Source organism: Microbispora siamensis, from assembly GCF_016863095.1.
Classification (GTDB): Bacteria; Actinomycetota; Actinomycetes; order Streptosporangiales; family Streptosporangiaceae; genus Microbispora; species Microbispora siamensis.
In genome coordinates this window covers 172,198-229,868 of sequence record NZ_BOOF01000018.1, presented here as the reverse complement: position 1 = coordinate 229,868, position 57,671 = coordinate 172,198, and the positions used below count along the sequence as shown (strand labels likewise).

41 protein-coding genes (2 of these 41 only partly in view) are annotated in these 57,671 nt (G+C 73.2%); 34 read left to right on the top strand and 7 right to left on the bottom strand.

What is annotated here, in order from left to right; all coding sequences use genetic code 11:
• The 7 genes in view from Msi02_RS18140 to Msi02_RS18110 are tightly spaced (at most 58 nt apart) and all read left to right on the top strand, a layout consistent with a single transcriptional unit that may run on beyond the window.
• Positions 1 to 1,167 carry the 3' portion of an LLM class flavin-dependent oxidoreductase gene (locus Msi02_RS18140; protein ID WP_204049444.1) on the top strand. Its footprint begins 30 nt before the window's first position, so the window shows 1,167 of its 1,197 coding nt (coding positions 31-1,197); the start codon falls outside the window, past its left edge; it ends in the stop codon at positions 1,165 to 1,167.
• Complete coding sequence (locus Msi02_RS18135) at positions 1,164 to 2,468, top strand: MsnO8 family LLM class oxidoreductase (protein WP_204049443.1); 1,305 nt, start codon at positions 1,164 to 1,166, stop codon at positions 2,466 to 2,468. The genes Msi02_RS18140 and Msi02_RS18135 overlap by 4 nt, the downstream gene beginning before the upstream one ends.
• A gap of 58 nt (positions 2,469 to 2,526) precedes the next feature.
• On the top strand, positions 2,527 to 3,195 hold the full coding sequence (locus tag Msi02_RS18130) for a GNAT family N-acetyltransferase (protein ID WP_239108485.1): 669 nt from the start codon (positions 2,527 to 2,529) through the stop codon (positions 3,193 to 3,195).
• On the top strand, positions 3,192 to 4,802 hold the full coding sequence (locus Msi02_RS18125) for an ABC transporter substrate-binding protein (protein ID WP_204049442.1): 1,611 nt from the start codon (positions 3,192 to 3,194) through the stop codon (positions 4,800 to 4,802). Before Msi02_RS18130 ends, Msi02_RS18125 begins: the two co-directional genes overlap by 4 nt.
• A complete protein-coding gene (locus tag Msi02_RS18120) occupies positions 4,799 to 5,890 on the top strand; it encodes an ABC transporter permease (protein WP_204049441.1) in 1,092 nt (363 codons plus the stop codon). Before Msi02_RS18125 ends, Msi02_RS18120 begins: the two co-directional genes overlap by 4 nt.
• A complete protein-coding gene (locus tag Msi02_RS18115) occupies positions 5,887 to 6,729 on the top strand; it encodes an ABC transporter permease (RefSeq protein WP_204049440.1) in 843 nt (280 codons plus the stop codon). The genes Msi02_RS18120 and Msi02_RS18115 overlap by 4 nt, the downstream gene beginning before the upstream one ends.
• Entirely contained in the window at positions 6,726 to 8,372 is a 1,647-nt protein-coding gene (locus Msi02_RS18110) for a dipeptide ABC transporter ATP-binding protein (protein WP_204049439.1), read from the top strand. The genes Msi02_RS18115 and Msi02_RS18110 overlap by 4 nt, the downstream gene beginning before the upstream one ends.
• 184 nt (positions 8,373 to 8,556) lie before the next feature.
• Here Msi02_RS18110 and Msi02_RS18105 read toward each other — a convergent pair whose 3' ends face one another.
• The 3 genes from Msi02_RS18105 to Msi02_RS18095 form a co-directional block, all read right to left on the bottom strand.
• Complete coding sequence (locus Msi02_RS18105) at positions 8,557 to 9,741, bottom strand: LLM class flavin-dependent oxidoreductase (RefSeq protein WP_204049438.1); 1,185 nt, start codon at positions 9,739 to 9,741, stop codon at positions 8,557 to 8,559.
• Entirely contained in the window at positions 9,738 to 11,090 is a 1,353-nt protein-coding gene (locus Msi02_RS18100) for an NtaA/DmoA family FMN-dependent monooxygenase (RefSeq protein ID WP_204049437.1), read from the bottom strand. Before Msi02_RS18100 ends, Msi02_RS18105 begins: the two co-directional genes overlap by 4 nt.
• A gap of 97 nt (positions 11,091 to 11,187) precedes the next feature.
• Positions 11,188 to 11,886, bottom strand: a complete 699-nt coding sequence (locus tag Msi02_RS18095; protein ID WP_204049436.1) for a GNAT family N-acetyltransferase — start codon at positions 11,884 to 11,886, stop codon at positions 11,188 to 11,190.
• 315 nt (positions 11,887 to 12,201) lie between these two features.
• Here Msi02_RS18095 and Msi02_RS18090 point away from each other — a divergent pair, with 315 nt between their 5' ends.
• The 3 genes from Msi02_RS18090 (at position 12,202) to Msi02_RS18080 (ending at position 15,042) form a co-directional block, all read left to right on the top strand.
• Complete coding sequence (locus Msi02_RS18090) at positions 12,202 to 13,170, top strand: amino acid ABC transporter permease (protein WP_079318559.1); 969 nt, start codon at positions 12,202 to 12,204, stop codon at positions 13,168 to 13,170.
• Complete coding sequence (locus tag Msi02_RS18085) at positions 13,167 to 13,931, top strand: amino acid ABC transporter ATP-binding protein (protein ID WP_275414152.1); 765 nt, start codon at positions 13,167 to 13,169, stop codon at positions 13,929 to 13,931. The genes Msi02_RS18090 and Msi02_RS18085 overlap by 4 nt, the downstream gene beginning before the upstream one ends.
• A gap of 127 nt (positions 13,932 to 14,058) precedes the next feature.
• Positions 14,059 to 15,042: an ABC transporter substrate-binding protein gene (locus Msi02_RS18080; RefSeq protein WP_204049435.1), complete on the top strand. Its 984-nt coding sequence runs from the start codon at positions 14,059 to 14,061 to the stop codon at positions 15,040 to 15,042.
• A gap of 17 nt (positions 15,043 to 15,059) precedes the next feature.
• On the opposite strand, the gene Msi02_RS18075 is transcribed toward Msi02_RS18080, so the two are convergent.
• Together Msi02_RS18075 and Msi02_RS18070 are read right to left on the bottom strand one after the other, a co-directional pair.
• The gene (locus Msi02_RS18075) at positions 15,060 to 16,052 is read right to left on the bottom strand and encodes an Acg family FMN-binding oxidoreductase (RefSeq protein WP_204049434.1); all 993 of its coding nucleotides are present in this window, start codon (positions 16,050 to 16,052) and stop codon (positions 15,060 to 15,062) included.
• A gap of 137 nt (positions 16,053 to 16,189) precedes the next feature.
• Positions 16,190 to 16,789, bottom strand: coding sequence for a hypothetical protein (locus Msi02_RS18070; RefSeq protein ID WP_204049433.1), 600 nt, complete (start codon positions 16,787 to 16,789; stop codon positions 16,190 to 16,192).
• A gap of 262 nt (positions 16,790 to 17,051) precedes the next feature.
• Here Msi02_RS18070 and Msi02_RS18065 point away from each other — a divergent pair, with 262 nt between their 5' ends.
• The 3 genes from Msi02_RS18065 to Msi02_RS18055 all read left to right on the top strand — a co-directional run bounded on the left by Msi02_RS18065 (position 17,052) and on the right by Msi02_RS18055 (position 21,952).
• Positions 17,052 to 17,237, top strand: a complete 186-nt coding sequence (locus Msi02_RS18065; protein WP_204049432.1) for a hypothetical protein — start codon at positions 17,052 to 17,054, stop codon at positions 17,235 to 17,237.
• Positions 17,238 to 17,351: 114 nt separating this feature from the next.
• The gene (locus Msi02_RS18060; RefSeq protein ID WP_204049431.1) at positions 17,352 to 20,918 is read left to right on the top strand and encodes a WD40 repeat domain-containing serine/threonine-protein kinase; all 3,567 of its coding nucleotides are present in this window, start codon (positions 17,352 to 17,354) and stop codon (positions 20,916 to 20,918) included.
• Positions 20,915 to 21,952, top strand: a complete 1,038-nt coding sequence (locus Msi02_RS18055) for a hypothetical protein (RefSeq protein ID WP_204049430.1) — start codon at positions 20,915 to 20,917, stop codon at positions 21,950 to 21,952. The genes Msi02_RS18060 and Msi02_RS18055 overlap by 4 nt, the downstream gene beginning before the upstream one ends.
• Here Msi02_RS18055 and Msi02_RS18050 read toward each other — a convergent pair.
• Positions 21,949 to 22,392, bottom strand: coding sequence for a MarR family winged helix-turn-helix transcriptional regulator (locus Msi02_RS18050; protein WP_204049429.1), 444 nt, complete (start codon positions 22,390 to 22,392; stop codon positions 21,949 to 21,951). The genes Msi02_RS18055 and Msi02_RS18050 overlap by 4 nt on opposite strands.
• A 97-nt stretch (positions 22,393 to 22,489) precedes the next feature.
• On the opposite strand from Msi02_RS18050, the gene Msi02_RS18045 reads away from it, so the two are divergent.
• From Msi02_RS18045 to Msi02_RS17955, 19 genes are all read left to right on the top strand, one after another.
• A complete protein-coding gene (locus Msi02_RS18045; RefSeq protein WP_204049428.1) occupies positions 22,490 to 23,920 on the top strand; it encodes an MFS transporter in 1,431 nt (476 codons plus the stop codon).
• On the top strand, positions 23,917 to 24,864 hold the full coding sequence (locus tag Msi02_RS18040; protein ID WP_204049427.1) for an LLM class flavin-dependent oxidoreductase: 948 nt from the start codon (positions 23,917 to 23,919) through the stop codon (positions 24,862 to 24,864). The genes Msi02_RS18045 and Msi02_RS18040 overlap by 4 nt, the downstream gene beginning before the upstream one ends.
• A gap of 533 nt (positions 24,865 to 25,397) precedes the next feature.
• Complete coding sequence (locus Msi02_RS18035) at positions 25,398 to 26,627, top strand: acyl-CoA dehydrogenase family protein (RefSeq protein WP_204049426.1); 1,230 nt, start codon at positions 25,398 to 25,400, stop codon at positions 26,625 to 26,627.
• 15 nt (positions 26,628 to 26,642) lie between these two features.
• Complete coding sequence (locus Msi02_RS18030) at positions 26,643 to 27,920, top strand: NtaA/DmoA family FMN-dependent monooxygenase (RefSeq protein WP_204049425.1); 1,278 nt, start codon at positions 26,643 to 26,645, stop codon at positions 27,918 to 27,920.
• Positions 27,921 to 27,986: 66 nt separating this feature from the next.
• The gene (locus tag Msi02_RS18025) at positions 27,987 to 29,048 is read left to right on the top strand and encodes an LLM class flavin-dependent oxidoreductase (RefSeq protein ID WP_204049424.1); all 1,062 of its coding nucleotides are present in this window, start codon (positions 27,987 to 27,989) and stop codon (positions 29,046 to 29,048) included.
• A gap of 21 nt (positions 29,049 to 29,069) precedes the next feature.
• Positions 29,070 to 30,686, top strand: a complete 1,617-nt coding sequence (locus Msi02_RS18020) for an ABC transporter substrate-binding protein (RefSeq protein WP_204049423.1) — start codon at positions 29,070 to 29,072, stop codon at positions 30,684 to 30,686.
• A gap of 15 nt (positions 30,687 to 30,701) precedes the next feature.
• Positions 30,702 to 31,652 (top strand): ABC transporter permease, encoded by a 951-nt coding sequence (locus tag Msi02_RS18015; RefSeq protein ID WP_204049422.1) that lies wholly within the window; start codon positions 30,702 to 30,704, stop codon positions 31,650 to 31,652.
• 7 nt (positions 31,653 to 31,659) lie between these two features.
• Positions 31,660 to 32,562 (top strand): ABC transporter permease, encoded by a 903-nt coding sequence (locus Msi02_RS18010; protein ID WP_204049421.1) that lies wholly within the window; start codon positions 31,660 to 31,662, stop codon positions 32,560 to 32,562.
• Positions 32,559 to 34,334 (top strand): dipeptide ABC transporter ATP-binding protein, encoded by a 1,776-nt coding sequence (locus Msi02_RS18005; RefSeq protein ID WP_204049420.1) that lies wholly within the window; start codon positions 32,559 to 32,561, stop codon positions 34,332 to 34,334. The genes Msi02_RS18010 and Msi02_RS18005 overlap by 4 nt, the downstream gene beginning before the upstream one ends.
• On the top strand, positions 34,331 to 34,837 hold the full coding sequence (locus Msi02_RS18000; RefSeq protein ID WP_079319903.1) for a flavin reductase family protein: 507 nt from the start codon (positions 34,331 to 34,333) through the stop codon (positions 34,835 to 34,837). Before Msi02_RS18005 ends, Msi02_RS18000 begins: the two co-directional genes overlap by 4 nt.
• A 393-nt stretch (positions 34,838 to 35,230) precedes the next feature.
• A complete protein-coding gene (locus tag Msi02_RS17995; RefSeq protein WP_204049419.1) occupies positions 35,231 to 36,469 on the top strand; it encodes an acyl-CoA dehydrogenase family protein in 1,239 nt (412 codons plus the stop codon).
• Positions 36,470 to 36,484: 15 nt separating this feature from the next.
• Entirely contained in the window at positions 36,485 to 37,873 is a 1,389-nt protein-coding gene (locus tag Msi02_RS17990; protein ID WP_204049418.1) for an LLM class flavin-dependent oxidoreductase, read from the top strand.
• A complete protein-coding gene (locus Msi02_RS17985) occupies positions 37,870 to 39,015 on the top strand; it encodes an LLM class flavin-dependent oxidoreductase (protein WP_204049417.1) in 1,146 nt (381 codons plus the stop codon). Before Msi02_RS17990 ends, Msi02_RS17985 begins: the two co-directional genes overlap by 4 nt.
• A gap of 8 nt (positions 39,016 to 39,023) precedes the next feature.
• A complete protein-coding gene (locus tag Msi02_RS17980; RefSeq protein WP_204049416.1) occupies positions 39,024 to 40,874 on the top strand; it encodes an ABC transporter substrate-binding protein in 1,851 nt (616 codons plus the stop codon).
• A 9-nt stretch (positions 40,875 to 40,883) separates the two neighbouring features.
• Entirely contained in the window at positions 40,884 to 42,530 is a 1,647-nt protein-coding gene (locus Msi02_RS17975; protein ID WP_204049415.1) for a dipeptide ABC transporter ATP-binding protein, read from the top strand.
• Positions 42,523 to 43,455, top strand: coding sequence for an ABC transporter permease (locus Msi02_RS17970; protein WP_204049414.1), 933 nt, complete (start codon positions 42,523 to 42,525; stop codon positions 43,453 to 43,455). The genes Msi02_RS17975 and Msi02_RS17970 overlap by 8 nt, the downstream gene beginning before the upstream one ends.
• 6 nt (positions 43,456 to 43,461) lie before the next feature.
• Positions 43,462 to 44,451 carry an ABC transporter permease gene (locus Msi02_RS17965; protein WP_079312914.1) on the top strand — a complete coding sequence of 330 codons (990 nt, stop codon included), beginning with the start codon at positions 43,462 to 43,464 and terminating at the stop codon, positions 44,449 to 44,451.
• 17 nt (positions 44,452 to 44,468) lie between these two features.
• Complete coding sequence (locus Msi02_RS17960; protein ID WP_204049413.1) at positions 44,469 to 45,692, top strand: GNAT family N-acetyltransferase; 1,224 nt, start codon at positions 44,469 to 44,471, stop codon at positions 45,690 to 45,692.
• Between the two features lie 90 nt (positions 45,693 to 45,782).
• Positions 45,783 to 46,133, top strand: a complete 351-nt coding sequence (locus Msi02_RS17955; RefSeq protein WP_204049412.1) for a hypothetical protein — start codon at positions 45,783 to 45,785, stop codon at positions 46,131 to 46,133.
• Between the two features lie 30 nt (positions 46,134 to 46,163).
• Here Msi02_RS17955 and Msi02_RS17950 read toward each other — a convergent pair whose 3' ends face one another.
• Positions 46,164 to 47,060 (bottom strand): aminoglycoside phosphotransferase family protein, encoded by an 897-nt coding sequence (locus Msi02_RS17950; RefSeq protein WP_239108488.1) that lies wholly within the window; start codon positions 47,058 to 47,060, stop codon positions 46,164 to 46,166.
• Between the two features lie 185 nt (positions 47,061 to 47,245).
• Between Msi02_RS17950 and Msi02_RS17945 the strand changes: the two genes are divergently transcribed.
• On the top strand, positions 47,246 to 52,015 hold the full coding sequence (locus Msi02_RS17945; protein WP_308441813.1) for a non-ribosomal peptide synthetase: 4,770 nt from the start codon (positions 47,246 to 47,248) through the stop codon (positions 52,013 to 52,015).
• Positions 52,012 to 57,671: the 5' portion of a non-ribosomal peptide synthetase/MFS transporter gene (locus tag Msi02_RS17940; protein WP_204049409.1), read on the top strand. It continues 2,620 nt past the right edge of the window; 5,660 of the gene's 8,280 nt are visible here — the first part of the coding sequence; it begins with the start codon at positions 52,012 to 52,014; its stop codon lies beyond the right edge, outside the window. The genes Msi02_RS17945 and Msi02_RS17940 overlap by 4 nt, the downstream gene beginning before the upstream one ends.

Here is a 57,671-nt window from a genome sequence, read left to right as displayed (position 1 = left end):
CACGGCCCTGACCCGCTGACCGGCGAGACCAGGTCCACCACCGAGCGGTTCCGCGAAGTCGTGGACAACGCCGTACTCGCCGAAGAGCTGGGCTTCGACGGTTACGGGGTGGGAGAGCGGCACGAGCGGCCCTTCATCTCCTCCTCGCCGCCCGTCGTGCTCAGTCACATCGCCGCCCGGACCTCCCGCATCCGGCTGTTCACCGCGGTCACCACGCTCAGCCTGCTCGACCCCGTGCGGGCGTACGAGGACTACGCGACGCTCGACCACCTGTCGGGCGGCCGCCTGGAGCTGATCATCGGCAAGGGGAACGGGTCGGCCCAGGCGCGGCTCTTCCACGTCACCCCCGAGGACCAGTGGGACCGCAACCGGGAGGCGTACGAGCTGTTCCGCAGGCTCTGGCGGGAGGACAGGGTCACGTGGGAGGGCCGGTTCCGGCCGTCCCTCACCGACGCGGAGACCTGGCCGCGCCCGTTGCAGCAGCCGATCCGGGTCTGGCACGGCAGCGCCACCAGCAAGGACTCGGTCGACCTGGCCGCCCGCTACGGCGACCCGCTGTTCTCGGCGAACGTCACCAACCCCATCGAGCCGTACGCCGAACTGGTCGACCACTACCGCGAACGGTGGGCGCACTACGGGCACGACCCCGCCGACGCGCTGGTGGGCGCGGGCAGCGCCGGCTTCTACGCGGCGCGCACCTCCCAGGAGGCGATCGCGACCTACCGGCCGATCTACGACGCCCGGGTCGCGCTGTTCCGCAAGTCGGGCGTGGAGCCGGTCTTCCACTCGCTGGAGGACGCCATCGAGCGCGGCTCGATCCTCGTCGGCAGCCCGCAGCAGATCATCGACAAGGTCCTCCGCTACCACGACCGGCTCGGGCACGAGGTCATGCACCTCAGTGCGGACGCCGACGGCCTGACCCGGGCCCAGCACCGGGCGGCGCTGGAGCTGTTCCAGAGCGACATCGCCCCCGTGCTGCGCAAGGAGATCCCGAGCAGGCCGTTCCCCGCCGTGCCCGGGACCCCGCAGGCGGACGGCGCGACCCCGCAGGACGCCGTCGCGGCCCGGCAGAGCACCGCGCCAACCCCGCAGAGCACCGCGACGACCCCGCAGAGCACCGCGACGACCCCGCAGAGCACCGTCACGAGCACCGGAGTGCCGGCATGAGCGTTCCCCAGCCGACAGCACAGCCCACTGCGCAGCCGGGTAGCACAGCGCAGCCGGTCGGCACTGCGCAGCCGGGCAGCACAGCGCAGCCGGTCGGCACTGCGCAGCCGGGCAACCGGCCGGTTCCCCTGTCGATCCTCGACCTGTCCCCGATCCCGTCCGGCAGCGGCGCGGGAGACGCGTTGCGCAACAGCATCGACCTCGCCCGCCACGCCGAGCGTCTCGGCTACCTCCGCTACTGGGTGGCCGAGCACCACTTCGCGGCCGGCGTCGCGAGCTCGGCCCCGGCGGTGCTCATCGGCCTCATCGCGGCCGCGACGAACCACATCAGGGTGGGCTCCGGCGCGGTGCAGCTCGGCCACCAGACGCCCATCGCGGTGGTCGAGCAGTTCGGCCTGATCGACGCGCTCCATCCCGGCCGGATCGACCTCGGGCTCGGCCGGTCCGGGCAGCGCAGGGCGGAGGCCGTGGCGGAGGCCGTGGCGGAGGCCGTGGCGGAGGCCGGCCGGGCTCCCGAGGCCGCCCGGACCTCCGGACCCCGTGAGTCCCGGGTGGTGGACGGGCTGCTGATCCCGCCCGCGTTCTCCTTCGCCGAGCTGGCCCGCTCTCCGCAGCTCGCCCTCCAGGCCGCGCTGCTGCAACAGCCGGGCGCGCGGACCCCCGACTTCGCCGAGCAGGTCGACGAGGTCGTCGCCTTCCTGGAGGGCACCTACCGGTCGGCGGACGGGATCGCGGCGCACGCCGTGCCGGGTGAGGGCGCCGAGGTGGAGCTGTGGATCCTCGGCAGCAGCGGCGGGCAGAGCGCGAAGGTGGCGGGGGAGCGCGGCCTGCCGTTCGCCGCCAACTACCACGTCAGCCCGGCGTCGGTGCTGGAGGCCGTGGAGGCCTACCGGGAGGCGTTCACCCCCTCCAAGGTGCTGTCCGAGCCGTACGTCGTCGTCTCGGCGGACGTGGTCGTGGCGGAGGACGACGCGACGGCCAGGGAACTGGCCAAACCGTACGGCCTCTGGGTGCGCGCCATCCGCACGGGCCAGGGGGCGATCCCCTATCCGACGCCCGAGGAGGCGGACGCGCACGTCTGGAGCGATGCCGACAGGGAGCTGGTGGCCGACCGCGTGGACACCCAGTTCGCGGGCTCACCGGAGACGGTCGCGGAGCGGCTGCGCGTGCTCCAGCGGGTCACGGGCGCCGACGAGCTGCTCGTCACGACCATCACGCACGGGCACGCCGACCGGGTCCGCTCCTACGAGCTGCTCGCGGAGGCGTGGCACGGAAGACGCACGCCAGGGGCGAGATCGTGAACGTCCCCGGCCTTCGCGTGCCGCAGATCAACCGGCCCGATCCTCGCAGGCGCGCCTCGTGAGCGCGACGGCGGGGGAGCGCGGCCGCGCCGGCGGCGGTGCGCCCGACCACGCGGCGCCGGACTACGCGGTGCGGGACTACGCGGTGCGGGACTACGGGGTGCGGGACTACGGGGTGCCGGACTACGCGGGCTACGAGGTGCGCCACGTCGGGGTCGGCGATCCCGAGGCGGAACCGCTGCTGGCCGGCCTCAGTGCGGAGTACACGGCCCGCTACGGTCCCAACGACGAGCTCGCGCGCTTCCCGGCACACGAGTTCGCCCCGCCCCACGGGGCGTTCCTGGTCCTCGTCTCCGGCGGCGAGACCGTCGCGGGCGGCGCGTTCCGCAGGTACGACCCGGTCACGGCCGAGCTGAAGCGGATCTGGTCCCACCCTTCACACCGGCGTCGGGGGCTCGGCCGGGCCGTGGTGCGCGCGCTGGAGCGCGAGGCGGCCGTACGTGGGTATCGCCGCGTCTACCTCACGACCGGCCCCCGGCAGCCGGAGGCGGCCGCGCTCTACCTGGCCGCCGGATACACGCCGCTGTTCGACGTGGACGACCGTCCCGTCCGCGGCCCCCTTCCCTTCGTCAAGGATCTCTCCGGCGTCCGTCCCGGCATTCCCGGGCGGGACCCGCTGCCGGAGTCCGAGGCGTTCCACGCGGGCACAGCAGGAGGACCACTGTGAAGGTCATCAGGGGCGCGCTTCCCCTCATCCTCGTCGCGGCCCTGGCCGCGTGCGGTTCCGAGACGCCGGCCGCGCAGGCGGGCGGCACCTCTCTGACGTGGGCCGTCGAGACCGAGCCCATCACGTTCAACCCCCATCTGTGGGCGCAGAACAAGGCCAGGCTGCTGGTGTTCAACCAGTTCGACGCGCTGCTCGCGCGCGGGAAGGACGGGTCGTTCGTCCCGTGGCTCGCCCGGTCGTGGAAGGTCTCCGACGACGGGCGCACCTACACCCTGGAGTTGCGTGACGACGTCACCTTCCAGGACGGCACGAAGTTCGACGCTGCCGCGGTGAAGGCGAACTTCGACAAGCTGCGCGAGCCCGGCTACAACCCGACGGTCGCCGCCATCCAGCTGCACGCCTTCGACAAGGCCGAGGTGCTCTCGCCCACCACCCTGAAGATCACGCTGAAGGAGCCGGACGGACTGTTCCTCGACTTCCTCGCCTCGCCGTACGCCGGGCAGGTGTCGCCGAAGTCGCTCCGGGAGGCCAAGGACCTGAAGGCCGGCGGCCCGGACGTGGTCGGGACCGGCCCGTTCGTCCTCGACCGGTACGTGAAGGGCCAGGAGGTCCACTACCGGCGTAACCCCCGCTACAACTGGGCGCCGCAGGGCAGCGCCCACCAGGGACCGGCGTACCTGTCGGAGGTCACCTACCGCTTCCTGCCGCAGGCGGCCGTCCGCATCGGCGCGCTCACCTCCGGGCAGGTCCAGGTCGTCGAGGGCGTCCCGGCCACCGACGTCCAGTCGATCAAGCAGGACCCGGGGCTGTCCTTCCAGTCGGCGCTCAACTCCGGCACGTCGTTCTCCTACTACTTCAACACCTCCCACCCGCCCTTCGACGACAAGCGGGTGCGGCAGGCGTTCCGGGAGGCCGTCGACGTCGACGCCGTGCTGGCCTCCGTCTACCAGGGCACGGCCAAGCGGGCCTGGAGCGTCGTCGGCGACACCAGCCCCTTCTACGACCCGTCCCTGGAGAGGACGTACGGCGGGGACGCCGCCAAGGCGAACGCGCTGCTCGACGCGGCGGGCTGGACCGGGCGCGACGCCGAGGGCTACCGGGTCAAGGACGGCAAGCGGCTGACGGTCCGCTCGGTGGCGTCGGCGCCGTTCGTCCGCGACCGCAGGGACATCCTGGCCCAGGCCATCCAGGCGCAGGTCAAGCAGACGGCGGGGATCGACTTCCAGGTGAAGATCGTGGACCAGGGCACGGCGCAGAAGGCGCTCGACGACGACGCGTACGAGATCTTCGAGAACTCGCGCGGCGACTCCGACGTCGGGGCCGCGCTCAACCTCATCCTGCCGAAGGGCGGGGCCATCAACCGCACCCACTACGAGGACGCCGCCCTCGACGGATGGCTCGCCGACGCGTCGGCGAGCTCCGACGCCGCCAAGCGGAAGGCGCTGTACGCCAAGGTCCAGCGCAAGGTGGTGGCCGACGAGGCGATCGTCTTCCCCATCTACGTCCCCTCCGACCAGATCGCGGCGAGCAGGAACGTGCAGGGCCTGGGCTTCGACCCCGTGTCCGGCACGCCGCGCGGCGTCTACGACGTGCGGATCGCCGCATGACGGCGGCGCCACCGGCCCGGCAGCCCACGACACCGCCGTCCACGACACCGCCGTCCACGACACCGCCGTCCACGACACTGATTTCCGCGACACCGACCACCGCGACCCGGCCGCCCGTGGCCCGGCCGCCCGCGTGGCGGCGGCTCTCGGCCCTGCGCGTGCCCGGCTGGCTGGGCGCGCCGGTGCGGCGGCTCGTCTCGGCCGTGGCCGTGCTGTGGGCGGCCGCCACGACCGCGTACGCGGCCCTGCTGCTGGCCCCGGGCGACACCGTCGACATCCTCGTGGGCGACGGCGCCGACACGCCGGAGATCCGCGCGCAGATCATTGCCGAGTGGGGGCTGGACCGGCCCGGGGCCGTGCGCTACCTGAGCTATCTCGGCCGCCTGCTGCACGGCGACCTCGGCCGTTCCTACCAGCTGCAGCGCGGCGTCGGCGAGGTCCTGGCCGGGCAGGTGGGCCCGACCGTGCGGCTGACCCTGGCGGCCGCCGCGGTCGGCGTGGTGCTGGCGCTCGTCCTGGCGGTGGCGACGGCGGGCAGGTCGGTCTGGCCGCGCCGGATCGTCTCCGCCGCCGAACTGGTGGCGGTGTCGGTGCCGCAGTTCGTGATCGGCATCGTGCTGCTGTTCGTGTTCTCGTTCTCGCTCGGCTGGTTCCCCGTCTCGGGTGCGGCCGACCCGCAGGCGCTCGTCCTCCCCGCGCTGGCGCTCGGACTGCCCGTCGCCGGCGTGCTCGGGCAGGTGCTCAGGGAGGGCCTGGAACGCGCGCTTGAACAGCCGTTCGCGGTGACCGCCCGCTCGCGCGGCCTCAGCGAGCGGGCCGTGGTGGCCCGGCACGCGCTGCGGCACGCGCTTCTTCCGGCCGTCACCCTCACCGGCTGGTTCACCGGCGTCCTGCTCGGCGGGGCCGTCATCACCGAGGCCCTTTTCGGCCGTCCGGGGCTCGGCCGGGTGACCATGCAGGCCGTCAGCGCCAAGGACATGCCGGTCGTGATGGCCGTCGTCATCCTGTCCGCGGCGGTGTACGTGACGATCAGCGCCCTGCTCGACCTCGCCTACCGGCTCATCGACCCCCGGCTCAGGAGCGCATGATGGCCGTCGCCGCACCCGCTGTCAGGCCCGGCGCCCGCTCGCGCCCCGGCCTCGTCCTCGCCCTGCTCGTCCTGGCCGTGCTGGTCGTCGCCGTTGCGGCCCCCGGCCTGGTCACCCGGGTCGACCCGCTGGCGGCCGACCCGCTGCGGGCGCTGGCCCCGCCCGGCGGGGGCCATCCGCTCGGCACCGACCACCTCGGCCGCGACGTGCTCGCCCGCGTCGTGTACGGCGCCCGCCACTCGCTCGGCATCGGGGTCCTCGCCACCGCGCTCGCGGTGGGCGCGGGCTCGCTGCTGGGCCTGGCCGCCGGGCTGGCGACCCGCCTGGCAGGTGAGGCGCTCGCCCGCCTGTTCGACGTGCTGTCGACCTTCCCCGAGCTGCTGCTCGCGCTCCTGGTGATCGCCATCACGGGCCCCGGCACGTGGAACGTCGTCGCCGCGATCGGGATCGCCCAGATCCCCACGTACGCGCGGGTGGTCAGGGCGCAGACGTTCGTCGTGCGCCGCTCCGGCTACGTCGAGCAGGCGGTGACCTTCGGCCACTCGCGGGCCCGCGTCGTCGCCCGGCACGTGCTGCCCAACGTCGTCGGGCCCGTCCCCGTGCTGGCCACGATGGGGCTCGGCCAGGCCGTCATCGCCACATCGGGCCTCAGCTTCCTCGGCATGGGCCCCCAGCCGCCCGCCCCCGAGTGGGGCACCATGCTGGCCGAGTCGCGGGACTACCTGCGCGTGGCCTCGTGGGTGGCCTTCTCTCCGGGAGTGGCCCTCACCCTGTCGGTCGTGTGCCTGACGGTCGCCGGGCGGCACCTCCAGCGGCGTTTCGAGGGAAGGACACCATGACAGAGCTCGCGATCACCCGTGCCGACTCCGCCCCCGACTCAGCCCCCGGCCCCGCCGCCGCTCCGCCGCTCGTCGCGGTGGAGGACCTGCGGGTCTCCTTCCCCGCCTCCGGCGTCGAGGCCGTACGCGGACTGTCGCTGTCGATCGCGCCGGGGGAGTGCGTCGCCCTGGTCGGCGAGTCGGGGTCGGGCAAGAGCGTCACGGCCCGCGCCCTCATCGGCCTGGCCGGCCCGGGCGCGAAGGTGCAGGCGTCGGCCTTCCGCGTCGGCGGCGAGGACGCCCTGACCTTCGGCCCGCGCGAGTGGCGCCGCGTGCGAGGCCGGTTCGCCGGGCTGGTCCTGCAGGACGCCCTGGTCTCGCTCGACCCGCTGCGCACCGTGGGGGCCGAGATCACCGAGGTGCTGGCGGAACATGACGTGGTGCCCCGCCAGGCCCGCCCGGAGCGCGTCCGGGCGTTGCTGGAGGCCGTGGGCGTCCCGGACCCCGAGGTGCGCGTGCGGCAGCACCCGCACCAGCTGTCCGGCGGGCTGCGGCAGCGGGCGCTGATCGCCTCCGCCATCGCCGCGGAGCCGGAGCTGATCATCGCCGACGAGCCCACGACCGCCCTCGACGTGACCGTGCAGGCCCAGATCCTGCGGCTGCTCGCGGACCGCAAGGCGGCCGGGACGGCGCTGCTGATGATCAGCCACGACCTCGCCGTGGTGGCCGCGGTCGCCGACCGCGTCCTGGTCATGAAGGACGGCCTGGTGGTCGAGGAGGGGCCGGCGCGCGAGGTGCTGACGGCTCCGCGGCACGACTACACCCGGGCCCTGCTGGCCGCCGTGCCCTCCGCCTCCGCCGTGCCGCGCCGGCCGCAGCGCTCCCCGGAGGCCGCCCCACGCGATCCCGTGCTCGCCGCCACGGGGTTGTCGGTCGCGTACGGCTCGCGCAGGGCCGTGGACGACGTCTCCTTCCGCCTGCACGCGGGGGAGACGCTCGGCGTGGTCGGCGAGTCGGGATCGGGCAAGACGACCCTCGCGCGGCTGGCCCTCGGCCTGCTCGCGCCGGACGCGGGGGAGGTGACCCTGCGGGGAGGCCCGTGGAGCGGCCTGCCCGAGCGGCAGCGGCGCCCGCTCCGCCCCGCCGTCCAGGTGATCGCGCAGAACCCGCTGGACTCCTTCGACCCGCGTCACACTGTGGGCCGTCTGGTCACCGACCCGCTCTCCGCGCTGCCGAGGCGGCGACGCCGGGAGCGCGCCGTCGAACTGCTGGGCCGGGTCGGGCTGCCGCCCGAACTGCTCGGCAGGCGTCCCCGGGAGCTGTCCGGCGGCCAGCGGCAGCGCGTGGCCATCGCCCGCGCGCTCGCGTCCCGGCCCGAGGTGCTGATCTGCGACGAGCCCGTCTCCGCGCTCGACGTGTCGATCCAGGCCCAGGTGCTCGACCTGCTGACCGAGATCCAGGCCGAGGACGGCACGGCGCTGCTGTTCATCTCCCACGACCTGGGCGTCGTCCGCCACCTGAGCGACCGGGTCCTGGTGATGAAGGACGGCCGCGTGGTGGAGGAGGGGGACGCCGGCGAGGTCTTCCATCACCCCCGGCACCCGTACACCCGGGAGCTGCTCGCGGCCGTGCCCCGGCTCCCCGGCCCCGCGCCCTCGGCGTGAGCCGTGCTCCGCTGGGCGCCGGCAGCGAAACGCCGCCGCTGACGTCTTCAGGTGGGCCACAAACGCAATCCACGAGAGCTGCCCCGACATCGGACCGGACAGCCCGGGCTGGGTGTCGGGATCCCGCCCGCGTGGTCCCGGGTGAGGGGCGAGCGGTCGGCGCCGGCTCGCCCCTCACGCGGCTCTATGCCGCGTAGCGGCTCGCGGGGCGGGCCAGCCCGAGCCGCCCGCGCAGGTCCGCCGTGTCGTACGCCGTCCGGAACGCGCCCGCGTTCTGCAGCGCGGGCACCAGGCCACGGGTGATCGCCGCGAGGTCGTGAGGCAGCACGCCCGGCCGGAGGCGGAATCCCTCCAGACCCGCCTCCCGCCACTCCAGCAGCAGCCCGGCGAGCTCCTCGGGGGTGCCGGTGAAGACGTGCGCGTCCGAGTCGAGCTCGGCGCCGTCGAGGTCGTCCAGCCGGGCCTTGCGGCCGGCCGCGTCGTGGGCGTCGAGGAAGACCACCAGATCCGCGAAGATCCGCAACGGCGGCTCGGTGCGTCCGACGGCCGCCTCCGCCGCCCGGACGCTCTCGACGATCGCGGTGGCGTCCTCCCGGTCGCGTGGCGTGACGTACACGACGTCGGAGGACCGGGCCGCGAACTCGTACGGCAGCGTGTCGTGGGCCAGGGAGGTGACCAGCGGCTGGCCCTGCGGGGAGCGCGGCGTGATCGACGGGCCCTTCACGCTGAACCACTCGCCGCGGAAGTCGATGTAGTGGAGCTTGTCGCGGTCGATGAAGCGGCCCGTCGCGACGTCGCGGATCTCGGCGTCGTCCTCCCAGCTGTCCCACAGGCGGCGGACCACCTCGACCGCGTCGGTGGCCTCGGCGAACAGGTCCAGCACGTGCTTGCCGAAGACGGGATCCCGGTCGGGGGAGTAGTCCTGCGGCGGGAACGGGGAACGACGGCCGAAGTGCGCGACGTGGTCGGGGCGGCCGTAGACCTGGGGCCGCCAGCCGGCCCTGCCGCGGCTGATGTGGTCGAGCGAGGCGATGCCGATCGCGACGTGGAACGGCTCGGTGTGGGTCGTGCCGGCGGTCGGCACGAGGCCGATCCGCGAGGTCAGCGGGGCCACGCGCGACGCGATCAGCACCGCGTCGAGCCGCCCGCGCACCTGGTCGAGGCGCCCGTCGGGCTCGTTGAGGTGGGAGGACTGGAGGCCGAGCGCGTCTTCGAAGGTGACGAAGTCGAGCAGGCCGCGCTCCGCCTCCGCGACGAGTTCGGCCCAGTAGCCAGGGGTGAACAGCCGGTCCGGCCGCGCGCCTTCGGCCCGCCACGCGGCCGGGTGCCAGCCCGCCCCGTCAAGCGCGACGGCGAGATGCAGGGTCATGAGGTCTCCTCGGTACGGTTCGGAGTGCGGGGGGCGAGGCCGAGGTGGTCGCGGAGGGTGGGCCCGGTGTAATCGGTCCGGAACACGCCCTTCTCCTGCAACAGGGGGACGACCTTATCGACCAGGTCGTCCAGCCCGCCGGGAGTCAGGTGGGGCACGAAGATGAAGCCGTCGGCCGCGTCGGTCTGCACGAAGTGATCGATCTCGTCGGCGACCGACCGCGGCGTGCCGATGAAGGTCTGCGGCGCGGAGACCTCGATGGCGAGCTCGCGGATCGACAGGTTCTTCTCCTCGGCGAGGGCGCGCCACTTGGCCACCAGCTCGCCGCGGTCACGGCGGAACGCCGCGTGGCCCTTGGACACGCCCTCGTCCAGGTTCGGCTCGACGTCGGGCAGCGGGCCGTCCGGGTCGTATCCCGACAGGTCGCGGCCCCACACGGCCTCCAGGAAGTAGATCGCCGTCTGCGGGCTGACCTGCGCACGGCGGATCTCGGCGGCCCGTTCGGCGGCCTCGGCCTCGGTGTCGCCGAGCACGTACGTCACGGCGGGAAGGATCTTCAGCTCCTCCGGCCGCCGTCCGTACGCGGCGAGCCTGCGCTTGACGTCACGGTAGAAGGCGCGGCCCTCCTCCAGCTTGCTGTGCCTGCTGAAGATCACATCAGCCGACGACGCCGCGAACTCGCGGCCCTCGTCGGAGTCGCCGGCCTGGATGATCACCGGGTGGCCCTGCGGGCCGCGCGGCACGTTAAACAGCCCGGAGATGTCGAAGTGCCTGCCCTGGTGGCGGAAGGAGGTGACGCCGCCGGGCCGCAGGAACCGCCCCGACTCCGGATCCGCGGCCACCGCGTCCGATGCCCACGAGTCCCACAGCTCCCTGGCGGTCTGCAGGAACTCCTTCGCCCGGGTGTACCGGTCGGCCTCGGCCAGGAAGCCGCCCCGGCGGAAGTTCTCCCCGGTGAAGGCGTCGAAGCTGGTCACCACGTTCCACGCGGCCCGGCCTCCGCTCAGGTGGTCGAGCGTGGCCAGCCGTCGCGCCACCTCGTACGGTTCGTTGAAGGTGGAGTTCACCGTCGCGGCGAGCCCCAGGTGCGTGGTGACGGCGGCCAGGGCGGAAAGGACCGTGAGCGACTCCGGGCGTCCCACGACGTCCAGGTCGTGGATGCGGCCCTTCGCCTCGCGCAGCCGCAGTCCTTCGGCCAGGAAGAAGAAGTCGAACTTCCCGCGTTCGGCCGTCTGGGCCAGGTGGCGGAACGAGTCGAAATCGATCTGACTGCCCGATGCGGGGTCGGACCAGACCGTGGTGTTGTTCACGCCGGGGAAGTGCGCGGCGAGATGGATCTGCTTGGTCACGGGGGACTCCTGATGTCTCGGCCCGGTTTGCGCCTCCGCTAAACCTACTAACACAGTAGGTATAGAGGGTTTTGTCGTCAATCGCCCGGACTCGGGCTCATCCGACCGGCACGTCGGCGGGCACGCGGACGGCGACGAACGCCGTCCGCCGGCGGAGACGGAAGCCGAGCGCCTCGTACACGCGGATCGCCGTGGTGTTGCTCGCGGCGGCGTGCATGAACGGGGTCTCGCCACGGGCGCGGATGCCGGCGGCGACGGCCAGCACCAGCCGGGACGCCAGGCCCTGGCGGCGGAAGGCCGGATCGGTGCAGACCGCGCTGATCTCCGTCCAGCCGGGCGGGTGCAGCCGCTCCCCGGCCATCGCGACCAGCGCACCGCCGCGGCGGATGCCCAGATAGGTGCCCATCTCGATGGTGCGCGGCCGGAACGGGCCCGGCTGCGTGCGCGCGACGAGGTCCAGCATCTCCGGCACGTCCGCCGCCTCAAGGCGGACCGCCTCGTCGTCGGGTGCCGGGACCACGTCGTCGCCGACCAACTGCACGCCCGCGCCGTTCGAGACCACCTCCCATCCGTCCGGCACCGCGGCGGCGGCGCCGGTGACCGGGACCGTCGCGCCGGGCCCCGCGAGCGCGGCGAGGTCGCTCCAGTCCGCGGGGCCGGGCTCGTCGGGCAGAGCGAAGAACGGGGAGACGTCGTCCGGGTAGCGCGCCGCGTTGCCGTACCGTTCGGCGAAGTGCGCGTGCGGGCCGGTCAGCGACGCCCACGCGGGGTTGTCCAGAAGGTGCCGCTCGCTCACCGCGGCCCTCCCCGGGACGCGTCGCCGTGTCCGGTGCTCACGCGCTCACCTCCATGGCCGTCTCGCCGCGGGTGCCGCCGTACGGGGGGAATGCGCATGCCTTCGGCATCGGATCTCCTGTCACTCGTCCTCCTGCGGACGCATCCTAGGCAATTACCTACTAAACAAGTAGGTCTTGACGGTATTCCCTCCCTGTGCTGAAGATAGAGAAATGTCGGACGCCCGCGATCGGCGCGGTCGCCGGGAGGGTTGATCCATGACTGTCGAGCCCTTCGCGCTCAATCACGTCCACTTATCCGACGCCACGGAGGCACGATGACCGCGCCCGCCGTGCTGGAGGAGACGGCGGCGGAGTCCGCCGGCTCGCTGACCGTGATCAAGGCACGGCACCCGGGACGCTGGATCGCCGGCGCCGTGGTGGCCGTGCTGCTGGCGATGGCGGTCAACGCGCTGGTCACCAATCCGGCCTGGGACTGGCCGGTCGTCGGCGCGTACCTGTTCCATCCCTCGGTGCTGCACGCGGTGCTGTTCACCGTGGAGCTGACCGCGCTCGGCATCGTGCTCGGCTTCCTGCTGGGGACCGTGCTCGCGCTGATGCGGCTGTCGCGCGTCCCGCTGCTCGCGTCGGCGGCCTGGGGCTATGTGTGGCTGTTCCGCTCGGTGCCGCTCATCCTGCAGTTGCTGTTCTGGTACAACCTCGCCGCCCTGTACAAGCAGATCTCGTTCGGGGTGCCGTTCGGGCCCGCGTTCTTCTCCGTCGGCTCGATGGACCTGATCGGACCGGTGACGGCCGCCGCGCTCGGCCTGGCGCTGCACCAGGCGGCGTACGCCGCGGAGATCGTGCGCGGGGGCTTCCTGTCGGTGGACCCGGGCCAGCTGGAGGCGGCCGCCGCTCTCGGCATCCCGAGGGCCAGGCAGATCTTCCGGATCCAGCTTCCGCAGGCCATGCGGTCGATCGTCCCGGCAGCGGGCAACGAGATCATCGGCCTGGTCAAGGGCACCTCGGTCGTCTACATCATGGCGCTGCCCGAGCTGTTCTACCAGGTCCAGGTGATCTACAACCGCAACGGCCGGGTGATCGCGATGCTGCTGGTGGCCGCGATCTGGTACCTCGTCCTCACCACGGTGCTGTCGGCCGCGCAGTACTACGTGGAACGCAGGTTCGGCCGGGGCCTCGCGCGGGCCCTGCCGCCCACGCCGGTGCAGCGGGTGCGCCGGATCCTCACCGTACGGCGGGCCGCCCGGCGGCAGCGCCCGGCCGGGGACGGAGGCGGGCGGCGATGAGCGCACCCATGGTCGACGTGCGCGGCGTGCACAAGAGCTACGGCCCCCTGGAGGTCCTGCGCGGGGTGGACCTGCGGGTCCAGCCCGGCGAGGTGACCGTGATCATCGGCCCGTCCGGGTCGGGCAAGTCGACGCTGCTGCGCAGCATCAACCACCTGGAGAAGATCGACCGCGGGTACGTCGCCATCGACGGCGAGTTCGTCGGCTACCGGCGGTCCGGAGACCGGCTGCACGAGCTGCGGGAACGCGACATCCTGCGCCGGCGCACCCAGATCGGCTTCGTCTTCCAGAACTTCCACCTGTTCCCCCATCTCACCGTCAGGGAGAACGTGACCGAGGCCCCCATCTCGGCCCAGCGCCGCCCCCGGGACGAGGTCGAGGCGCTGGCGACCGAGCTGCTCGAGCAGGTGGGCCTGTCCGACAAGGCCGGCGCCTACCCGCGGCAGCTGTCCGGGGGACAGCAGCAACGCGTCGCGATCGCCCGGGCCCTGGCCCTGCGGCCCAAGGTCGTGCTGTTCGACGAGCCCACCTCGGCGCTCGACCCCGAGCTGGTGGGCGAGGTGCTGGAAGTGATGAAGGCGCTCGCCCGCAGCGGCACCACCATGATCGTCGTGACCCACGAGATCGGTTTCGCCCGCGAGGTCGCCGACACCGTGGTCTTCATGGACGCCGGTCAGATCATCGAGCAGGGCCCGCCCGGGCTAGTGCTCGACCGGCCGAGGCACGACCGTACGCGCGCCTTCCTCAGCAAGGTTCTCTGAACCTCTCAGCAGGGTTCTCTGAACCTCTTAGCAGGGTTCTCTGAACCCCTCAGCAAGGTTCTCCGAACCCCTCCGCATCGTGCTCTGAATCCCTGAGCAGAACGCTCCAACCCCTGAAGGACGATCCATGTCACCATCCCGGTTATCCGTGCTCGGCGTGTCCGCCCTGCTGCTGCTCGCCGCCTGCGGCACGGTGCCCGACGACGGCGCGGCCGGCAGCGGCGGCGCCGCCGCCGCTGCCGCGGCCCCGCCCGGCGTACTGAAGATCAACACGAGTCCGGAGCAGAACCGGATCCGGGCCGAGAAGGTGGAGGCGATCGCCGCCGAGGTGCCCGCCGCGATCCGGGCCAAGGGGGAGTTCCTGATCGGCACCTCCACGTTCGAGCCGCCGCTGTCGTTCGTCGCCGACGACAACGTCACCCCGATCGGGGTGGAGGAGGACCTCGCCTCCCTCGTCGCCGACGTGCTCGGCCTGAAGCTGCGCATCGAGGCCACGTCGTGGGAGAACCTGTTCCTCGCGGTGCGGTCCGGCAAGTACGCGGCCGGCTTCTCCAACATCACCGTCACAGAGGAGCGCAAGGACATCTACGACTTCGCCACCTACCGGCTGGACCAGCTGGCCTGGGAGGTGCCGAAGAACAGCAAGATCACGTCGATCGCCAAGCCGGCCGACGTCGCCGGTCTCAGCGTGGCGGTGGGCTCGGGCACCAACCAGGAGAAGATCCTGCTGGGCTGGGACAAGCAGAACCGCGCCGCCGGGCTGAAGCCCGCTCAGATCCAGTACTACAAGCAGGCGGCCGACACCTACCTGGCGCTCAAGTCCGGCCGGATCCAGGCGTACTTCGCACCCAATCCCACCTCGGCCTACCATGCCGCGGTGAGCGGCGACACGAAGATCGTCGGCACCTACTCCGGCGCCGGGCCCACGCTCCAGGGGCTCATCGCCGCGATGACGCAGAAGGGCAACGGGCTGGCCAAGCCGATCGCCGACGCCCTCAACGCCCTCATCAAGGACGGCACCTACGCCAAGGTCCTCGCCCGCTGGGGCCTGTCCAACGAGGCAGTCCCCGAATCCCTGGTCAACCCGCCCGGCCTGCCCCGCGAGCAGTAGGCCGCCTCGGCTCCGGCTCACACCGCGCAGCTTTCGCGGGTTCGGGCCGGAGCGGTTCTTCTCAGTTCCGCGGCGGGGCGGCGGGGCGCCCGGGGGACCGCCGGGCCGTACCCCAGCCGGATGATCATCTGGATGTGCCCGCGCCGGTGGTGGGGATCGCTGCGGCGGCGCATGTCGCGGAGGTCGAGCGGCTGGTTGAGGAACGAGGCCGAGACACCGTGGACGGTGGCGGTCAGCAGCAGGCGTTGCAACGCCTGTCCGGCACGCAGCCAGTCGAGGGGGCCGTCGCCCGCCGTGGTGAGCACCGCAAGCTGGGGACGGGACTCGAAGTGGACCGGCCCACGCTCCCTGTGCAGTCCGAAGTCCCGGACCGGCGCCGGGTCGTCGGCGCAGCCGGGCCCCTGCACGTAGGACGGCAGGCCGTCGCGGCGGTTTCCGCTCATCGTCCACGCCCGCAGCTCGGCCTGGTAGCCGCCGTCCTTGGCCAGCTCGTCGTCGGCGACGGCGACGTGCTCCAGCAGGTCCGCCGCGGCGTGCCGGCCGAGCATGACCAGGCAGGCCCCCTCACGAGCGGCCGCGTCGCGCAGGTCCGCGAGCACATGCTCGGGGACCCGCCGTTCGCTGAACGGCTCCCGGTTGGTCCGGCGCAGGCCGATGCGGTCGTACAGTTCGCGCGTTCGCACAGGGGCCGGCCGGTACGGCGACACGCGGACGGCGGCCAGGAGCCGCGGCTCCTCCGCGGTGTTCGGCAGCAGCCAGACCAGCGGCCGGTGACCGGCCGTCCGCACGGCGAGCCGGAGGTTGAACAGGGCGGCGCCACAGCTGACGTGCAGCGAGCGCCCGCGAGGGTCGCTGACCCGGAGCCGCCGGTCGGGGTCGGCCAGCAGTTCGGCGAACTCCCCGTGAACCGCTTCGAGCCGCCAGGGCTGCGTGTTGAGCACCGAGGGCGCCTGCCCGGCGGCGGTGAGCAGCCGGTGGAAGGCGAGTTCTGTGGCGAAGGGAGAATTCACGGCGCACCTTCTCTTGGAAGTCTTCCGCGGGGGCCCGCTGTCGTCACCTTGGAAGCGCGCTGGGCGGCCCGGCCGAGCCGGCGCCCACCCCCAGGGGGCAGGGGGTGGGCGCCGGAGTCTGCTGCGTGAGGATCGGTCTACTTGAGGATCGGGAGGCGGCGGACCAGGGGAGTGGCGGCCCACCACTTACCGAGTCCGAGGGTGGTGCCGGCGCCGGCGAGGGCGAGGCCCGCCAGGACGATGGCGTAGACGATGTGCTCGTCCATGAAGGGGTTGGTGGTCAGCGGCAGTTCGGCGGCCCACATCATCAGCAGGAGCAGTCCGCCGGTGGTGGCGGCGATGCGCATGCCCACGCCGAGGATGAGGGCGGCGCCGATACCGGCGAGGCCGGTCATGAACAGCCAGTCGACCCAGGCCTGGCCCGCGAGGGTGTTGAACAGGCCGCCGAAGGTGTGGTCGGCGGTGCCCTTCAGGAAGCCGGTGGTCGGGCTGCCGCCGTTGATCCAGGCCTTGGCGGCGGGAGTGGCGAAGCCCCAGCCGAACAGCTTGTCCAGGAAGGCCCACAGGAACACCCAGCCGATCGCGATCCGGGCGGCGGCCCACACGTACCGCACCGGGCGGGTGGTGGCGGGGATCGCCTCGCTGTGCGCGCGGGGGGCGGGGACGGTGACCGCGCCGGTGGGAGCGGCGGCGTCGAGGCGGTGGTTCCTCTGGTTACGCCCTTCGGTGATGGCCATGACCGGCCCCTTTCAACGTCTTTTCTCTTTCGACACCTCAAGGAAACCGCGATCACCGGCCATGCCGCAGGAGCCGTACGGCACGCTCCGGTCGTCTCGAAGTCCCGTGATCGTGGGACTTTCGGTCCAAGCCCGTCAGATCGGGCTTTCCGGGTCGGTGGCCGGGGCCGAGCCCGGTGGGGTGTACCGACGAGCGGTGTCCTGTTCGCGTGGAGTCGGGGCGGGCGCCGGATCACTGTCCGGGAGCGGTTCGGTCTGGTCGATGGTGGAGGCCCAGCTGGCCAGGAGGGTGAGCCCGTCGTGGGCCGCGGTATCGGGTTCGGCGCTCCGCCGCCACCGCGGTGGACTGTGCGCGGATGAGCGGGCCGGCCTCGATGCCCTGGCGACCCGTGTGGGGGTGGCCGGAGACCGGTACGGCGCGGTGCACATCAAGATGGTCGGGCGCTAGAACGACTTGATCGAGCGGCCCTGTGCCTGGTCGAGCGCGCCGCAGGGGTCTTGGCGGCGCCGGATCCCCGTAGCACGATCGGGGCATGCGGTCTCCGGCTGGCGGGAGGTCTGGATGGCGACCGTCCTGCTCCCCGGCGATCCGCGCAGGCTCGGCGGCTACTGGCTGGCCGGCCGCCTGGGCGAGGGCGGACAGGGCGTCGTGTACGAGGCCTACGACGAGGCCGGCCGCCGGGTGGCCGTCAAGGTCCTCCGCCCGGCGGGCGGGCCGGGGGACGCGCGGGCGAGGGCGCGGTTCGCCAAGGAGGTCGCCGCCGCGCGCCGGGTCGCGCCCTTCTGCACGGCCAGGGTCATCGCCGCCGACCTGGAGGGCCCCCAGCCGTACATCGTGAGCGAGTTCGTCGCCGGGCCGAGCCTGCGCGCGGCGGTCGCCCGGGACGGGCCGTACGGGCCGGGGGAGCTGCACCGCCTCGCCACGGGCATCGCGACGGCGCTGGCCGCCATCCACGGGGCGTCCGTGGTCCACCGCGACCTCAAACCGGACAACGTGCTGATCGGCCCCGACGGCCCGCGGGTCATCGACTTCGGCATCGCGCGGACCGCCGACATGTCGCTGACGACGACCGGCCACGTCGCCGGCACACCGGCGTTCATGGCTCCCGAGAGCGTGCTCGGGGCACGGACGGGCCCTGCCGTCGACGTCTGGGCCTGGGGAGCCGTGACGCTGTTCGCCGCCACCGGCCGGGAGCCGTTCGCCGAGGGGGCCGCGCGCCTGCCCGTACGCGGCGGCGGTCCGGACGCGGCGGGGCAGGCGCTGACCGGGGTGGCGGCCCTGCTGCACCGCATCCTGGCGGCCGAGCCGGATCTGACGGCTCTCGGGGAGCCGCTGCGCGGCCTGGTGGCTCGCGCGCTCGACAAGAACCCGGAGGCCAGGCCGGACGCGGACACCCTCCTCGCGACGCTGCTCGGGCACTCGTCGCCGGGAGGCGCGGCGCTGCTCGCGGAGGGCACCCGTACGGCCGAGGGTCTCGGGCCGTCCAGGGCCGTCGCGCCGCCCTCCCTCGCGGCCGTGGCCGAGGAGGCGTACGGCGCGCTCGTCCCGGCCGACCAGGCGCTGGTGCCGCGGATCCTGCTGCGCATGGTCGCGCCGGGGGAGGGAGGCGACGACCTTCCCCGGCCGGTGCCCGAGGACGAGCTCCTCGACGGCGTGGTCGACCGGGAGACGGCCGGCCGGGTGCTGTCGGGCTTCGCGCGCGCCGACCTCGTCGTACGGGAGGGCGAGACGGTCGCTCTCGCCGCGTCCGCCCTGCTGCGCGCCTGGCCCCGGCTACGCGAGTGGGTCGACGCGGATCGGGCGGGCCTGCGGGTGCAGCGGCCGCTGACCGAGGCCGCCCGGATGTGGGACCTGCACGGGCGGCGTCCCGGCGACCTCTACCAGGGGACGGCGCTGGAGACGGCACTCGGCTGGGCGGCGACCGCGCGCCATCACGTCACGCTGAACACGCTGGAGAAGGCGTTCCTCGACGCGTCCCGGGGCCTCGCCCGGGTCCGCGCCCGGCGGCGCCGCCGCCTCACCGCCGTGCTCGCCGCGCTCGTGGCCGTCACGGCGGCCTCGGCCGGGCTGGCCCTCGACCAGAAGTCGTCCGCCGAGCGGCAGCGGGACGTGGCCGTGGCCCGGCGGCTCGCCGCCCTGGCCGAGACCTCGCGCTCGTCCGATCCCACCCGGGCGATGGCGCTGAGCGTGGCCGCCTGGCGGCTGGCCGGGGTGCCCGAGGCGCGGGCGGCGCTCTACAGCTCGCTCGCCCAGCCGCTGCGGCGGATCGACCCGCCCCCGCCCGTCACCGCCGGAGCCCGGTTCGACCTGAGCGGGGACGGCCGGCTGCTCGCCGTCGCCGACGCCGGCCGGGCGGTCCTGTGGGAGGTGGCCGCGCACCGCGTGGCCGGGGGCGCCCGGGGCATCGGACCGGCCCCCGACGCCATCGCGCTCAGCCCCGACGGCCGCCGCCTCGCGGTTTCCGGCGGCGGGCGTCTGCGCGTGTGGGACCTGTCCACCGGCCGTCCGCTCGGGCCGGGGTTCGGGAACGGCGCACTGGAGATGACGTTCGGCCCGGACGGCCGGCGCCTCGCCGTGCTCGCGCCCGGCCATCGGGGCCAGGTCTGGGACGCCCTTCGCGGTGCCGAACTCCTCGACGTGCGCGACGAGCGGGCGGAGGGCGTCGTGGTCTCCGCGCGGCACGCCGCCGTGCTGCTGGACGACGGCCGATACCGGTTGTACGAGCCGGTCGCGGGGCGTCCGCGCGGCCCGCGGCGCCTTCCCGCCCCCGGGGGTGGCCGGGCGGACGCCATCGCCTTCAGTCCCGACGGCCGCACGATCGCGGTCGGCCGCGGCGAGGACGTCCGCTTCTGGGACCTGTCCACCGGCCGCCGTCGCGGCTCCGTCCTGGAGGGCGCCTCCGCCGTCTGGCTCGCGTACGGCGACGGCGGCAGGCTCGTCCTGACCTTCGACGGCACCGGCGCCGGGCTGTGGCGCGCGGACGGCGGCGGACTGCTGGCCTACTCCACGCCGGAGGACACCACCGGCATGCCGGACATCAGGGTCGCCGCCGGTGCGGCGGGCGGCCCGGTGCTGCGCTACCTGCTGAGCGGCGGCAGGGTCGCCACGGTGGACGCCGGGGCGGGGGCCCGCTCCACTGTGGTGTCCCCGTCGGCGGTCGCCGCCGCCTTCGCGCCGGGCGCGCGGACGCTCGCCGTCTCGCCGGCCGGGAAGGGGCCGCTCCTGTGGGATCCGGCCAGGGGCGTCGGTCTCGGGCCGCCGCTCGGCGGCACACCGTCCGGGGCGCTCGCCTTTCCCGACGTACGCACGCTCGCCTCCGTTCCCGCGGGCGAGGCGCCGGGGCACGCCACGACGGTGAGCCTCTGGAGCGTGCCGGACGGACGCCCGCTCCGCCGCGTCCCGGTCGCGGGCGCCGGTTCGGTGGGCGGGCTGGCGGTCGGAGGCGGGGTCCTCGCCGTGGCGCCCGTCGCCGAGGACTACGAGCCGGTCCGGGTGTGGGACCTCGCCCGCGGCGCGGAGATTCCCGTCCCGCGCCACAGCGGATGGGACGTCATGGCGGTCAGCCCGGACGGCCGGGTCCTCGCGATCGGCGGGCGGGACGCCGCCCTGGTCGACCTGGCCACCGGGACGGTCACCGGCCGCCCCTTCGGGCCCGTCCTCGACGGCGTGCGGTCGATCGCGTTCAGCCCCGGCGGCTCGGCGATCGCCACCGGCTTCCACGAGGCGGGCGTGGGCCTGTGGGACGCCCGCACGCTGCGGCGTACGGGGACGCTCGCGCCCGAGGAGGGACGGTTCGACGACGTCGTGGCGCTCGCCTACTCGCCCGACGGGCGGCTGATCGCCACCGGCGGCACGAGCGGCGAGGTCCGCGTGTGGGACGCCGGCACGCGGTCGCCGCTGGGCCTGCCGTACGCCGTCCACACCGGCCGGGTGCTCGCGCTCGCCTTCGGAGCGGACGGGCGCTACCTCTACAGCGCCGGGCAGGACGGGACGCTGCGGCGCTACACGATCGACCCGGAACGGGCCGCGGACGAGGTGTGCGCGCGGGCGGGCGGCGGCCTGGGAGATGACGACTGGCGGCGCCTCGTGCCGGAGGCGCCCTACCGGAAGGTGTGCCGAGCCACATGACGATCATCCGCCACCTGCTCGCGCGGCTCCTGCGACGGCCCGTCGCCGGCGCCGCTCTCGTGGAGATCGAGTCGGTCGAGGTCGATCCCGACCCCGTCCCGATCGGCGGCGAGGGCCGGGTCGTGGCGACCTTCGAGGTGGTCACCAGCGGGCCGTCCGCCGAGGTGAAGGGCGACCTGGTGGCCCCGGACGGGTCCCGTACGGGCCTGGGCTTCGAGCGCGAGGAGCGCACGCCCTTCGAGGAGCGCTGGAGGGCCGGGCACGCGTTCGGCCGGGACGCGGCGGCGGGGACCTGGCGCGTCGTGGTCGGCGCCGGCGGCGTGACCGGGGAACGGGAGTTCGAGGTCCGGTTCGAGGAGGGGCTGCGGCGGTCGAGGATCGGCGGCTTCGAGCTGTCTCCCGACCCGGTCGACGAGGGAAACCGGCTGACCTTCTCCGGCCGGCTGGAGGCGGTCACCGGGAAGGAGGACTGGGGCGGTCTTCCCGGCCGCACGGTCGCCCTGCTGTTCCGGGCCGATGACCTGCTGTCCCGCACGGAGGTGGCGCGCGTCGTCACCGGCAGGTCGGGCCGGTTCGAGGCGACGGTCACGGCGACCGAGTCCGGGTTCTGGTCGGCGGAGTTCCGCGCGGACGCCGAGGACCGTGGGCGCCTCACCGCGGCGCGGAGCGCCGAGGTCCATTCGGCGGTGAACGCCGCCGGGGCGCAAACCAAGATCACCTATTCGGCGCGCCCCAAGAGCGGCAGGCGGAACAGGCAGGCGACCCACATCGGCACGTTGTTCGTCCGGGTGCAGCCCGCTGGACAGCCCCCTCGCTGGGATCCGCTGCCCCAGCAGCGCGTCCGGCTCTGGTTCGACCCGTCCGGGGCCGGCGCCGAGAGCGTGCGGGGGTCGGCGACGACGGGCTCCGACGGCGGCTTCCGGCTGCGCGAGAAGGTGCCGTCGACCGGCGACTGGCAGGTCCGCTTCGACTCGCAGAGCCCGGCGCAGCGCCGGTCGTGCAAGTCGCCGGCCCGCAGGCTCACCACGAACTAGGTGGCGTAGCGCGCGACCACGCCCGTGAGGGCCGTGGCGATCCGGAGCCTGTCGGCCTCCGGCATCTCGTCGCCCAGGACGTCCAGCCGCGCGCAGATCTCCCCGTGCACCTTCTCGCCGAGCCGCGCGCCCTCCGGCGTGAGGGAGATCCGGCAGGCGCGGCGGTCGCGAGGATGGCTGACCCGTGTCACGAACCCGCGCCGCTCCACCCGGTCCACGAGCCCGGTGAGGCTGGACTTCTCCAGGTGGAGGAGGCGGCTGAGCTCGGTCATGCCGATGGGGCCGCCGGTCAGCACGCACAGCAACTGCGCCTGCTGCGGGGTGACGCCGTGCTCCCGGCTCACATCGGCGAAGACGTACTGCACCACGTGGGACATGCGCACCAGCGCGGTGGCGAACGCCGACTCCGTGCCTGCCTTCGTGGTCGTCGTCGTGGTCACCTGTACCTCCCGGTCCGAGCGTAGTTGACATCGGTTCGTACTGCCAACTAATTTGTGCGCACTACGAACTGTTGGTACTGCGAACTAAGGAGGCTTCGTGAGCACAGGTGACACGACGAGCCCCGCCGCGAGAGGCACCGGTCTGCTGGTCGCGCTCGGCACCGCGGTTTTCGGCTATGCCCTGATGCAGACTGTGGTGGTCCCCGCCCTGGGCCTGCTCACCAGGGAACTGCGGACCACGCCCGCCTGGTCGGCCTGGATCCTCAGCGCCTTCCTGCTCTCCAGCGCGGTGCTGACCCCGCTCCTGGGCCGGCTCGGGGACATGCACGGCAGGCGTCGGGTGATGATGGGCGTGCTCGTCGCGTACGCGGTGGGCATGGCCGGTGCGGCGGCGGCCCAGAACATCGGCCAGCTCATCGCCGCCCGCGTCGTCCAGGGCGCGGCGCTGGCGGTGGTCCCGCTGTCCATGGCGATCCTCCGCGAGGCGCTGCCGCGGGAACGCCTGCCGTTCGCGATGGGGCTGGTCTCCGGCATCGTCGGAGCGGGCGGCGGGGCCGGCCTGGTCGTCGGCGGGCTGCTCGCCGACCACCTGTCCTGGCGGTATCTGTTCGTCGTCGGCGCGCTGCTCGCGTCGCTCAGCCTCGCGATGGTCTGGCGGTACGTGCCCGCCCGCCACCACGACACCTCGGGCAGGCTCGACGTGCTCGGAGCCGTGCTGCTGGGCCTCGGCCTCGTCGCGGTGCTGCTCGCGCTCACGCAGGGCCCCTCGTGGGGCTGGACCTCGGCGCCGGTGCTCGGCCTGTTCGTCCTCGGCGTGCTGCTGGCGGCCGTGCTCGTCCTGGTGGAACGCGGCAGGGCCCACGCGCTCATCGACGTCGGCGAGCTGACCGACCGGCCGATGCTGGCCACGCACGCCGCCGCCCTGCTGTTCGGCGCCGGGTCGTACTTCTTCTATCTGGGGATGCCCCTGTTCGCCCAGCAGAAGCCCGGGGCGGACGGCGCCGGCTTCGGCGCATCGGTCACCGTGGCCGGTCTCCTGATGCTCCCGGGCATGCTGGCCATCGTCCCGGCCGGTGCGGCCGTCGGCCGCATCTCGGCGTCCCTGGGTTCGCGAGGGCCGCTGGCGTGCGGGTTCGCGCTGTTCGCCGTGGGGGCGGCGCTGCTGGCGCTCGGCCACGCCTCGTACTGGCAGCACCTGGTGTTCTACGCGGTCGTGGGGGCGGGCTCCGGGCTCGTCATGGGGGCGCTGCCCAAGCTGATCGCCGACATCGTGCCGCTGGCCCGGACCGGGACCGCCAACGGCATCAACAACATCGCCCGCACCGTGGGAAGTGTCATCGGCAGTCAGCTCGCCGCCGCCGTGATCGCGTCCACCACCTCCGGCCGCACCGCCGTGCCCGACTCCGCCTTCTCCCTGCTGTTCTGGCTGGGTGCGGTGGCGGCGGTCGCGGGCGTGGCGGTGTCGCCCCTGGCCGTACGGCGGGCCCTTCCCCCTGTTCCCCACGCCCAGGAGGAGGCACGGGCATGAGTGCGCACAACCGGCTGCGCTTCGGCGCGGGAGGGGCCGTCGGCGGCCTGTCGGCAGGCCAGACGCTCGACCTCGCGCAGAGCGCCGACGAGCTGGGCTACGACCTGTTCACCTTGAGCGACCACCTGCACGGCGGCCGTCCCAGCCTGGAGCCGCTGACCGCGCTGTCCTGGATCGCCGCCCGCACCAGGACCATCGAGGTCGGCACCAACGTGCTCGGGCTGCCCTACCGCGAGCCCCCCGTCGTGGCAAAGACCGCCGAGACGGTCGACCGGCTGTCGGGCGGGCGGCTGGTTCTCGGCCTCGGAGGCGGCGGCTTCGACCACGAGTTCGCCGCGTTCGGGCTCGCCGGGCGCAGCCCGGGACAGAAGGTCGCGGCGTTGCGCGAGGCGATCGGGATCATCCGCGGGCTGTGGACGGGGGAGCCGGTCTCGTTCGACGGCGACCACTACACGGTCCGGGACGCGGTCATCGCCCCGGCCGCCCGGCGGCCCATCCCGATCTGGCTCGGCTCCTACGGCCCGCGCTCGCTGGCGCTCACCGGGGAGCTGGCCGACGGATGGCTGCCCTCGCTCGGGCGGATCTCCCTGGCCCAGGCCGTCGCCATGCGCCGCGCCGTACGCCGGGCGGCGCGGGACGCCGGGCGCGACCCCGACTCGATCACGTGCGCCTGCAACGTCCGGGTCCTCGTCGATCCCTCCAGGCCGCCGACCCCGGAGTTCGTCACCGGCGGCGTCTCCGCGGTGGTGGACCAGCTCACCGGCATCGTCGCGGCGGGCTTCACCTCCCTGCTGCTCGCCCTGCCGAGCGTGCGTGAGCAGGAGTTCTTCGCCCGGGAGATCATCCCGCAGGTGCGCGAGCGGGCCGCGCAGCTCGGCCCCGAGCTCGTCGGCTCCGACCGCACCGGCGCCGAGACGGCGCCCGGGGAGGGCCGCAGCAGGTAGGAGATCGTGCCCGCGCGAGCGGAAGCGGCCGGCGTGCCCGTGCGGGGCACGCCGGCCTTTCGCATTCCGGCGTGCCCCGCTTTCGCATTCCGGCGGCATCGAGGCCGCCGACGTCGAGATCGTCTCGATACGCGAGACATGGTTGCTAAACCGACAATGCATGTAGGAAATTAAGGATATGTCCGGATCTGTCGCCCTGACTGTCCGCCGCGTGGTCGACTACATGCGCGTGACCAGCAACCGCTGTCGCTGACGGCCGTCGCATCACCGCACCACACACCACCGCGGCGTCCGGCAGCCGCATGTCCCGGCCGGGCCGGTCCCCATCCGGCTCCCGGCGCCCTTCCCCATCCCGTACGAGGCTTCGCGCCCGCCGACACGTCCGCACGGCGACGTCCGGACGCCGCCGGGCCGGCCTCGGTTGTTCCGCCCTGCCCTGCGGCTTCCGCCTGACCGGGGCGACCACTACTCCGTGACACCGGAGAGGCCCGGGCCGTACACGGCTGCCCGGCCTCCGACACGAAAGATGGCACATGTCTGGTTCTACGTCTTCGCTTCGGCATGCGACCGCGGACATCGAGGAGCTGCGCGAGCGGTTCCGCCCGGTCTTCGAGAAGATCGCCGAAGGCAACCTGGACCGCGAGAAGGGGCGGGTCTTCCCCTACGAGCAGGTCAGATGGCTGATCGACGCGCGTTTCGGCGCCGTCCGCATCCCCCGGGAACTGGGCGGGTTCGGCGCGTCGCTGTGGCAGACCTTCGACCTGCTGCGTGAGCTCGGCGCCGCCGACCCGAACGTCGCCCATGTGTGGCGCAACCACCTGGCGTTCGTGGAGGACCGGCTGAACGCCCCGCGTTCGGCGGCGACGGACGCCTGGATCGAGAGGTTCCTCGACGGCGAGTTCGTCGGCGGCGGCTGGACCGAGGCCAACAACGGGACGTACGCCAACATCCAGACGAAGCTCGTCCCCGAGGGCGACCACTGGCTCCTGACCGGGGCGAAGTACTACGCCACCGGCAGCCTGTACGCCGACTGGCTGGACGTGCTCGCCGTCAACCCCGACGGGGTGCCCACCACGGCGCTGGTGAAGGCGGACCAGCCGGGCGTGAGCCTGGTGGACGACTGGAGGGGGTTCGGCCAGAAGACCACCGCGAGCGGCAGCGCGAACTACTCGCGGGCCCGGGTGGAGGGCGACCACATCTTCCCCGCCACCGACCGCTTCGCCTACCAGGGGCTCTTCTACCAGACCGCGCTGCTGGCGATCCTCGCCGGCATCACGCAGGCGACGCTGCGCGACGGCATCGCGGCGCTGAAGGCCCGCAAGCGCAACTACGGGCACGGTCTCGCCCAGAGCGCCGGCGACGACCCCCAGTTGCTGCAGGTCGTCGGCAAGGTGTCCGCCGACGCGTTCGGCGCGCAGGCCGCGCTGTCAGCCTCGACCGCCACGCTGGACGAGATCGCCCACGCCCGCATCGCGGGCGACGAGGAGGCGGTGAAGCGGGCGCTTCTCGACGGGCACGTCGCCACCACGCGCGCCCAACTGGTGATCATCGAGGCGGCGCTGCGGGCCACGACCATCGTGTTCGACGCCCTGGGCTCCTCCGGTGTCTCCGAGGACCTGCTGCTCGACCGGCACTGGCGCAACGCCCGCACCCTCGCCTCGCACAACCCGCGCGTCTACAAGGAACGCATCCTGGGCGACTGGCACGTGAACGACGCCGACCCCGCCAAGGTCTACGCGATCTCCGCCGGTCAGAGCGAGTAGACGAGAGGTTCATCGATGTCCGACGTACGCACGGGTCACGTCATCCTCGGGGTCAACGTCCTGGTGCTGGGCTACCTGCCGGCCGCGTGGCAGTCAGACCTCCTCCACAAGGGCTCCTTCGTCGACGCCGACTACTGGAACACGATCGGCCGGGTGGCCGAGCGGGCCACCCTGGACGCCGTCTTCCTGGCCGACGCGCCGGCGCTCGGGAACCCGTCCTACGACGCCAACGCCGGCCGCCTGGAGCCCACGGTCAACTGGAGTCACGTCGCCGCGGCGACCGAGCGCGTCGGCCTGATCGCCACCGCCTCGACCACCCTGAACGATCCCTTCGACCTGGCCCAGCGCCTGCTGTCCCTCGACTACCTGTCCGGCGGGCGGGCCGGATGGAACATCGTCACGACGCGCGACGCGTCGGCCGCCCGCAACTTCGGCCTCCCGGAGATCCCCGCGCGGGACGACAGGTACGACCGGGCGGCGGAGTTCGTCGACCTCGTCCTCGCGCTGTGGGAGTCGGCGCGGACCGGCGAGGAGGTGCGCCACCACGGCGAGTTCTTCGACCTCGAGGGGCGGCTCCGGGTGCCTCCCTCCAAGCAGGGCCACCCGGTGCTGCTCCAGGCCGGCGGCTCGCCCAAGGGGCGGGCGCTCGCCGGCAGGCGGGCCGAAGGGGTGTTCGCCGCCGAGCTCACCAAGGAGGGGGCGATCACGCACTACCGCGAGGTGAAGCGGTACGCCGCCGACGCCGGCCGCTCGCCCGACTCCGTCAAGATCCTGCCCGGCCTCCTGCTCAGCCTCGGCAGCACGGAGGAGGAGGCCAGGCGCCGCAGCGACGAGCTCCACGACCTCGGCCCGGCGTCCTACTCCGTCCAGTGGCTCTCACAGGCGATCGGATACGACGTCTCGCGGCTCGACCTCGACGCGAAGTTCCCCGAAGAGGTCCTCGCCGCGATCGTCGATCCCGCCTCCTCGGGAGGCAGCATCGGCTTCCGGCAGTCCATCTACGAGCAGATCCGCAGGACCGATCCGACCGTACGCGAGTACCTGCGGCAGACCAGGTACACCGGGTCGGGGCACAGCGGGTTCGTCGGCACCCCCGAGCAGCTCGTGGACCACATCGAGGACTGGTATCGGTCGGGCGCGGTCGACGGGTTCAACCTCCAGCCCGACGTCCTCATCGACGGCCTCGAAGTGATCGCCGACGAGGTCGTCCCGCTCCTGCGCAAGCGCGGCCTCTTCCGGCACGAATACACGACCGACACTCTCCGCGGGCATTTCCGGGCCGCCTCGGCCTGAGCCCTGCCGGCTCACGACCACATGCCGGCACTCGACCACATCGGCACATCACCAGAGAGACCCCACATGGGTGACAGCACCACCACAGAAACCTCCGCCTACCTGGCCATCGGGCTCGGGGGAGACCACCTGGCCGCGCTGATCGCGGATCCCCGGCAGGCCTCCCCGCTCGACGGCACGGGGGCGGCGTTCGTCGCCGCGGGCATCGACAGGATCGACGGCTCGGCGCCCGACGGCGTGACCGTGGAGCCCACGGTCGCCGCCGCGTTCCTGGCCGCGCACGCGCCGGGAACGGCGTTCCTGGCGGCGGCCGCCCCGCACCGCGACCACCCGTACAACCTGGCGCGCCGGGTCGCCTCCCTCGACCACCTGTCCGGAGGCAGGTCCGGCCTGATCCTCGGCGTCCGCGACGGCTACGCGCCGGGGGACACGGCGTGGGGCGGCGCCGGGCTGACCGAGGGGGCGCCCCTGGGCGTCGGCACCACCCGCGACGTGGCCGTGGCCGTACAGAAGCTCTGGCAGAGCTGGCCGCAGGAGTCGATCGTCGCCGACCGCGAGAGCCGGATCTTCGCGCGGGCCGAGCAGATCGTGCACGTCGACCACCGAGGGGTGTTCGACGTCGCCGGGCCGCTCACCGTGCCGTCCACCGCGCAGGGCTCTCCCGTCCTGGCCTGGTACGCGGACTCCGTTCCCGAGGTGGCGGCGGCGGGGGAGGTGGCCGACCTGGTCGTGCTCGCCGACGCCGATCCGATCCTGCTCGGGCAGGCCGTCGCCGCGCTCGACGCGGCCCCGTCGTCGCGGTTCGCCGCCGACGGCCGTCGTCCGCTGCTGTTCGTCCAGGTGGCCGTCACCCGCGGGCGCGCCGCCGACGTCGTCGCGCGGGCCGGGTCGGTGGCCGCCCGCCCGGGAGTGGACGGCATCCTCCTGCGGCCGGACGCGGGCGTGGGCGTCGCAGAGATCGTCGGCGAGATCGTCCCCCGCCTCGCGGCCCTGGGTGCCGTACGCGCATCGGAGGGGCCGACGCTGCGCGACCGTTTGGCTCTGCCGGAGCCCGCCCGTCTTCTCGCCGGAGCCCGCCCGGTCTTCCCGGCCCCGGAGCCCCAGTCCGCGCCTCAGCCCGCGCTCTAGCCGGTGCTCGAAAGGAACGTCATGAAATTCGTCAAGCACGCCCGGTCGGCGGTCGTGGGCGCGGTCGCGCTCCTGACCGCCCTGGCTCTGGCGGCCTGCGGCGGCGGCGCGAACGGCGGAACCGCCGCCGGAGGGCCGCAGGGGAGCGGGACGCCCAAGGCGGGCGGCACGCTCGTGAGCGGCCTGTATCTCGAACCTCTCGCCCTCGACCCGCACCGGCAGGGCTACTGGGAGACCTACCGGGTATCGAGCAACGTCTTCGAGGGCCTGGTCAAGGAGGACCTGTCCGACCCGAAGGGGCCGACGAAGCTCCTCCCGGCCCTCGCCACGGACTGGAAGGCGTCCGACGGCGGCAAGAAGTGGACCTTCACCCTGCGCGGCGGCGTGAAGTTCCACGACGGCTCTGACTTCACCGCGGAGTCCGTGGACAAGAACGTCCGCCGGATCTCCGACCCCGCGTACGAGTTCTACGACAAGACCAGCGCGGCCAGGCTCGCGGCCTGGTTCGGCGACCTCGTGAAGGGCCGGGTCGTCGACGACCACACCTACGAGTTCGAGTTCTCCAAGCCCTTCCTCGGGTTCCCGAGGATCCTCGCCCAGTCGATGAGCACCCTCACCATCGGCAATCCGGCGACCTGGGAGAAGTACGGCAACGACGGATTCGCCGACCATCCCAGCGGCACCGGGCCGTACACGTTCGTCTCCCGGACGATCGGGGACCGGATCGTGCTGAAGAGGAACCCGAACTACTGGGGCCCCAAGCCCTACCTGGACGAGCTCGTCTTCCGCGTCATCCCGAACAACCAGACACGGCTGGCGACGCTGCTCAGCGGCGAGGCCGACATCATCAGCTACGTCCAGCCCGAGGACGTGAGCACGCTGGAGTCCCGGGGCTTCCAGGTGCCGGAGGGGCACGGCGCGGCCTTCCTCTACTTCACCTTCAACTTCAAGAACAAGGCCTTCCAGGACAAGCGCGTACGGCAGGCGGTCATCCAGGGCATCGACCGCGACCGGCTCGCGAAGGAGGTGTACAACGGCAACGCGATCCCGCTGCACTCCCTGGAGCCGCCGGGCAATGAGGCCTACGACCCGGACGCGCGCGACTTCGACTACGACCCCGAGGCGGCCAAGGCCCTGCTGAAGGAGGCCGGCTACGGCGAGGGCGGGCTGAGCTTCACCATCGTCGCCGACGTCGCCAATCAGAACCTGGCCGAGTGGCTGCAGAGCCGGCTCAAGGGCATCGGGGTGAACGTCAAGGTCGTCACCCTCGACCGCCCGAGCTACGTCGCCCGCGCGTTCGGCAAGCCGGAGCCGGACGACGGCCTGAGCATCGACGAGTACGGCGGCAGCTACGCCGAATGGCTCTACCAGGTCTACTACACGAACATCGCGGTCAAGGGCCTCGTCCCGGCGGACTTCCCCGAGATCACCAAGGCCCTGGACAAGGCGCGGTACGCCACGGACCAGGACAAGCGGATCGAGCTGTGGAAGGAGGCCGACAAGAAGGCACGCGAAGGCGCGATCGCCATTCCGGCGGTGTCGCTGACCAGGTACTACGCCCTTGGCCCGAACGTGCGGGGATTCGTGTACGCGGCCACCAACTGGTATGACCTGACCAAGGTCTGGCTGGCCGGCTGAGGCCCGATCACGGCGATGGGAACCGTCAAGCACATCCTGTGGCGATCGCTGAACATCGTCCCGGTGCTCCTCGTGGTGTCGGCCCTGACCTTCCTGGTCGGCCGGCTGACACCCGGGGACCCCATCGAGGCGCAGTTCGCGCGGGACCACACACCGGAGCAGGTCGAGGCCATCCGCGCGTCGTACGGCCTCACCCTCCCCCTGTGGCAGCAGTACGTGAAGTGGGTGAAGGACCTGTTCACGGCGGGCGGCGGGATGTCGATCGTGCAGAACCAGCCGGTCTTCGACATCCTCCTGCCGAATTTCGCCAACACCCTGATCCTGACCGCGGCCGGCGTCGTGATCTGCGCCGTCCTGGGCGTGGTCATCGGCGTGGTCGCCGGGACCAACCACCGCGGGTTCCTGGACCGCTTCGCGATGCTGTTCGTCCAGACCGGCAGCAACCTGTCGGTCTACTGGTTCGGGCTGATCCTCATCTGGATCTTCTCCCTGCGGCTGGGCTGGCTCCCGGCGAGCGGCATGGAGTCGAGAAACGGCGGCGGCTTCGGCGACCTGCTGGCCCATCTGGTGCTGCCGGGCCTGTCGGCCGCGTTGATCTCGACACTCGTGCTCGCCAGGTTCACCCGGCTCGGCATCATCCAGGAGTCGCAGAGCGACTACGTCCGCACGTTCGCCTCGCAGGGGGTGCCGCGCCGGCGGCTCGTCGCCAAGCACATCGGGCGCAACATCCTCCCGGCCGTGGTGAACATCATCGGCCTGGAGATCGGCACCCTGATCACGGGCGTGATCTTCGTGGAGAGCGTGTTCAACTGGCCCGGCATCGGCACCCAGCTCGTGAACGCGGTCAACGGGAAGGACTACCCGCTCATCCAGGGCGGCGTGATCCTCGTGGCGCTCTGCTATCTCCTGGTCAACCTGCTCACCGACATCACGGTGGACGCTCTCAACCCACGGCTGAGGAGGTAGTCCGGCAGTGGTTCTCACCGCAACTCCCGTCACCCGGTCGCCGAACCCGCTCAAGGGGACGGCGCCGCGCCGGCGACGCTCCCGGCTGCGCGTGAACGCGCAGGTGACGCTCGCGCTGCTGGTCATCGCCGGCTTCGTCCTCGTCGGCCTGCTCGCCCCCGTGCTGGCGCCGTACGACCCCGACCTGGCGGACGGCGGCGTCAAATACCTGGGGGTCGGCGCGCCGGGGCATCTCCTGGGCACCGACGAGCTGGGCCGCGACATCCTCAGCCGGCTGATCTGGGGAGGGCGCACCTCGCTGGTCGTCGCGCTCGCGGCGTCGCTGTCGTCGACCGTCGCCGGCAGCGTGCTCGCACTCGTCGCCGGCTTCTCCGGCGACCGGGCCGCCGGGCTGATCATGCGGACGGTGGACGTCATGTTCGCCTTCCCGGTGATCATCATCGCGCTGGTCCTCGCGGTGATCCTCGGTCCCGGCACGCCCGTGGTCGTCCTGTCGATCGTGTTCTCCGCCGTCCCGTACGTCGCCCGGGTGGTCTTCGCGGAGGTGAAGCTCCAGCGCGGCCGCGAGTACGTCGAGGCCGCGAGGTCGCTCGGTGCGGGGTTCTTCTCGATCCTCTTCCGCGAGGTGCTGCCGAACGTGCTCGCCCAGATCGTGGTGTACGGCACCGGCCTCGTCGGCGGGATGATCGTTTTCTCCTCCAGCCTCAGCGCGCTGGGCATCGGCGTGCAGCCGCCGACGGCGGACTGGGGCCGGATGATCTCCGAGGGCGCCAAGGTCATCATCAGCGGGAACGTGTATCCCGCGCTGCTGCCGGGGCTCGTGGTCCTCGTCGTGGCCCTGGCCTTCAACTGGCTCGGGGACGGCCTGCGCGACGTCTTCGACCCCCGACGAAGGAGGGCGGGACGATGACCGGCGCACTGCTGAGCGTGCGGGAGCTGTCGGTCGAGTTCGGGCGCGGACCGGCGGCCGAGCGTGTGGTGGACGAGGTCACCTTCGACGTCCGGCCCGGCGAGACGTTCGCGATCGTCGGTGAGTCCGGCGCCGGGAAGAGCCTGACGGCCTCGGCGATCCTGGGCCTGCTGCCGGACGACGCCGTGGTGACGTCGGGCTCGATCTCCCTCCACGGCGAGGAGGTGCTCACCGCCACCCGGTCGTCGGTCACCAGGTTCCGCGGTTCGAAGATCGGCATGGTCTTCCAGAACCCCTTGGCCTCCCTCGACCCGTCGTTCCGGATCGGCAACCAGCTCAAGGAGATCATCGGGCTGCACCGCCCGGCCGCGACGAAGCGGGAGCGGCACGAGATCGCCGAGACGTGGCTGCGCAACGTGGGGATCGACGACGCGGCCCGGGTGCTGTCCGCCTACCCCCACGAGCTCAGCGGGGGAATGCGGCAGCGCGTGATGATCGCGCTCGCGAGCCTGTCCGGCCCGGCCCTGCTGATCGCGGACGAGCCGACCACCGCGCTCGACGCGGTCGTGCAGAAGCAGATCCTCGACCTGCTCAGGAGCGTGTCCGAAGAGACGGGAGGCTCGCTGCTGCTCATCACCCACGACTTCGGGGTGGTCTCGTACGCCGCCGACCGGGTCGCGGTGATGAAGGACGGCCGGATCGTCGAGCAGGACCGGCGCGACCGCGTGCTCACCGCGCCGGCCGACGCCTACACCCGGTCGCTGATCCGGGCGGTCCCGGAGATCGGGGCACGGTTCCGGCTGGCCGAGCGCGGCCTGCCCCGCCGCCTCGGCCCCGCTGGCGGGGACCGCAGCCCGGCGAGCGCGGACGGCGGAGACGGCACGGCGGTCACGGCCGCCGGGCCCCGCGACGATGACCGGGACGCCCGGCCCCCGCTGGTGACCCTGCGGAACGTGAGCAAGGAGTTCGTGGTCGGCGGCCTGGGCACCGGGCAGCGCAAGCGGCGCTTCAGGGCCGTCGGCGACGTGTCGCTGCACATCGAACGGGGCGAGGTCTTCGGTCTTATCGGGGAGTCCGGCTCCGGCAAGTCGACGCTGTCGCGGTTGATCGGCGGCCTGCTGCGGGCGGACGCGGGTGAGATCGTCTTCGACGGCCGGGACATCGCGCGGCTGCCGAAGGCGGAGCTGCGGCGGCTGCGGCCGCGGTTCCAGTTCGTGTTCCAGGACGCGACGAGCTCCCTGAACCCCCGGGTGCCCGTCGGCGAACAGATCAGCCGTCCGCTCCTGCGGTTCGGCAAGGCCGCCTCGCGCGCAGCGGGCCGGGCCAGGGCGGCCGAGGCGCTCGACCTCGTCGGGCTCCCGTCCTCCTATCTGCACCGGTATCCGCACGAGCTGTCCGGCGGGCAGCGGCAGCGGATCGGCATCGCCCGCGCGCTCGCGCTGGAGCCGGACCTGCTGATCCTCGACGAGCCGACGTCGGCGCTGGACGTGTCCACGCAGGCGAACATCCTCAACCTGCTGCTGGACCTGAGGGAAGAGCTCGATCTCACCTACCTGTTCATCGGCCACAACCTGGCGGTCGTCGAGTTCCTGTGCGACCGCGTCGGGGTCCTGGAGCAGGGAGTCCTCCTCGAGACCTTCCGCGCCGGGGAGCTGTCCGCCGCGGGCCGTCACCCGGTGACCAGGGCGCTGCTCGACGCGGTGCTCCCGATGAGATTCACAGACGAGTCAGGCACACGCGGCCACGCGGCCGCGGGAAAGGCGGACCCATGACCGAGACGTTGCGGGGCCCGGCGGTGGACGGCGGGCTGTTCCGGCGGGCGCTGGCGGCGCACGCGGCCGGGGTGGTGGTCATCACGGCGCAGAACGAGGGGGTCCCGGCGGGGCTGACGGCGACGTCGTTCTCCTCGGTCAGCCTCGCGCCGCCGCTGGTCTCCTTCTACGTGGACCAGGGCTCCAGCACCTGGCCGTCGATGCGGCCGGCCGACCACTTCGCGGTGAACGTGCTGGCCGGCGACCAGGGCGAGCTGGCGGCCAGGTTCGCGCGCAAGGGCGCCGACCGGTTCGCCCCGCCCACCCGGTGGCGTCCCGGCGCGTTCGGGGCGCCCCTGCTCGCGGACGCGTCGGCGCACCTGATCTGCCGGCCCCACTCGGCGACCGACATCGGCGACCACGTGCTGGTGGTGGGCCTGGTCGTCGAGGCGACGGTGCACGGCGCCGACGGTCCGCTGCTGTATCACCAGGGCCGCTTCGGCAGTTTCGTCCCGCACGACTGACCACAAGGTCTCTTGCGCCGAATGCCGGATTCTGCTAATTTCCTACTATGTCTGTAGGGAAAGTCTCGATTGTGCGGCACTACGTCGACCTCGCTCGGCTCGCCGCCAGCCTCTGTCGCCAGTCCTGACCTCTCCCGCCCCCGCCGGGCGACGGCGCCCGGCGGCGCGTTCCCTACGCCCCCTCGTGGCACCGCCCGTCCCTCGACGGCTGCCCGCACCTGTTGCCCCTGTCTTCTGCCGCGGTGCGAGACCGCCCGGCCGCTCGTCCCCGCGCGAGCGCCGTGATCGCGCTCTGACCCCGCGCCTTCACCTGCACCGTGCCCCCGAAGCGCGCCGGCTCTCCGCGTACGGCACGGGCGCCCTGCCTCCCCACGCACGACCGCAAGGAATCCCATGAGTCTCATCGACCAGATACGCCCGCGTTCCGGCTCGGGCCGCTTCGAGGAATGGCGCGAGGCGGCCCTCAAGACGGCCGACCGGCTGCGCGCCGACGCCGCCGAGCGCGACATCGTCGGCGCCGACCCCGTCGCCGAGGTCGACCTGCTGCGCAGGTCCGGCCTGCTCGCCGTCCACCTCCCCGAGGAGCTGGGCGGAGGCGGCGCGACGTACGAGGAGGTCCTCAGGATCGTGCGCGTCCTCGCCACGGCCGACACCTCGATCGCCCAGCTCGCGGCCTTCCACTTCCTGGGCAGTCGGGCCGGGCTCGGCGGCGGGCGCGCGCTCGCCGAGCGGTGGGCGAAGGGCATCGTCGAGGAGGGCTGGTTCGTGGCGGCCGTCGCCCAGGCCGCGTACGAGCCGCTGGTCGTGGCCACGCCGGACGGCGACGGCTTCCTGCTGACCGGTTCCAAGCCGTTCACCAGCGGCGCGGCGGTGGCGGACACGCTGATCGTCTGGGTGCGGTTCGGTGAGGGCGCGGTGGTCGGCGGCGTGGACGTGTCGGGGCTCGTCGGCCAGTTCGCGGTCCGCTCGCCGGCCGAGGGCATCGAGTTCCACGGCGACTGGGACAACTTCGGCCAGCGGCTGACGGTCAGCGGCGGCACGACCCTCCGCGACGTCCGCGTGACGGCCGGCGACCTGCTCGGCTACACGCACCCGGACACCCCTGCGACGCCCCAGGAGACGCTCCAGGTCCCGCAGGGGCAGCTCGCCTACGGCAACCTCTACCTCGGCGCGGCTCTCGGCGCCCTGCAGGAGGCGTTGGAGTACACCCGGACCAGGTCCCGGCCGTGGCTCACCTCCGGCGCCGCCGCGGCGACCGAGGATCCCCTCGTGGTCGAGCGGTACGGCCGGCTGTGGGTCCTGGCCGAGTCGGCGGTGGCGCTCGCCGACAAGGCGGGGGAGTTGCTCCAGGCGGCGATCGACCGCGGCGGCGACCTCACCGAGGAGGAGCGCGGCCGGGCGGCCGTGGCCGCCTACCAGTCCAAGGTCCACTCGACCGAGGTGGCGCTCGAGGTCACCTCGCGGATCTTCGAGCTGACCGGGGCCCGCTCGACCGCCCGCGCGTACGGGCTGGACCGCCACTGGCGCAACGTACGGACGCACACGCTGCACGACCCCGCGCACTACAAGCTGCTGGAGATCGGTCACTTCGCCCTCAACGGCCGGTCGCCCGAGCCGACCTACTACTCCTGAAGGCGCGGAACGGAAATGAGTCAGTATCCCAAGCGCCTCATCCTCAACGGCTTCGCCATGACCGTGGTGGGTCACGTGTCCGCCGGGCTGTGGCGGCATCCGAGCGACCGGGCGAGCGAATACACCACGCTGTCGTACTGGACCGACCTCGCCAGGCTCCTGGAGTCGGGCGGGTTCGACGCGCTGTTCCTCGCCGACGCCCTCGGCCACCTCGACGTCTTCGGCGGCACGCCCGACGCGTCGCTGCGCAACGCGGCGCAGTCGCCGGTGAACGACCCGCTGCTGCTGGTGTCGGCGATGGCGGCGGCGACCCGGCACCTCGGCTTCGGCATCACCGTCTCGACGACGTACGAGCAGCCGTACCTGCTGGCGCGCAAGTTCACCACCCTCGACCACCTCACCGAGGGACGCATCGCCTGGAACGTGGTCACCTCGGTGCTGGACAGCGCCGCGCGCAACCTCGGCCTCGACCGGCAGATCGCGCACGACGAGCGGTACGACCGCGCGCAGGAGTTCCTCGACGTCACCTACAAGCTGTGGGAGGGGTCGTGGGAGGACGACGCGGTCGTCCGCGACCGCGAGCGCGGCGTCTACACCGACCCGGCCAAGGTGCATCCCATCGGGCACAAGGGGCGCTACTACACCGTGCCCGGCCCACACCTGTCCGAGCCGTCCCCGCAACGGACCCCGGTCATCTTCCAGGCCGGGACGTCTCCCCGGGGCCGGGAGTTCGCCGCGCGCAACGCCGAGGTGGTCTTCCTCGGCGGGACGAACGCGGCGTCGATCCGCCGGGCGGTCAGCGACATCAAGGAGCGCGCCGCCGCGCTCGGGCGCCGCCCCGAGTCCGTCAAGTTCATCACGTCGGTGACCGTCGTCACCGGCCCGGACGACGAGTCGGCGCAGCGCAAGTACGAGGACTACCTCTCCTACACCAGCGTCGAGGCCGCGCTGGCCCTGTTCTCCGCCTGGACCGGGGTCGACTGGTCGCGCTACGACCTGGACCATCCGCTGGAGTACATCGAGACCGACGCCGGGCGCTCGGCCTTGGCCACGCTCACCGGCATCGACGCCGACCGCAGGTGGACGCTGAGGGACATCGCCGAATACATCGGCGTCGGCGGCATCCACCCCAAGATCGTGGGCGGGCCGCGCACGGTGGCCGACCGGCTCGAGTCGTTCGCCGACGAGGCCGGTGTCGACGGGTACAACCTCGGCTACGCCGTCAGCCCCGGCACGTTCGAGGACTTCATCGAGTACGTCGTCCCCGAGCTGCGCCGCAGGGGCCTGGTGCGGGAGACGTACCCACCCGGGGTCTTCCGGGAGAAACTTCAGGGCGCCGGCAGGCGCAGGCTCGGCGACGACCACCCCGGCGCCGCCTTCCGACGCGTGGAGGTGCCGGCATGACTCTCCGGATCCACTGGTATCTGCCCACCAACGGCGACAACCGCGACATCGTCGGCTCGGGTGACCGCTCGGAGAAGACGCTCGGCGCCGTCGCCGACGGCTTCCGGGCACCGAGCGTCGACTACCTCGGCCAGATCGCCCGGTCGGCGGAGCAACTCGGCTACGAGGCCGTGCTCACCCCCACCGGCCTGTGGTGCGAGGATGCGTGGATCACCACGGCCGCGCTGACCCAGGTGACGAAACGGCTGAAGTTCCTGGTCGCGTTCCGCCCCGGGCTGGTCTCACCCACCCTCGCCGCGCACCAGGCCGCCACGTTCCAGCGGGTCTCCGGCGGCCGCCTGCTGCTCAACGTCGTGACCGGCGGGGACTCCGCCGAGCAGCGGCGTTTCGGCGACCAGCTGGACCACGACCAGCGCTACGCCCGCACCGACGAGTTCCTCGCGGTGCTGCGCGGAGTCACCGGCCTGCCGCCGGGAGAGACGTTCAGCTTTGCCGGCGAGCACTTCCGGATCGAGGACGCGCGCGTCGACGCCGGACCCTGGGGACGTCCGGAGATCTTCTTCGGCGGCGCGAGCCCGGCCGCGGAGCGGGTGGCGGCCCGGCAGGCCGACGTCTACCTCGCCTGGGGCGAACGGCCCGACCAGATCGCCGAGCGCCTCGAGCGGATGCGCAAACTCGCCGCGGCCGAGGGGCGCGAGCTGCGCTTCGGCATCCGGCTGCACGTCATCAGCAGGGACACCTCCGCGCAGGCGTGGGCGGAGGCCGACCGGCTGCTGTCGAGGATCACCCCCGAGCGGATCGCCGCGCTGCAGAAGGACTTCGCGAACAGCGAGTCGGTGGGCCAGCGGCGCATGTACGAGCTCCACGGCGGCGACCCGGGCAGGCTCGAGGTCTATCCGAACCTGTGGGCCGGTTACGGCCTGGTGCGCGGTGGCGCGGGCACCGCCCTGGTCGGCAGCCACGAGGAGGTCGCCGAGCGCATCGAGGAGTACCACGCGCTCGGCCTGGACCACTTCATCCTCTCCGGCCAGCCCCACCTGGAGGAGGCGTACTGGTTCGCCGAGGGCGCCGGCGCCGTGCTCCGGTCCCGGGGGCTGCTGGCGTCCCCGACGGCGGACGACCCCGCCCGCCCGACTCCGTGAAGAACTCCGTGCGAAAGACGACCATCATGAAGAAGACGCCCCGCGAACGCCGGCCGCTCCTGTCCCTGCTCGCCGCGTCCGCGTGCGCCGCCCTGCTGGCCGCCTGCGCCGGCCCGGTTCCGCCGGACAACCCCGGCGCGAACGGCGGCACGGGCGGCGGCGCGAGTGACGCGGCGGGCGGCGGAGCCCCCGCCGCCGGCGGCACGCTGCGCATCGCGTCGCTGCAGTCCGACCTCGACGCGCTCGACCCCCTCACCGGGTACAGCACCGACTCCTGGGAGATCATCCGCGCGCTCACCCGCCAGCTCGTCACCTACCCGGGCAGCGCCAAGGACATCAAGGACGACACCACGCTCGTGCCCGACCTGGCCAAGTCGTGGGACGTGAGCAAGGACGGCAAGACCTACACCTTCCACCTGCGCGACGGCATCAGATACTCGGGCTCGTCCACCCGCGAGATCGTGGCCGGCGACTTCGTCTACGCGATCAAGCGGTTCTGCGACCCGAACAAGCAGGTCGCCGCCATCAACTACTTCCAGCTCGCCTTCTCCGGCTTCCGCGACTACTGCGAGAAGTTCGCCAAGGTGCCCCCGGGAGACCCGGCCAAATCGAAGGCGTTCATCGACAGCCACGACATCCCGGGCGTCTCCGCGCCCGACGACAAGACGCTGGTGCTGCGCTCGGACACGAAGAACTACGACTTCCTCAGCATCCTGTCGATGAACTTCGTGTCGCCGCTGCCGGAGGAGGTTGCCGCCAAGTACGTCGGCGACTCGCTGGAGTTCCGCAAGAACTACCCCTCCAGCGGGCCCTACCAGATCGCCTCGTACGAGCCGGGACGCAGCCTGGTGCTGAAGAAGGTCCCCGGCTACGACCACGCGGGCGACCCGGCGCGCAAGGCGTACGTCGACGAGATCGTCGTGGACTTCACCACCAACAGCGAGGACGCGGTGGTGCAGAAGATCCAATCCGGCGACGCCGACCTGTCGCTCTACCTCGATGTGCCGCCGCTGTCGACGATCCAGCAGTACCAGGCGAGCAACAGCCCCTACCTGCACTCCTCCGACAGCGGGGCGGCCAACTTCATCACGATCAACGCCCGCCCGGAGGCGACCTCGCCCGGCGCCGAGGCGCTGCGCAAGCTCAAGGTGCGGCAGGCCCTGGCGTACGCCGTGAACAAGGCCAACCTCGTGCAGGCGCAGGGCGGCAAGATCGCGGCCAGGCCCCTGGGGCAGATCATCACCTCGACGATCCTCGGCCACCAGGACTTCGACCCGTACCCGACGCCGGGCAACGCCGGCGACCCCGAGAAGGCCAAGCAGTTGCTCGCCGAGGCCGGGTATCCGAACGGGCTCAAGCTCGACGCCGTCTACCGCGTCAACGCGCAGTTCGAGACGATCGCCGTCACGCTCAAGGCCGACCTCGCGAGGGCCGGGATCGAGCTGAACCTCATCCCCGTCCCGCCCGCCCAGTCCAGCGCGTACCTGCAGGACCCGAAGAGCCGCTGGGACGTGTTCCTGAGCGCGTCCTTCGCGCCCGACTGGCAGGGGCCGAGCACGCGGATGCTGCTCGGGGGCTGGCTCGACTCCGACGCCGCGCCCTGCGGCACCGGCAACGTCCACGCCATCTGCTACGACAACCCGGAGCTGAACAAGCTGGCGGCGAAGGCGTTCCCCTCCGACGACCCGGGGCCCGTCTGGGCCGAGGCCGACAGGCTGGTCTCCGCCGACCTCCCGTGGATCCCGCTGTTCGAGAAGCGCAAGGTCGCGATCACCTCCGACCGGGTGCGCAACTGGACCTGGTCGTCGCTGGCGACCCAGGCCGACATCACCAACATCGCCGTCGGCCCGGCACGTTAGGAAGCCGTCATGGCCCTGTTCTCCGTGGAGGATCTGCGCGTCACGTTCGGGCGGCGCGGACGGACGACCACCGCGGTCCGCGGCGTGTCGTTCGCCGTGGAGCCCGGCAGGACGCTGGCGCTGGTCGGCGAGTCGGGCTCCGGCAAGAGCGTCTCGCTGCTGGGCGCGACCGGGCTGCTGCCGAGCCGGGCCGAGGTGCGGGGGAGCGCCCTGTTCCGCGGCGCGGACCTCACCCGGCTGTCACCGGCCCGGTTGCGGGCGATCAGAGGCAGGCACATCGGGTTCGTCTTCCAGGACCCGCTGAGCAACCTGCACCCGCTCAAGACCATCGGCGCCCAGATCGGCGAGGCCGTCACGGCCCACGAGCGGGTGGGGCGGGCGGCGCTGCGCCGGCGCGTGCTCGACCTGCTCGGCGAGGTGGGCATCAAGGACCCGGAACGCCGGATCGACGACCACCCCCACCAGTTCTCCGGGGGCATGCGCCAGCGCGCCATGATCGCCATGGCGATCGCGCTGAACCCGGAGCTGATCATCGCCGACGAGCCGACCACGGCGCTCGACGTCACCGTGCAGGCGTCGATCCTGAGACTGCTGCGGCGGCTCCAGGAGGCGCACGGCACCGCGCTGATCTTCGTCAGCCACGACCTGGCCGTGGTGTCCGACATCGCCGACGACGTCGTCGTCATGCGCGACGGCGAGGTGGTCGAGGCCGCGCCGGCGGCGGAGCTCTACGCCGCCCCGCGCCACGCCTACACGCAAGCACTGCTCGGCGCGGCCCGGCACGGGCGGGCGCTCGTACGGTCGCCGGAGCCGCCCGAGTCCGAGCAGCCCGGGCAGCAGTCCGAGCGGCAGTCCGGGCAGCGGGCCGAGAGCGCGCCGCTGCTGCGGGCGAGCGCGCTGCACATGAGCTACCGCAGGCCCGGCCGCAAGGAGTCGTTCACCGCCCTCACCGACGTGTCGTTCGACCTGCGGGAACGCGAGATCGTCGGGCTGGTGGGGGAGTCGGGGTCGGGGAAGTCGACGATCGGCAGGATCGTGGCGGGCCTGGCCAGGCCGACCGCCGGATCGGTGTCGCTGCGCGGGGAGGTCTACAACGCGCCCGGTGACGTGCGGCTCCCGAAGAGCCTGCGCCCGGCCGTCCAGGTCGTGTTCCAGGACCCCTACGGGAGCCTCAACCCGCGGCGCACGGTCGCCGCCACGCTCGCCGAGCCCTTCGTGGTCAACACCGATCTACCGGCCGCCGAGATCCGCGCCAGAGTCGAGGCGCTGGTCGCGCGGGTGGAACTGCCCCAGTCCGTGCTGCACCGGCTCCCGGCGCAGCTGTCGGGCGGGCAGCGGCAGCGCGTGGCCATCGCCCGCGCCGTCGCCCTTGAGCCCTCGGTCGTCGTGGCCGACGAGCCGGTCTCCGCGCTCGACATCACCACGCAGACGCAGATCGTCGCCCTCATCCGGCGGCTGCGCGCGGAGCTCGGGACGTCGTTCCTGTTCATCTCCCACGACCTGGGGGTGGTCGCCGACCTGTGCGAGCGGGTCGTCGTGCTCAACCAGGGCCGGGTGGTGGAGCAGGGCCCGGTCCACCGGGTGTTCGACGACCCCCGGGATCCGTACACGCGGGAACTGCTCGACTCGATCCCGGGGCGGGTGGCGCATGTCTGATCTGCTCACCGCGGAGGCGTACGCCGAGGAGGCGGACGTGCGCCGGTTCCCGGTGCTGCGGGCGATCCTCGCCGAGCGCTCCGCCAGGACCGGGCTGATCCTGGTCGGCGTGGTCGTGCTGGCGGCGCTGCTCGCCCCGGTCGCGGCCGCGCTCACCGGGCACGGCCCGGACCAGCAGTTCCGGTCGGAGGCCCTGGCCGAGAACGGGCTGCCGATCGGCCCGAGCGCCCACTTCCTGCTCGGCGCGGACGGAAACGGCCGCGACGTGCTGGTCCGGACGCTGTACGGCGCGCGCATCTCCCTGCTGGTGGGGATTCCGGCGACCACCCTCGCCCTCGTCGCCGGCACGGCCGTCGGCCTGGTCGCCGGGTTCTTCCCGGGCAGGACCGACCGGCTGCTGTCCCTGGGCACCGACGTCGCGCTGTCGTTCCCGTTCGTCGTGACCGCGCTCAGCCTGGTCGCGCTCAACCGGGGCGGCGACGGGGAGCCCGTCGTCGACCCGGTGCTGCTCGTCGTGCTGGTGATCTCGCTGTTCGCCTGGACCTACTTCGCCCGGCTCACCCGCGGGCTCGTCGTCGTGCTGCGCAACCGGCCGTTCGTGGAGGCGGCGCTCTCGATCGGCGTGAGCCGCCGCCGCCTGATCGTGCGGGAGATCCTGCCCAACGTGCTTCCGGTGGTCGCGGTCTACTGGGCCGTCCAGCTTCCCGTGAACATCCTCGCCGAGGCGACCCTGTCGTTCCTCGGGGTCGGCGTCCAGGCGCCCACGGCGAGCTGGGGCAACATGATCGCGGAGGCCCAGCGGTCGTCCCTCTACCAGGTGCAGCCGTGGTTCCTGCTCGGGCCCGGCATCGCCATGTTCGTCACCGTGCTGGGGTTCAACGCGATCGGCTCCGGCATCCGCAACGTCCTCGATCCCCAGGGGTAGCCGGCGATGAGAAGGCACATCGCGGGTCACGCGGCCCGCGCCCTCGCGACCCTGCTGGCCGTGCTGGTCATCACGTTCGCGATGACCCGGGTCGCCTACCGCAACCCCGCCGCGGTGCTCGCGCCCCGCAACGCCACCCAGGAGACCCTGGACGGCATCACCCGGGCGCTGCGCCTCGACGAGCCGTGGTATCTGCAGCTCTGGCACTACCTCTACCGGGGGCCGGACATCCAGGGCGCGCCGATGGGCCTGTTCAACTGGCCGCCCGCCCTCGGCTACTCGTTCCGGCAGCAGCGGCCGGTCACCGAGCTGATCCTGTCGAAGATCCCGGTGACGCTGTCGCTGGCGCTGGGCGCGCTCGTCATCTGGATGACGCTGTCGATCCTCTTCGGCGTGGCGGCGGCCAGGAGGCCGGACTCCTGGGTGGACCGGATCCTGTCCGCGTTGTCCTACGCGGGCCTGTCCGTCCCGACGTTCCTGACCGGGATCCTGCTGTCCTACTTCCTGTACTTCACGCTCTCGACGTACGGCATCAGGTGGTTCCCGAGCAGCGGCTACGTCGGCATCACCGAGAATCCCTTCGAATGGGCCAGGCACCTCGCGCTGCCCTGGCTGACGATCGCCGTCGCCGAGATCGGGATCTTCCAGCGCGTCGTGCGGGCGAACATGCTCGATGTGCTCGGCTCCGACTACATCCGTACGGCGCGGGCCAAGGGCGTCACCGAGCGGAGGGTGCATTTCGGCCACGCGCTGAGCGCGGCGCTGAACCCGATCATCACGCTCGGCGGGCTGGAGCTGGCCGCGTTGATGGGCGGGGCCATCGTGACCGAGCAGATCTTCGGCCTCGACGGCGTCGGACGGCTCGCCGTCGAGGCGGCGGTCGGCGGGGACTTCCCCGTCGTCATCGGCACCACGATCCTCGCCGCCGCCATCTTCGTGGTCTCGACGTTCGCCGTCGACGTCGTCACCCGCCTGCGCGACCCCGCCGCCCGCTGACCCCTGAAGGAGAAGACATGACTTTCGACGTGCGCGTGCTGAGCGGGGAGGACGAGCTGCTCGCGGCGTCGGCGACGTTCCGCACCGCCCTCCTCGGCCTGCCGCCCCTCCCGGCGGGAACCGACGTCACGCAGTTCTTCGAACCCGGCCGCACCCTCGGCGCCTTCGACGGGACCGAGCTCGTCGGCACGGCGGACTCCTACGCGAGCACGCTGGTCGTGCCGGGCGGCGCGCGGGTCCCGCACGCCGCGGTCACGCACGTGGGCGTGCTGCCCACGCACACCCGCAGGGGCATCGTGACCGCGCTGATGCGCCGCCAGCTCGCGGACGCCGCAGCGAGAGGCGAGATCGCGGCCACGCTGCGGGCCTCCGAGGCGGTCATCTACGAGCGCTTCGGGTACGGCATCGCGGGGTCGGCCGCCCGCCGGGAGGTGTTCCGCAGGCAGGCCGTGCTCCGCGCGACCGTGCCGCCCGGGGGCCGGGTCCGGCTGGCCGACCCCGCGTCCTCCTGGAAGACGCTCGCCCAGATCTACGAGTCCGCCGCCGCCTGGACCGGGGCGATCGGCCGGCCCGCCTCCTGGTGGCGGCAGCAGGAGCAACGGCAGGCCGCGGACCCCGGCCCCGCCTACGTCGCCGTGCACGGGGAGGACGGTTCGGAGGACGGGTACGTCCGTTACCACCCCGCCGACACGGCGGAGTGGTTCACCAGCCGGGACCGGGCGATCGTCGTCGACGATCTCGTCGCCGCCACACCGGACGCGTACGCGGGGCTGATCCGGTGGTTGCTCGGCCTCGACCTCGTCGACCGGATCATCCTGCCGTTCACCGCCCCGGACGACCCACTGCCGCTGCTGCTGACCGACGACCGCGCCGTCCGCACCGTCTCCGTCCGCGACGAGACGTGGCTGCGCCTCGTCGACGTGCCCGCCGCGCTGGCGCGGCGCGACTATCGGGGCCCCGGCTCGATCGTCCTGGCCGTCACCGACGACCTGCTGCCCGGCAACACCGGGACCTACCTGATCAGCGCCGGCGGGGCCGCCAGGACCGAGGGCCGGGCCGATCTCTCTGGGGCCGATCTGTCTGTGGACGTCGCGACCCTGGCCGCCCTCTACCTGGGCGGTTCCCGCTGGTGGCAGCACGCCAGGGCCGGACGGGTGACCGTCCACAGCGACGGCGCCCTGGAGACGGCCGAGGAACTGTTCCACACAGACGCCTCGCCCTTCTCCGGCACGCTCTTCTGACGGCTGAGCTGCGGATATGACGGGTGTCACGGGTCAGGACACGACGCGCGGCACTTATCGCCGCATCGGCCGATCCGTACCGTGATGGTCATGACGAACACGCCTTCATCGCAGCGTACGGACTGGCGCATCTCCCTCCTCGGCGGCCTCAAGCGCCGGGGGCCGGGGCGGATGCCCGCGGACACGGTCGTCCTCACTCCCGTCGGCGGAGCCGACCTCGACCTGAGCGAGGCCGAGATCGCGCCGGTCACCTCGGTGACGAAGATCTCGATCGCGGGCGGCGTACGGCTGCGGGTGCCCGCCGACGTCACGGTGGAGGTCGAGGGCTTCAGCCTTTTCGGCGGCCGCCACGTGGAGCCGGGAACGCCGAGCCCTTCCGGCCGTGTCCTCCGCGTCCGCAACTACGGCGTCTTCGGCGGCGTCGACGTCACCCGCGGCTGAGCCCCTGCGCCCCGGAGCGGGGCGCAGGGCTCAGGCGGGCCCGCCGTCCGCCAGGATGCGTTCCAGGGTGCGCCGGCCCATCCGGCTCATGGCCGGGTTGGTCTCGCGGTAGTACCAGACGAGCCCCATCGCCTGCACGAAGGCCCACGCCCTGCCCCGCTCCCACTCGAGGTCGTCGCACTCGAGATCGAGGCGGAGCACCCGGCGCGGCCCGGCCTCCAGCAGGTGCCAGGCGCTCACGAGATCGAGTGCGGGATCGGCCGGCCCGAAGCCGCCGACGTCGAGAATCCCGGCCAGCCGGCCCTCGGACACGAGCACGTTGCCGGGGATGAGATCGCCGTGGTTCATCACGTCGGCCGCTTCGCGGGGCAGCGTACGGAGGTCCTTCCACATCCGGCGAAGCCGGGGAACGCCCAGCAGTCCCTCACTGCGCTCGAAGCAGGTCTCCATCCACGCGTCGTGGGACCGGAGGTCGCCTCCCCGGCCCGTGCCGCCGAACGTACGGCCACGCGTGCCGATCGCGCGCAGGTCGGTGATGAGATCGGCGAGGTCGTGGGCGAACGCGACCGACTCGCCCGGGTCCTCGTCGGCCGCCACGGCGCCGGGCAGCCACGTCTGCACCGACCATGGAAGCGGGTATCCCGCGCCGGGTTCGCCGAGCGCGACCGGCTCGGGCGTGGGAAAGCGGGTGCTGCCCGCCAGTTCGCGGGCCGCCTCCGCTTCGGACTCCAGCCAGCGTCGCGTCGCGTCGACCGGCCCGGGCTGCAGAGGGAACCGGGCCGTGAAGTGATCGCCGACGCGGAAGATGGCGTTGACCGTCCCATGGGCGGCGACGCCGGTGACGGGCAGGCCCCGCCACTGCGGGAACTGCTCGTCCACCAAGGCGCGCACCGTCTCCCGCGACACCGTCAGCTGACCGGGATGCATCTTCACATCGCGAGCGTTCCGCGTCCCCGTCTTCTCACGCAATGTGTTTTGCGGCGATGCCGCCTTGATCGAGCCGCAAGCGGAGTACAAGCGATCTTCAAGCCGCATATCGCACGCTTTTGCCCGCAAACAACGAGATAGCGATTTCGCACTGTCAATGGAGATTGGTGTGAAAAGGGGGCGAAGTGTCCGTTGGTGTGAGAAACGGGGCGTCGGTGACCGCGGGGCGGGGGGATGACCCGAGGGAGCCGGAACACTCGGTCCCGGGCCGCGTCCACGAAGCCATCGAGACGCGGTGCCGACGTGTTCCTGATCGCGTCGCCGTGGTGGCGGGCACCAGCAGGCTCACCTACGCGGAGCTGGATCGCAGGGCCGACGGCGTCGCCCATGCCCTGGCCGCGCGGGGGATCGGGCGGGGGCAACTGGTCGGGGTTTGCCTGGCGCGCGACGAGTGGCTCGTCCCGGCGCTCGTGGGGGTGTGGAAGGCGGGGGCGGCCTACGTGCCGCTCGACCCCGCCTATCCGGCCGAGCGGCTCACGTTCATGGCGGAGGACTCGGCCGTCGCCGCGGTGCTCACCTCCGCCGGGCTGCGCGGGGTGGTCGTACGGACCAGGGCCGAGACCGTCCTCGTGGACGACGTGGTGCCGGGCGCCGCGGCGCCCCGCGTGGCGGGGGATCCGAGCGACGCGGCGTACGTCATCTACACCTCCGGCTCCACCGGGACGCCCAAGGGCGTGGTCGTGGAGCACCGCAACACCCTGAACCTGCTGCGCTGGGAGGCGTCGGCGTACTCCGCCGAGGAGCTGAGCGGCATGCTGGCCGGCTCCTCGGTCTGCTTCGACGCGTCGATCACCCAGCTCTTCGTGCCGCTGGTCGCCGGCGGGACGGTGATCCTCGCCGACACCCTGCTGTCGCTGCCCACCCTGCCGGCGAGGGATGAGGTGACCACGGTGAACGGGGTGCCCTCCGCGCTGTCGGTGTTGCTGCGCGAGCCGCTGCCGAGCGGGGTGCGCACGGTGCTCTCCGGAGGCGAGCCGCTGACCGGAGCCCTGGTGCGGCGGATCTACGCCAACCCTGGAGTGCGCCGGGTGCTGAACCTGTACGGCCCCACGGAGTGCACCACGGCCTGCGCCGCCTTCGAGGTGGGCCGGGACTACGAGGGCGATCCCCCGCTCGGCGAACCGATGGCCGGCGCGGTGCTCACCGTACGGGACGAGGGAGGGAACCCGGTCCCCGACGGGGAACTCGGTGAGTTGTGGATCGGCGGGCCGGGTGTGGCCCGCGGATACCTCGGACGTGAGTCGTCCGCGTTCCGCACCGACCCCGACGGCAGCCGCGTCTACCGTACGGGCGACTTGGTGCGCCGGGTGAACGGCGAGTTGCGCTACGCCGGACGGACCGACGACCAGGTCAAGATCCGCGGCTACCGGGTGGAGCTGGGCGAGGTGGAGGCGGCGCTGGGCCGCCATCCCGCGGTACGCAGGGCCGTCGTGCTGGCCGCGACCGGCGACGACGGGATCGCCTACCTGGCCGGCCACGTGGCGGCGTCCGGAGTGAGCGAGCGGGACCTGCGGGACTGGCTGCGCGCCCGGCTGCCCGACCACCTGGTGCCGACCCGGATCGGTGTCGCCGAGGAGCTTCCGCTCGCCCCCACGGGCAAGGTGGATCGCGCGGCGCTGCCCAGGCTCGGCGCGGTCCGTCCGGCCGGCGCGGCGCTGGTCGCCCCGCGCACCGACGACGAGCGTCTGGTGGCGGAGGTGATCGCCGGCGTGCTGGGGCTGCCCGAGGTCGGCGTCCACGACCGCTTCACCGACCTCGGCGGGCACTCCCTGGCCGCGGCCAGGGTCGTCACCGAGCTGTCCCGACGGCTGGGGCACACCGTGCCGCTCGCCGCCTTCCTGACCGACCCGACCGCCGCGGGCATGGCCGCCCGGCTGCGCGAGCCGTCCAGCGGTCAGGACCGCCCCGCTCCCGTCCGCCGCGGCGACCCGACGCGGCATCCGCTGACCGACATGCAGCGCGAGTTCTGGACGCTGAGCCGGCTCCATCCCGACAGCCCCGTCACCACGGTGGCGGTCCGGTTCCGCGTACGCGGCCTGACCGGCGTGGCGCCGCTGCGACGGGCACTCGACGCGGTGGTGCGCCGGCACGAGGTGCTGCGCAGCACGGTGGCCGTCGACGATGACGGCCTGCCGTACGCAGTGGTGCACCCACCGGCCCCCGTGCCCCTGACCGAGCACGCCGCGGGGGAGGACCCGGAGAAGGTCGCCCAGGAGGCGGCGGCGCACGTGTTCGACCTGACCGGTGAGGTGCCGCTGCTGAGGGCGAGCCTGTGCCGGCTGGGCGAGGGGGAGGCCGAGCTGGTGGTCGTGGCCGACCACATCGCCTTCGACGGCGGCTCGGTCGGGGTGCTGATGAGCGAGCTGGCCGCCGAGCTCGCGGGCGAGGCGGTGACCGGGCCGGAGGTCAAGTTCGGCGACGTGGCCGTGCGGCAGCTCGACCATCCGGACCTGGCGCGGCTGCGGGAGTTCTGGCGGGCCGAGCTGGACGGCGCGCCGGTGACGGACCGGGCGCCCGCGGACCTGACGGCGGACCGGGTGATCCGGCCGCTCCCCGAGGAGTTCCTCACGCGTGTGGCGGGGCTGGCCAGGGACTGCGGCGCCACCCCCTTCGCGGTGTACCTCGCCGGTCTGGCCCTGGCCGCCGGGGAGCCGGACACCCTGGTCGGGGTGGTCGCGGCACGCCGGGCCCGGCCGGAGCTGACCGGCGTCATCGGCCCCCTGGTGGACACCGTGCCCGTACGGCTGCGCCCGACCGGCGAGCTGACCTTCCGGGGACTGGTCAGGGAGGCCGCGGCCGCGACCACCCGGGCACTGGTCCACCAGGAGATCCCGCCCGCCGACCTGCCCAGGGCCCCCGTGCTGCTCGCCATGCAGCACGCCGAGGTGCCGGTGCGCCTCGGCCCTCTGGAACTGCTCACCGAGCTCGGCTCGGGCGCGGCGGTGCACGAGCTCAGCGTCCTGGTCAACCGGACGGCGGACGGCACCGAGCTGCAGCTGGAGTACGGCAGGGCTCGTCTCGACCCGGCCGAGGCGGCGGCATACCTTGACCGGCTGATGTGGCTGCTGCGGTGCGCGCTGACCGACCCGGACCAGCCGTTGGCGGCCTTCGAGCTGGTCACCCCGGACGAGCGCTCCGCCCTGCTGGCGGCGGCGGCCGGGCCCGAGCCGGTGGCGTTCCCGGAGACGGTGCCCCGGGCGCTGGCGGCGCACACGGCCGGAACCGCGGTGACCGGGCCGGACGGCGCCTGCCTCACCTATGCGGAACTGCACGACTGGTCCGCCCGGGCGGCGGCCGGGCTGGTCGGGCAGGGGGTGGCGCCCGGCGAGGTGGTCGGGGTCTGCCTGCCGCGCGACCACCTCATGCCCGCGGTGCTGCTGGCGGTCTGGCGGGCCGGCGCGGCCTACCTGCCGCTCGACCCCGAGCATCCGCCCGCCCACCTGCGCGCGCTCGCCGAGGACGCGGGGGTCCGGGTGGTGCTCACCCGCGGCGGCGTGGCCGTTCCCGGCCTGCCCACCCTGGACGTGGACCACCTGGCGGCCGCCCACGACGGCCCGGCCCGGTTGCCCGAGGTGCGGGCCGGCGACCTGGCGTACGTGCTCTACACCTCCGGCTCCACCGGGGCGCCCAAGGGCGTCGAGGTCACCCACGGCAGCCTGGCCGCCCTCGCCGGCGGGATGGCCGCGGCGCTGCGGCTGGGCCCGGACGACGTCCAGCCGGCCGTCGCGCCCCTCACGTTCGACGCCTCGGCGTCCGAACTGTGGAGCGTCCTGGCCGCGGGCGGCACCTGCCTGGTGGTGGACCGGGCCACCGCGGTGGACGGGCACGCGCTGGCCGAGGTGATCACGGCCGGCGGGGTCACGGTGATCGACCTCGTGCCGACGGCGTACCGGATGCTGCTGGCCGCCGGCTGGGCCGGCGACCCGGCGCTGCGGGCCGTCGTCGGCGGGGAGACCCTGGACCCGGCGCTGGCCGAGCAGATCCTGGCCCGGGTCGGGGAGCTGTGGAACGCCTACGGCCCGACGGAGGCCACCGTCACGTCGACCCTGCACCGGGTCCGCCCAGAGGAGACCGGCCGGGTGCCGATCGGGCTGCCGATGCCGGGGGAGCGGGCGTACGTGGTCGACTCCGGGCTGCGGCTGGTGCCGCCGGGCGCGGTGGGCGAACTGCTGCTGGGCGGCGCGGGCGTCGCCCGGGGCTACCGGGGCCGGCCCGACCTGACGGCCGCCGCGTTCGTCGCCGACCCGTTCGTCCCCGGCGGCCGGTGTTACCGCACCGGAGACCTGGTGCGCCGGCGGCCGGACGGGGCGCTGGAGTTCCACGGCCGCAGGGATCACCAGGTGAAGGTGCGTGGATACCGGATCGAGCTGGGCGAGATCGAGGCGGTGCTGCACGAGGTGGCCCAGGGGGCGGTGACCGTCGCCGGCGTGGGCGCCCAGACGCACCTGGTCGGCTACGTCGCGCCCGAGACGACCGACCTGGCCGTCGTCGAGCGGCACGTCCGGTCGCGGCTGCCCGGTCACATGGTGCCCAGGCGGTGGGTCGCGCTGCCGGCCCTGCCGGTCCTGTCCAACGGCAAGGTGGACCGCGCCGCCCTGCCCGAGCCGCCCGACGCGCCCGAGGACGGAAGGCCGGCGCCCGGCACCGACGCCGAACGCCTGGTGGCCGCGATCTGGGGCGCGGTGCTCGAGCGCACCGCGGTCTGGGCCGACGACGACTTCTTCGCCCTGGGTGGGCACTCGTTCGCCGCGACGCGGGTGGTCGGCCGGATCCGGGAGACGCTCGGGCTGGCCGTGCCGGTGCGGTCGCTGTTCGAACGGCCGCTGCTGGCCGACTTCGCCGCCGAGCTGGAAGAGCTCCTGCTGGCGGAACTGACGGGGGAAAGCGAGAAATGACCGAAACTCATCAGGACCGGATCGCCGATCTGCTCCGGTCCCGGTTCGCCGCTGCCCAAGCGGCGGTGGAAGCGCCCGGAGTCACCGGCATCCCGGCGACGTCCGCCACGGAGATGCCGCTGTCGCCCGCTCAGGAACGGCTGTGGTTCCTGGCTCAGCTCGAACCGGACACTCCCGCCTACAACGTGCCGCTGGCGCTGCGGCTCACCGGGCCGGTGGACGTGGAGGCGCTCACCGCCGCGGTGGCCGACCTGGCCGAGCGGCACTGGATCCTGCGCGGCGTCGTTGACGGCGCGCGGGTGCGCCCGGCCGGCGGCGTGCCCGTCCGCGTGGTGGACGTGGAGCCGGTCGCGCTGGAGAGGGAGCTGGCCGAGCAGGCGTGGCGCCCCTTCCGGCTGGACGCCGAGCCGCCCATGCGGGCCACGCTGTTCCGGCTCGGCGGCGACGAGCACGTGCTCGCGCTGACCCTGCACCACATCGCCACCGACGCCTGGTCGGAGCGCCTGCTGCTCCGGGACCTGTCGGCCCTGTACGCCGCCCGGCTCGGCCTGGCGCCGCGGCCGGAACCCCCGGCGCTGCAGTACGCCGACGTGGCGGCGTGGGAGGCGGCGTCGGAGGTGGGCGATCAGCCCGAGGCCGACCTGGACTGGTGGACCGGTCACCTGAACGGGCTGCCGCCGGTGCTGGACCTGCCCGCCGACCGGCCCCGCCCGGCCACCTCCACCTGGGAGGGGGACGCGGTCGCGGTCGAGGTGCCCGAGGCCCTGTCGGCCAAGGTGCGGGCGGTGGCGGGTGCCACGCCGTTCATGGTCTTCCTGGCGGGCCTGCAGGCGCTGCTGTCCCGGCTGTCCGGCAGTGACGACATCGCCGTGGGCGTGCCGCATGCCGGCCGCCACCACCCGGACGCCGAATCGGTGGTGGGCTGCTTCGTCAACACCCTGGTGATGCGCGTCGACACCTCAGGAGACCCCACCGGCGCGGAGCTGCTGTCCAGGGCGCGTGCCGCCGCGCTGGACGCGTTCGCCCACGCGCGCACGCCCTTTGAGCGGATCGTGGAGCGACTGCGGCCGGAGCGGAACCTCGCGGTCACCCCGCTGTTCCAGGTCATGCTGAACGTGTACGACGCGGGACCGCCGGTGAGCCTGCCCGGGGTCGAGGTCCGGGAGGAACCGCTGGCGTCACCGGTGGCCAAGTTCGACCTCAACCTCGAACTGTGCGACGACGGCCGCCGGTTCTCCGGTGAGCTGCGCTACCGCACCGACCTGTTCGAGGAGGCCACCGTACGGCGGCTCGCGGACTGGTATCTGGCGGTGCTGGACGGGATGCTCTCCGACCCTGACGCACCGGTGCGGCTGCCCGCGGGGGACGGCCTGCGCGGCCCGGCCAGGGACCTGCCGACGGGAACCCCGCTGCACGCGCTGGTCGAGCGGGTGGCCGAGGCCCGCCCGGACGCGACCGCCGTCGGGTCACTGAGCTACGCCGAGCTGGATCGGCGGGCCAACCAGGTGGCGAACCTGCTGCTGGCTCGCGGCGTGCGGCCGCAGGAGCCGGTCGGGGTGCTGCTGGAACGGCGGCCGGAGCTGGTGGTCGCCATGCTCGGGGTGCTCAAGGCGGGCGCGGCCTACCTGCCGCTGGACCCGGTCTACCCGGTCCGGCGGACGGAGGCGGTGCTGGCCGACGCGGGCGCGCGCTTCGTGCTCACCGAGGCCGAGATCGCCGCCGCCGCGGGCGAGTCCTCCGAGCGTCCGGGCGTGAGCGTTCCGCCGGAACACCTCGCGTACGTCATCTACACCTCCGGCTCGACGGGCGCGCCCAAGGGAGTCGCGGTCGAGCACCGGCAGATCGTCCACTACCTGGGCGCCGTGGCCGAGCGCCTGCCCGAGGGGCTGACGTCCTTCGCGCTCGTGTCCACCGCCGCGGCCGACCTGGGCCTGACGAACGTGCTGTGCGCGCTGACCTCGGGCGCCACCCTGCACCTGATCGACCACGAGGCGGCCACCGACCCGGCGGCGTACGCCGCCTATATGGCCGCGCACCCGGTCGACGCGGTCAAGATGGTGCCCAGCCAGCTGGAGCTGCTGGGCATGGACGCCCTGCCGCGCCGGCTGCTCGTCCTGGCCGGCGAGGCCGTGCCGCACGACCTGCTCGAACGGGTGCGGCAGGCGCGCCCCGACCTGGAGGTCCAGATCCACTACGGGCCCACCGAGACGACGGTCTCGGTGCTGGCCTGCGACGCCGCCGAGGCGTCCCGCGGCGTCGCGGCGCTCGGCCGGCCGCTGCCGAACGTGGAGTGCCGGGTGGTGGACGCCGCCGGACGGCCCCTGCCGTACGGCGTGCCGGGTGAGCTGTGGATCGGCGGGCCGAGCGTGGCCCGCGGCTACCTGGGCCGGCCCGACCTGACCGCGCAGCGGTTCGCGGACGGCTGGTATCGCACCGGAGACCGGGTGCGGGTGAACCCGGCCGGGCTGGTGGAGTTCCTGGGCCGGGTCGACGACCAGGTGAAGGTGCGCGGGTTCCGGGTGGAGCTCGGCGAGGTCACCGCCGCGATCCGGGCGCTTCCGCAGGTGGCCGAGGCCTTCGTGCAGCCCGTCGGCACGGGGGCGCAGCGGCGCCTGGCCGCCTGGGTGACGCCCGCCACCGTCGACGCGGCGCAGGTGCGTGCCGCGCTGCGGGAACGGCTGCCCGACTACATGGTGCCGGCGGCGATCGGCGTGCTCGACGCGCTGCCGCTCACCCCGAACGGCAAGGTCGACCGCGCGGCCCTGCCGGTGCCCGAGGCCGCGCCCGCGGTGCGCGTGCCGCCGGGCACGCCGCAGGAGCGCCTGCTCGCGGAGATCTGGGCGGAGGTCCTGGACCTGCCGCAAGTGTGGGTGGACGACGACTTCTTCGCCCTCGGCGGGCATTCCTTCGCCGCCACCCGCGCCGCCGGCCGGCTGCGCGAACGGCTCGGCGTGCCGGTCCCGGTACGGCTGCTGTTCGAGCATCCGGTGCTCGCCGACCTGGCCGCCCACCTCCCCCGTACGACCGGGGAGACCGGGACGCGGCGGCGCAGGGTGACCGGCCCGGCGCCGCTGTCGGGGGTGCAGGCCCGGCTGTGGTTCCTGGCGCAACTGGAGCCCGGCTCGACCGCGTACAACGTGCCGCTGGCGCTGCGGCTGCGCGGAGAGCTCGACGCGGAGGCGCTGCTGGGCGCGGTACGCGACCTCGCCGAGCGGCACCAGGTGCTGCGCAGCGTCATCGACGACTCCGGCGCCGAGCCGGTCCTGGTGGTGCGGCCGGTCGCGGAGGTGCCGGTCTCCACGGCCGACGTCGAGGCGTCCGAGGTCGAGGCCGCGGTGGCCGCGCACCTGGCCACCCCGTTCAGACTGGACCGCGAGCCGCCGATGCGGGCGGTCCTGCTCAGGGCGGGGGAGCGGGAGCACGTGCTCTCCCTCACCTTCCACCACATCGCCACCGACGCCTGGACCCGCGGACTGCTGTTGTCCGAGCTGTCCGCGCTGTACGCCGCCAGGCTCGGCGCGGGCCCGCGGCCGGAGCCGCCCCCGGCGCAGTACGCCGAGGTGGCCCCGCTGCCCGAGCCGGCCGACCTGGACTGGTGGGCCGAGCGGCTGCACGGCCTGCCGCCGGTGCTCGACCTGCCCACGGACAGGCCGCGCCCGGCGGTCGCCGATCCCGGCGGCGCCTCGGTGGAGCTGGAGCTCTCGGCGGAGCTGAGCGAGCGGGTCAGGGCGGTGGCCACCGCCTATCGGGCGACGCCGTTCGTCGTCCTGCTCGCCGGTCTGCAGGCCCTGCTGTCCCGGCTCTCGGCCGGCACCGACATCGCGGTGGGCGTGCCGGTCTCCGGCCGCGACCACCCCGACACCGAAAGAGTGGTGGGCTGCTTCCTCAACACGGTCGTGGTGCGGACCGACACCGGCGGCGACCCGACGGGCCACGAACTGCTGGCCCGGGTCAGGGAGGCGACGCTCGGCGCCCTGGCCCACGCCGGCGCGCCGTTCGACCGCGTGGTGGAGCTGCTGCGGCCGGAGCGGAACCTGGCCGCCACTCCGCTGTTCCAGGTGATGCTCAACTACATCCCCGGAGCCGGCGGCGCGCGGCTGCCCGGCCTGGACGCGACGGAGATCGACCTGGAGGAACGGACGACGAAGTTCGACCTGAACTGGCATGTGGTCGACCACGGGCCGGGCGTGCGGCTGCGCGGCGGGCTCGGCTACCGCACCGACCTGTTCGACGCGGCCACCGCGGCGCGGTTCACCCGGTGGTACCTCGCCCTGCTGGACGGCATGCTCGCCGACCCGGACGCCCCCGTGGGCGCGGTGCCGCTCGAGCCGGTGACGGGCCCGATCCTGGCCGGGGAGCCGCTGCCGTCGGCGGAGGACGTCCCGGCGGTTGATCAACCGGTGCGTGACCAACCCGTGCACCGGCTGATCGAGCGCTGGGTGGACGCCACTCCCGACGCGCTCGCCGTGGTCGGCGCGGACCGCGGCCTGACCTACGCCGAACTGGAGACGGCCGCCAACCGGATCGCCCACTGGCTGCTCGCCGCGGGGGTGCACGCCGACGAGCCGGTCGGCGTCCTGCTCGAGCCGGGAAGCGACCTGGCCTGCGCCCTGTTCGGCATTCAGAAGTCGGGCGGCGGCTACCTTCCCCTGGACCCGGCCTATCCCGCCGCCAGGGTCGCGACCATGCTCGACGCCGCGGGCGCGCGGGCGGTCGTCACCACCGAGGAGTTCGCCCCGCTGGCCGGTGACGGCCGTCGGGTTCTCCTGCTCGACCGGCTGCCCGACCTGCCGTCGGACCGGCCGGAGGTCGACGTGCGGCCCGAGCATCTGCACCACGTCATCTTCACCTCGGGCTCCACCGGCACGCCCAAGGCGGTGGCCGCCGAGCACCGCAGCGTGGCCGGATATCTGAGCGGCATGCTGCCCCGCATCGGCGCGCCCGGCGCGTCGTACGCGGTGGTCTCCACACCCGCCGCGGACTTCGGCCTCACCTGCGTGTTCGGCGCCCTGACCACGGGCGGGACGGTGCACCTGGTGCCGAGGGAGACCGCCATGGACCCCGGCGCGTTCGCCCACTACCTCGGCAGGCACCGGATCGACGTGGTCAAGTGCGTGCCCAGCCACCTGGAACTGCTGGCCTCCGGCGGCGACCTGGCCGCCGTGCTGCCGCGCAGGCTGCTCATCCTCGCGGGCGAGGCGTGCCCCTGGGACCTGGTAGAACGGGCCAGGGCCGCCCGCCCGGGACTGCGCATCCAGAGCCACTACGGGCACACCGAGTCCACGATGATCTGCATGGTCTGCGAGACCGACGAGGTCCCGACCGAGCGCAGAACCGGCATCGTGCCGTTGGGCCGGCCCCTGCCGGGGGTCTACGGGCACCTGGTCGACGGCGGCATGCGACCGGTGCCGGTCGGGGTGCCCGGCGAACTGGTGGTCGGCGGCCCTGGGGTCACCCGCGGCTACATCGGCAGGCCCGAGCTCACCGCCGAACGGTTCGTGCCGGACCCGCTGACCGGGGAGGGACGCTGCTACCGCAGCGGCGACCTGCTGCGGGTCACCGCCGACGGGCAGGTGGAGTTCCGCGGCCGGGTGGACGACCAGGTCAAGGTGCGCGGCTACCGGGTCGAGCTGGGAGAGGTGACCACCGCGCTCCG

Excerpts from the sequence above, each read along its gene's own strand:
- Msi02_RS18135 (WP_204049443.1), top strand. The coding sequence starts at position 1,164 with ATGAGCGTTCCCCAGCCGACAGCACAGCCCACTGCGCAGCCGGGTAGC.
- Msi02_RS18120 (WP_204049441.1), top strand. The coding sequence starts at position 4,799 with ATGACGGCGGCGCCACCGGCCCGGCAGCCCACGACACCGCCGTCCACG.
- Msi02_RS18115 (WP_204049440.1), top strand. The coding sequence starts at position 5,887 with ATGATGGCCGTCGCCGCACCCGCTGTCAGGCCCGGCGCCCGCTCGCGC.
- Msi02_RS18110 (WP_204049439.1), top strand. The coding sequence starts at position 6,726 with ATGACAGAGCTCGCGATCACCCGTGCCGACTCCGCCCCCGACTCAGCC.
- Msi02_RS18105 (WP_204049438.1), bottom strand. The coding sequence starts at position 9,741 with ATGACCCTGCATCTCGCCGTCGCGCTTGACGGGGCGGGCTGGCACCCG.
- Msi02_RS18090 (WP_079318559.1), top strand. The coding sequence starts at position 12,202 with ATGACCGCGCCCGCCGTGCTGGAGGAGACGGCGGCGGAGTCCGCCGGC.
- Msi02_RS18085 (WP_275414152.1), top strand. The coding sequence starts at position 13,167 with ATGAGCGCACCCATGGTCGACGTGCGCGGCGTGCACAAGAGCTACGGC.
- Msi02_RS18080 (WP_204049435.1), top strand. The coding sequence starts at position 14,059 with ATGTCACCATCCCGGTTATCCGTGCTCGGCGTGTCCGCCCTGCTGCTG.
- Msi02_RS18070 (WP_204049433.1), bottom strand. The coding sequence starts at position 16,789 with ATGGCCATCACCGAAGGGCGTAACCAGAGGAACCACCGCCTCGACGCC.
- Msi02_RS18065 (WP_204049432.1), top strand. The coding sequence starts at position 17,052 with ATGGTGGAGGCCCAGCTGGCCAGGAGGGTGAGCCCGTCGTGGGCCGCG.
- Msi02_RS18060 (WP_204049431.1), top strand. The coding sequence starts at position 17,352 with ATGGCGACCGTCCTGCTCCCCGGCGATCCGCGCAGGCTCGGCGGCTAC.
- Msi02_RS18055 (WP_204049430.1), top strand. The coding sequence starts at position 20,915 with ATGACGATCATCCGCCACCTGCTCGCGCGGCTCCTGCGACGGCCCGTC.
- Msi02_RS18040 (WP_204049427.1), top strand. The coding sequence starts at position 23,917 with ATGAGTGCGCACAACCGGCTGCGCTTCGGCGCGGGAGGGGCCGTCGGC.
- Msi02_RS18035 (WP_204049426.1), top strand. The coding sequence starts at position 25,398 with ATGTCTGGTTCTACGTCTTCGCTTCGGCATGCGACCGCGGACATCGAG.
- Msi02_RS18030 (WP_204049425.1), top strand. The coding sequence starts at position 26,643 with ATGTCCGACGTACGCACGGGTCACGTCATCCTCGGGGTCAACGTCCTG.
- Msi02_RS18025 (WP_204049424.1), top strand. The coding sequence starts at position 27,987 with ATGGGTGACAGCACCACCACAGAAACCTCCGCCTACCTGGCCATCGGG.
- Msi02_RS18020 (WP_204049423.1), top strand. The coding sequence starts at position 29,070 with ATGAAATTCGTCAAGCACGCCCGGTCGGCGGTCGTGGGCGCGGTCGCG.
- Msi02_RS18015 (WP_204049422.1), top strand. The coding sequence starts at position 30,702 with ATGGGAACCGTCAAGCACATCCTGTGGCGATCGCTGAACATCGTCCCG.
- Msi02_RS18005 (WP_204049420.1), top strand. The coding sequence starts at position 32,559 with ATGACCGGCGCACTGCTGAGCGTGCGGGAGCTGTCGGTCGAGTTCGGG.
- Msi02_RS18000 (WP_079319903.1), top strand. The coding sequence starts at position 34,331 with ATGACCGAGACGTTGCGGGGCCCGGCGGTGGACGGCGGGCTGTTCCGG.
- Msi02_RS17995 (WP_204049419.1), top strand. The coding sequence starts at position 35,231 with ATGAGTCTCATCGACCAGATACGCCCGCGTTCCGGCTCGGGCCGCTTC.
- Msi02_RS17990 (WP_204049418.1), top strand. The coding sequence starts at position 36,485 with ATGAGTCAGTATCCCAAGCGCCTCATCCTCAACGGCTTCGCCATGACC.
- Msi02_RS17985 (WP_204049417.1), top strand. The coding sequence starts at position 37,870 with ATGACTCTCCGGATCCACTGGTATCTGCCCACCAACGGCGACAACCGC.
- Msi02_RS17975 (WP_204049415.1), top strand. The coding sequence starts at position 40,884 with ATGGCCCTGTTCTCCGTGGAGGATCTGCGCGTCACGTTCGGGCGGCGC.
- Msi02_RS17970 (WP_204049414.1), top strand. The coding sequence starts at position 42,523 with ATGTCTGATCTGCTCACCGCGGAGGCGTACGCCGAGGAGGCGGACGTG.
- Msi02_RS17965 (WP_079312914.1), top strand. The coding sequence starts at position 43,462 with ATGAGAAGGCACATCGCGGGTCACGCGGCCCGCGCCCTCGCGACCCTG.
- Msi02_RS17960 (WP_204049413.1), top strand. The coding sequence starts at position 44,469 with ATGACTTTCGACGTGCGCGTGCTGAGCGGGGAGGACGAGCTGCTCGCG.
- Msi02_RS17955 (WP_204049412.1), top strand. The coding sequence starts at position 45,783 with ATGACGAACACGCCTTCATCGCAGCGTACGGACTGGCGCATCTCCCTC.
- Msi02_RS17950 (WP_239108488.1), bottom strand. The coding sequence starts at position 47,060 with ATGCATCCCGGTCAGCTGACGGTGTCGCGGGAGACGGTGCGCGCCTTG.